The organism is Moorena sp. SIO4A1 (assembly GCF_010672065.1).
Taxonomy (GTDB): Bacteria; Cyanobacteriota; Cyanobacteriia; order Cyanobacteriales; family Coleofasciculaceae; genus Moorena.
This window is the reverse complement of sequence record NZ_JAAHHX010000041.1, coordinates 1-57,671: the sequence shown is the minus strand read 5'-3', so window position 1 is coordinate 57,671 and position 57,671 is coordinate 1. Positions and strand designations below refer to the sequence as shown.

The following is a 57,671-nucleotide window of genomic DNA, read 5'->3' as shown; positions in this document are numbered from 1 at the left end:
TGGGCAAGCGTATTGACTATCAATATCAGGCCGATAGTCTTGTTGACAGTGATGGCAAAAGGCAATTAAGGGAGTTTCCTGAATCACCAGTTTGGCACCAGACAAAAAGGTGTTGGAAATTTGAGCTTCAAAGGCGAATTCCAAACTCACGGGTTCGACGCCAGTGAACTGGCCTACTGTCAGATGCACACAGGAAATTTTGGGTCGCTCTGGCTGTGCTTGCCACCAATTGCGCAAGGTCACAATTAGTGCCTTAGTCATGTCAGTCTCATGCATTGTTGAAATCCACCTTCAAGTCCACTCTACTAATTCCGGCTGCGCTTCTGGATGAATGTAGGAGGGTTTTTCCTGGCGCGGCAGTTGACCGGATAGCACTAGGTGCGCCATTGTGTCACAGATGACGCGAGTTGCCATCAGGGCAGTGATGTCGCTGATGTCATAGGGCGGCGAGACTTCCACTACTTCCAAACCGCAAACAGGAGCCTGCTGAACAATCTTGCCCAGTAGATACAGAGCTTCCCGGGGGAGGAGTCCGCCCGGTTCGGGCCAGCCTGTACCAGGAACAAAACCGGCATCGATACAGTCAATATCGAAGCTGATATAAATGCAGTCGGTACCGTCTAGTGCCCGTTCGAGGGCAAACTCTACTGCTGCGTCCAATCCCATTTCAGTGATATCGGTTACTGTCAGGATATTACTTGCCCGCTCCCGGCAAACTTTGACTCCCTGGCGAGGTACTTGCCAACCGCCAATGCCCAATTGCACTAAGTTCTTGGCTGGAGCATTCCTCATATTAGTTGCATGAAACCAAGGGCAGGTGTGCATCCGCTCATCCAGGTCGGTTTCCTGGGTATCTACATGGCGATCAAAGTGGATAATGCCAACTTTCTTGTCCCCTAAGTGCCGACAAATACCCCGAACAGTAGGAAATCCGATGGAATGATCTCCTCCCAAAATGATTGGAAACGCTCCAGAGCTGAAGATGTGAGCAATGCCCTTAGAAATTTGGTCAAATGACTTTTCGTTGTTGGCTGGAATGGTAAAAATATCTCCCACGTCACAGAGGGTAATTTGCTCTCGTAGGTCAATCCCCAACTCAAAGTTGTAAGGGGTGTACAAAGCAGAAATGCGGCGAATGCCTTGGGGACCAAAGCGGGTTCCGGGGCGATAGGTGGTTCCCGAGTCGTGGGGAACCCCGACAATGGCTACATCGTATCCCTCAACCTGGCGAACATCTTCGAGATAAGGTGCTTTGAGAAAGGTATTGATCCCAGCGTAGTGAGGTAGTTCACCCCGCGAAAAGGTGGGAATAGTGCGATCGCTAATACTCTCTGCCGCTTCCAGCCCGTATTCGAGACCCTTTGACACCTCCTGCTGCCATCCCGTCGATGGTAGTTGAGCTTCACGCTCCAGGGCACGTTCTGCCTCAGAAGGATTTGAACTGTTACTGCCTGGGCTTTCAAACAAGGGGTTTTCAGAAGAATTTTCAGTCATTTGCACTCCCGAGAAGTTTTCAAAACATCTTAATCAGCGAGTTATAGCCTACATTCCCAGGTTGGACATGAAAGCTATGGTATTTCTTAAACTTCTCACCGATAGGTTCGGAAATTATAAACCTACAGATTTCTTTTACTTGAGTTCGATATCAGGCAGTTTGCTAAAAGCTAGGGCATGTCTGCTTGTGTCTAAAAATCCTCGGCTGACTGGGTGCAGGGCAGGCAAGGGAGGCAGGGGAAGTAAGGCAAGCAATGATAAATTACAACTGTCTTACCCGTTACTTTTCTTGATCGAGTAGTTTGCAGACAGACCCTAGAAATCAAGGAAACGGAATTATTCTAATACACTTGTGGATTCACACAATAGGGTAATGGCTTACCCAAAAGTCCAGCAATAAGATTATTCACCGCCATCGTAGCCATTTGCGATCGCGTTTGATAAGTTGCACTGCCAATGTGAGGAGTAATGATCAAATTATCCAAGGTCAACAACGGACTATCCATGGGAATAGGTTCTGGTTTAGTTACGTCCAGAGCAGCAGCAGCGATTTGACCATTCCTCAGAGCTTGGTAAAGTGCTTCTGGATCTACGATTGCTCCTCGTGCGGTGTTGATCAAGATAGCCGAGGATTTCATCAGCTCAAACTGGGGAGTACTAAATAGATGGTAGGTTTCTTCAGACAGAGCAGTGTGAATGGTAATAAAGTCTGATTCCCTTAGGAGCAGGTCGAATTCAGCATACTTTACACCCAAGGATTGTTCTAATTCTGAGTCCCGTCGATGCCGACTGTAATAAAGAATTTCCATATCAAAGCCTCGCCCACGACGAGCAACAGCTTGACCAATGCGTCCAAAACCAACAATTCCTAAAGTAGCACCGCTGATGTTTGGTCCTAGCAATAAGGTCGGTTCCCAAGTCTGCCAATGACCAGCACGTACAAATTTATCTGCTTCAATCATTCGCCGTGCTGTTGCCATTAGTAACGTCCAGGCTAAGTCAGCTGTAGCCTCAGTCAGAACACCAGGAGTATGACCAATGGGGATACCCCGGATGCTGGCAGCAGAGATATCAATGTTATCGTAACCTACTGCTAATTGGCTGATTACCTTGAGGGATGGTGCAGCTTCGATGATTTGTTGGTCAATGGAATCTGTGAGTAGGCACAGTAAGCCATCGATTTCTTTAACTTTGTTGAGCAATACCTCGTAGGGAGGCGGTTGACGCTCTGGCCAGATTTCCACATTGGCGATTTGGTGGAGTTGTTCGAGTCTGGTATCAGGAAGGCGGCGAGTTATGAAGACTTTGGGTTGAGACATCGGGTGGGTCAGTTGTTGTGGCTATAAAAATTTTCGTCTGCATCTCAAGGACTAGATTGTAGAGTAGATTATCAAGGGGATTTTGGTATTACTAGCTGCTTCTTCCAGCTAACGATTCATAAAATCTTCAGGATTAATCCCCAGCTGTTTTAGTTGAGCTTTCAAAGCATCAAGGTTCTGTTCAGCTTCCGCAGCCCGTTGCTCAGCTTGAATAGCCCGTTGACGTTCTTGAGCTGCTTCCAGCTCAGCCTGTTCAGTTCTTTCCTCTGGGGAGGGATACCGTTTCCCGTTAAGGTCATACCAATAAAGCCATTCCCGACTCCAATCCTGATAACTTCCTAACTCTGTACCAATTCCCAAACCAATTTCTGGCATCCACACTGGATTCCCGCTTTGACGCACATACACCCCATCTACCAAGCGATGAACCTCAAAGGGCTCCCCTTTGCGTGGATAATAACTGTCGCCATCATAAATTACATAATATAGGAATCCTAATTCGGCATAGTCTAATTTTTTCTGGTCGTACTCGCCATTGTAGGTTTGAGAGACATTTTCGATGGCTAGAATTGGCACGGTGTTGTTTTCTTCCCAAAGCACATAACTTAAACGTCCTTGACGACCCTTGGGACGAATTTTGCGCCGGTCTACTCCTAAACTTAAGAAAGCGTCAGGAACTATCGCGCTTTGGTTAGGGTGGTAATAGTAGCCCATATCAATTCCAAAAAACCAGTCATAGCGCTGTTGCCAGATTAAGGATAAGATCCCTTTGAGCAAGTGGGGAATTAAATCTTGCAGTTCGTTATCCACAGGGGTGTTATCAGAAGAGGGTAACTCCTCGGAAGTAGGAAGATATTGTAATGGGTCATACTTTAGCATGGTGATTCCCCTTAGTTAGACCTGGCTGATTGCATTTTACCCAAACTAGAATTCCTCACACCAGAACTATGAGCTTATAGGGTGAGGGCGCAAGTGATGGTGCAAGGGAAGCGTTACAAAAAGACCCACAAATTCCTATAAATTCTTATCTTTTCAATCTATATAATGATTGATTAGGTTCCTGATCACTCAAGGTGGGATGCAGAAGTGTTTAACTTTAGATCAGGGAACTTCGGATGAACTAGTTTTAGATTAACTTGGTATCTTTAACTACAGTTTTTAGCATCTTTATCCTAATTCTTGCTCTGTTCACAACAACGATAGACAGACATTAGCAATTTTGGTAAACTTTGATAGCTGGATTAAACACTTCTGGGGAAACCTCTAACCTTAGAACATCAGGCTATACAAAGATAAAGCTGACAAAAATAAGCAGATCCCAGCCAACCAGGCAATGGACGGTGTAACTTTAGCAGCCATCTACCATGTCACATCCAACACTCCTGAAAGGGAAGTGTGGATGGTATGATCGGTGTCTGGGTCAGATGTTAACTGGAAAAGACTTGGAAAATTTTCTGCCCAGAAAAAACGGTTACTTGAACCCAGTGTCGGATTAATCGGTAAACCATTAGTTGGAGGTGCAGCATTCATTCCCACCTAACTCTAGGAGTGTAGGTGTGTTATACTGCCTCAATTTTTAATGAAAATTCCCAAATTACTATCCCTATGTGCTGTATTTCTACTTAGTTTAGTCCTAGCTATTAGCTGCAACCAATCCCCAAACACCAAACCCTCAGATAACTCCCAAGCCGTTAAAGATTCTACTCCCATTGTTATGGGATACAGCAGTTGGCCTGGTTGGTGGCCGTGGTACATTGCGGAAAAAGAAGGTTTATTTGAAGCCAATGGCCTTAATGTACAACTAAAATGGTTTGATGGCTACCTGGAATCCATGGAAGCTTTGGCAGCAGGAAAACTGGATGCTAATTGCCAAACCCTTAATGATACGATATCTTTTGCTGCTGATGCTGTTAATGGTGAAGTAGCGGTTCTGGTGAATGATAACTCTGCTGGCAATGACAAGATTATTGTCACAGCAGAAATTAATTCCCTGAAAGATTTGAAAGGGAAAAAGGTAGCGATAGAAGAGGGAGTTGTAGATGACTTCTTGCTTAGCTTAGCCCTAGAAGAAAAGGGAATGTCCAGAAAAGATGTGGAAATTGTACCCTTAGAAACTGGGGCAGCAGCAGCAGCATTTGCAGCAGGTAAAGTAGATGCCGTGGGTGCATTCCCTCCCTTTTGGCTCACTGCCCTAAAACGAAAGGGAAGTAAAGAATTAATTAGTTCAAAAGCATTTCCTGGGGCAATTCCTGACTTACTTGTAGTGACTCAAAAGCTGATTGATGAACGTCCTGAGCAAGTTCAAGGTCTAGTGAATACTTGGTTTGATATCCTGGAGTTTATGAAAAATAATCCCAATAAGGCCGATGAACTGCTGGCGGAACGCGCTAATGTTAGTGTTGAGGAATTCCAACAGTTTAAAGAAGGAACTCGAATATTTACCCTGGAAGAAAACCTAGAGGCATTTAGCCCTGGTAATAGTATGAAGCATATGCCGTTTGCCGCTAAAAAAATGTCTCAGTTTATGCTGGATGTGGGATTTATTCAAAAAGTTCCTGATTTAGATAAGATACTTGATGACCAGTTTGTCAAAGCCTATGCCGCAGGTCGTTCTTAGTGATTAATAAGCTATCGAATTAAACCGGTGCGTTACACGTCGTTAACGCACCCACCACATTTCTTAGACTCTTTAATGAATAGTTCCCAGACAACCAGATCTCTAAAGCCTACCGTTTTTTGGCGCATTGCTGAGGATATTCCCAAATCCTTAAACTGGATCTTAATTATCCTATCAGTTACTATTCCGTTTGTTGTTTGGTGGCTCATCTCAAGTTTTGCTGGCCTTGATTCCGTCTTCCTCCCGTCACCGATTGACGTGGGGAAAGCCGTTATCCGTTTGTGGCAACAAGGCTTTCTTATTCAAGATACTGTTGCTAGCATTCTCAGAGTTTTTGCTGGCTTTCTGTTAGCAGCACTTATTTCCATTCCCTTGGGGATTTCCATGGGAGCATTTGCCAGTATCCGAGGGTTAACAGAACCAATAATTGGTATTGTTCGCTATATGCCAGCTCCGGCATTTATCCCTCTATTCATTATCTATCTAGGTATTGATGAAGCACCGAAAATTGCACTTATTTTTATCGGTACTGTCTTTTTCAATACCTTAATGATTATGGATGCAGTAAAGTTTGTTCCCAAGGATTTAATTGAAAGCACCTACACTTTGGGAGGACTAAGAAGACAAGTCCTATTAGAGGTGATTACTCCCTATGTGATTCCCAATATTATTGATGCATTTCGAGTCAACATGGCAGCATCTTGGAATTTAGTGATTGTAGCAGAATTGGTCGCAGCAAAAGTGGGACTAGGTAAACGTATTTTGCTAGCCCAAAAGTTTCTAAAAACCGATGAAATATTTGCCTGCTTGATTATTCTAGGATTAATCGGATTTGCCATTGATTTATCCTTCCGATTGCTGCTCAGACTTACCTGTAAATGGGCGATTGATTAGATTTTTTGTTAACGGTTGTTCGCGTAGCGTGGCCGAAAGGCCAAGGTTGAAGGTTGAAGGTTGTTCGCGTAGCGTGGCCGAAAGGCCAAGGTTGAAGGTTGAAGGTTGTTCGCGTAGCGTGGCCGAAAGGCCAAGGTTGAAGGTTGTTCGCGTAGCGTGGCCGAAAGGCCAAGGTTGAAGGTAAGCTGTCAGCTAATGGGCTACTTCCCAGCGTCGTTCGCACAGCGTGGCCAAACGCGCCCCGCGTGGCCCAAAGGCCAAGGCCAAAGCCTGTGCCACGCGAACAGGATAGGCTTACGTAATCACAGGCAAAAGGTAAAAGGCTTGGAGGAAAATTGAAAATTTCAAGACCTAATACTGAATACTCAAGACCTAATACCGAATTACCAATATCACTAATAATAAAAAACCATGCACTTAGAAATTTATCACCTTTACAAACAATTTCCCACGAAACAAGGTACTATTGTTGCCCTAAAGGATATTAATATGCATGTTGAGACAGGGGAATTGGTCTGTGCTGTGGGTGCATCTGGTTCGGGTAAGTCTACCCTGTTGCGTCTGATAGCTGGTTTAGATATGCCTACAGCTGGAGAAATTACGGTTGATGGTTTGACGGTGACTGGACCTAGTTCAGAGCGAGGCATGGTTTTCCAACGATATACCCTATACCCTTGGATGAATGTGATCCATAATGTGGAGTTTGGCTTAAAGCTGCAAGGTGTCCCAAAGCAAAAACGCCGAGAACAGGCTGCTTATTATTTAGATGTGGTTGGGCTGTCTGGGTTTGCTAAGTCCTATCCGAAAGAATTATCTGGGGGCATGAAACAACGGGTTGCGATCGCAAGAGCGCTAGCCTGTCATCCGAAAATCCTGCTGATGGATGAACCCTTTGGCGCACTTGATGTACAAACTAAGGAAACCATGCAACAGTTTTTGCTTGAGGTTTGGCAGCGGACAGGTTGCACCATATTAATGATTACCCATGATGTAGAAGAGGCAGTGTTTTTGTCTCAAAGGATTTATGTGCTGACAGCACGACCTGGTACAATTCAACGGGAATTGCGGATTGAGTTACAGGGTGAGCGCACTTACAAAATCAAGCGTAATCCCGAATTCCATCGCTACACTGATGAAATTATGGATTTACTCCGGGATAGGCCAGAGGAAGTAAGTAGGGGTGTAATATCAAGTCCAGTTTAATACCCATCATAAAAGTATGGAGCCTCGGCGCGGATTGAGTTAGAGGGTGGGAGGTGTGGGGAGATGGGGGAGATTTTTATTAAGGCTAATTATCCTGAGATGATATTAAGGGTTGACAGTTAACCGTCAACCCTTAACCGTCAATCGTCAACGAAAACAAACATCAACTCATACAAAACAAACCTAACTGCAAATGCGATCGCAAACACTAGCCCCTCATTATAGAAAGTATGAAATGTGTGTGAATCGTAGGCCATGACTATCTAATGGGGTGCATCTTTACTTAAACTTTGACTTAAGCTTTGACTTAAGCTTTGACTTAAGCTTTTCTGATTAATTATCAAAACTAAACCCATCAATGGCCTCAATCAACCTATCAATTTCATCCGGCTGGGTGAAGTAGTGAACACAGGCACGGACACAGTCTGGGTCCCGGAGAGTTCGTAGCAAAAAGCCTTGCTGCTCCAGAAACTCTACTAACGTGTTATGGCGCTTGCCATTAGTCAACACAAAGGACACCAGACCAGCTTTGGGAGGTGAAGTAGCCAAACACCTGACTGCTTCCAACTTGGATAAGCCTTGCCATAGGTATTCACTCAATTGACAAATTTGCTGATAACGTTCCTCAGCAGTTCCCCATTGCTGATGAATTGCGATCGCACTACGTAATCCTCCATACAGGGGATAAGCCGAGGTAGCCACTTCAAATCTTTGTCCATCTGGTTGCCAATCCACAGGTTTCCCAGCTTTATCCAGAATAATCCCCCGCCAACCAATAAATGTGGGATTGAGGCTGCTCAAGGCATCTGGACTCACATAGAGACCTCCCACTCCTTCTGGGCCACACCACCACTTGTGACCGGTAAAGGCATAGAAATCTGCCCCCAGTTCAGTTAGATTTAAGGGCAAAGAACCTACTGACTGAGCTGCATCCACTAGAACCCTCACCAATTGGCTACTCTGATCATAGTTGTGACACACATGAGTTATATCCTTGAGTGGCAATACTTGACCCGTATTCCACAGTAGATGACTCAATACCACCAATCGCGTCTGAGGTCGTAAGTATTGCTCAATAGTTTTAGTGGGGTCTCCCTGATTTAGAGTTGCCATAATTGGACAAGTAGATACCTCTACCTGATACCGACGGGAGATTTCCTGGGCAGTAGCGATAATGCCTTGGTGTTCACAATCACTCATCAGGATGTGATCACCCGGTTGCCAATCAATCCCCCACATGGCAATATTGCAGCCAACGGTAACATTTTCGGTGAGGGTGATGGTTTCTGCTGATGTCCCCAACTCTAATGCGATCGCACTTCGAGTTTTGTGGGATTCCTCGGTAACCCAGTCATTGACTTTACCCGAGAATGGGCCATAGCGCTGCACATACTCATAGGCTTGTTGGATGGCATTTAGAGATACCAGAGGCAGAGTCCCTTGGCCCCCAAAATTGAAATAGGCTTTGTGGGCTAATGCCGGAAATTGCTGTCGGTGGATGTCCCGTGGAGTTACTGTAGTAGATATACCAGTCATGAGCATTTTAGTCAATCCCATGGTATTTTATCTTATCAGCCCCGTGGACAAGCTAAAATTTTTTGGATATATTGGACTAAGACATATGTCTTAATTTAAAGAGCGCGAATTTCGTGCATTTCTATAGCGCTTCTTTAGCTTGTCAAGTGCATATGTATAAATTTTCAGCAATTCCTCAGTTGACGGTAGCTAACACTAATCCGTTAGTCTTGGGGTTATTTTATTATGTATGCACCAGTAAACTAACTCTACTACTGTCTTTGGATTAAGTCCATAGCAGTAAGCTCGAACCGTTCTAATTATCCGTATTAATTATTAAAGTTTTATTAAAGTTTTATTAAAGTTTTAGTTTTGACTAGGTCAATGAAAAGTTTATTGAATTGAACGTTTTTTGTTGAGTTGACCCTATTGGACAGTCAACATTCAATAGTAAACCAATAGTCAACAGTCAACAAGTTCATGATTAGATTATAGTGTTAAACACCAACCAATTAATTGAACTATGAGTAAAGTTTTGATTGTGGAAGATAACCTGGCTCAGTTAGAGTTAATGGCTAGATACCTACGGGACAGTGGTAACACAGTTATTTGTATTGCCGATGCTAAAGATGCTTTGGATAAGGCAGTAACGGAAAAACCTGATGTTATAGTTCTAGATATAGTTATGCCAGGAATGAGTGGCTTCGAGTTGTGCCGCAGCCTGAAGAACCATCGGGATACCACTAGCATTCCCATTGTTATTTGTTCTTCTAAAAATCAGGACATCGACCGTCTCTGGGGTATGAAACAAGGCGCTGATGCCTATCTCACCAAACCTTTTTCTAAACAGCAGCTAGTGGACATTGTTAAGTTGGCTGTGGTTTGATTCATCAGTTGAGTCCTAGGAGTAGTAATACTAATTATACCCTAATCTTTTAAAGAGTTTATATCTTAAATAAAATAAATAAAATAAATAAAATAAATAAAATAAATTAATTAATACCTAAAAATAGATTTACTTCATAGTAATTTATTTCGGTTATTATAATAGCTGGCTTGCTATTATTATTGTTTTTTTTATATAGAAATGACAGATAAAACACTCCTGTCATAATAATGCTAGCATTTAAAAAATATGGTTCTTCAGTACCTGCTATGCGCTCATTTCAAGTAAAAAAAATCAGAAAGCTTACTCTACAAGGGAAATGATGCTATTTAATTAACAATAATTTATAAATACTGCCTCTTTCCACTGCTCCCTACTCCCTGCTCCCTGCTCCCTTTGCCAAGCGATGCAGCGCCGCCAAAGGGGGTTTCCCCCATGAGCGACTGCATCAAGAAAGTGTTAATTTAGCATAACAAGTACGGAAGAGCCAAAAATATTCAAAAAAATAGGTGAAGTACACAAGTTTTGGATTTTAGGGAACAGGGGTAAAATAATTGTCTGTACCTGATTACTGATTAATATAATATCGGCTATATATTTTATTATTTTAAAAAAAAATCTATATTATTCTAGTTGAATAGTTACTCACTAATGACAGGTATACAATTGCGCCCGGTAATCAAGCCAACCACTACCCTCAAAATTTCTTCCTCTCAACAAAGCAAAAAATCACACCTACAATGGTTTTATAACTTACCAGTTAAAACCAAGCAAATTGTTGGTTTGTTTTCCTCCGAAGTAATCTCTGTGGCTGCACTGATGGGTGTAGGAGCATTATTAATTATCATAGGGGGAAGAGCTCAATTACGTGGGCAAGCTCAGTCAGAGTTGGCTGTCACAGAAATAAACTACAACATTAAAATCAACCAAATGGGGTTTGGGTTCCGTGGTCAATCGGAAAATACTGCTATTATTGAAGCTGCTCTTGCCCATAGTAGAAATCAGTTATTGTCCAAATCACTAGAGGGACAAGTTAAGCAAATTCTCCAGAATGAAGTTAAAGCTCGCCAGATTGAATATGCCACTCTGGTGGACAAAGATTTACGAATTATTGTTAATGCTAATGCTGACCGGAAAGGAGAAACGTTTGATCCCAATAACCTGGTTAGTCAAGTCCTCAAGCAGTCTGAGCAAATTACAGCTAATCAAATTGTCAGCTGGCAAGAATTGAGAAAAGAATCACCCCCTTTACCTGAGGGGTTGATGAAGCAAGATGCCCTAAAGCAAGGTGCCCTAATTCGTTACACGGTCACACCAGTAAAAGACCCAAAAACTGATGATGTGATTGGTGCTTTGGTTTCTGGGGATATTGTTAATGGCAAGGAACCCATTGTCAAGGAAACCCTGAAAACCTTTAACGGAGGCTACAGTGCTGTTTATTTGCATCAGCCTTCGGGAGAATTTACCTTAGTAACAGCCTTAGACCAAGGTAAAGCTGCCAATTGGGAGCAAGCCCAATCTGATATTCCCTTACCTAATCCATCCCTACTTGAGAAAGTCGTTAATGTTGGTAAAGTAGACGAGTTAGTTACCGACCGTCAGAAGGTAGGAAACCAAACCTACACCATGGCAGCAAAAGCTCTAATGGATTCTCAGGGAGAACCGGTGGCAGTATTAGTGCGGGGGACTAGCGAATCTGACCTGAATGCTTTTCTTACAGGTAGCCTACTGCTACAAGGGTCCGTTGTGTTCTTGGCATTAGCAACAGATGTATTTTTGGCAATTCTGCTGGGGCGGTCAATTGCTGAACCGATTAAAATGCTACAGCAGACTACCCATAAATTTGCCGCAGGCGATCGCGAAACCCGTGCTGAGGTCATAGCTACTGATGAACTTGGTCAACTGGCAGATACCTTCAATAAACTTGCTGACAACATCGTATCTAAGGAAGAAGCTCTCGCTCAACAGGCTTTTCTCCAGCAAGCCATAGCGGAGCGCTCCCAGTTATTGGCTGAGTTTACCAGCCTTCTTTATAAATCTGTGACATCAGAAAATATCCTAAGTACTTCAGTAGATGGAGTTCGCAGCATCTTGCAAACCGACCGGGTGCTGATCTATAGCTTCAATGAAGGGTGGGATAGTGGAACAATCATGGCGGAATCCGTAGCACCTGGTTGGATTGAAGCCATGGGGAAAATTATCAATGACCCATTGCGGGAAGGGTCTTTGGATCGGTTCAAAAGTGGGCGAGTCTGGGTTTGCCATAACGTCTATGAAGCTAGCTTAACGGGCTGCCACTGTGATATTCTCGAACGGCTACAGGTCAAAGCCAATATGGTTGCGCCCATTTTGCATGAGGAGGAACTGGTAGGTTTATTATGTGCTCACCAGTGTTCTCAGCCACGGGACTGGCAGCCAGAAGAGGCGGATTTATTAAAACAATTGGCCATTCAGATTGGCTTTGCCCTCAAGCAAGCTCATCTGTTTGAACAGTTACAACAAGCACGAGTAGACGCGGACTTAGCGCTCAAGAAAGCAGCATCAACCTCTGATCAAATCGAACAAGCCCGCCGGGCGGCGGAGTTAAATGCTATTGAGCAACGTCAGCAAAAAGAAGCACTCCAGCACCAAGTTTTGGAACTCTTGTATAATGTCGAAAATGCTGCCAAGGGAGACCTCACCGTCCGAGCAGAAGTGGGTGAGGGGGAAATTGGTACAGTGGCGGACTTCTTTAATGCCCTGATTGAAAGTTTGCGGCAAATTGTGCTCCAGGTCAAACTTGCCTCAACCCAAGTTAATAGTGCTGTTGCTGCTGATCAACAGGCAGTGGGTGAATTTGCCCACCAAGCCATGGAACAGTCAGATAAGATTAGCAACACTCTAAGCTCTATTGAGCAGATGATGTACTCGATTGAAGCCGTCTCAAAGAATGCCCGCCAAGCAGCAGACGTTTCTCACATCGCTTCAAACGCTGCCCTTACTAGTGGGCAAGCTATGGATAGCACAGTTGAGACTATTGTAAATTTACGAGAGACTGTAGTCAACACAGCAAACAAAGTAAAGCTGCTAGGGGAATCCTCCAAGGAGATTGCTAAAGTAGTCGGGTTGGTACAGGAAATAGCTGTACAGACTAATTTACTGTCAGTCAATGCTGGGATTGAAGCGAGCCGTGCGGGAGAAGAGGGAGAAGGGTTTCGAGTAGTTGCGGAACAAGTGGGTAGACTAGCAACCCAGTCAGCCAATGCCATCAAAGACATTGAACAGGTGATTGACACCATTCAGCAGGAAACCCAAGAGGTGGTCAAAGCCATGGAAGACGGAAAAAAACAAGTGGTTGATGGAACCCAAATGGTTTTCAAGGCTAAACAGAGCCTAGAAGAAATTGTTGCCGTCTCCCATGAGATTGACCAGTTAGTCCAATCTATTTCTAACGCCACAGTTTCCCAAGCCAAAACATCTCGGGACGTTACTGACTTAATACAGGAAATTGCTGCCACCTCCCGACAAACCTCTCATTCTTCTGGCGAAGTCTCTCAATCCCTACGAACAACTGTCGAGGTTGCCCAGAAGTTGCAGATGTCCGTTGGTCAATTTAAGATTGGTGACGAATAGCTGAGGATCTGAGGAGGTTGGAAGCAATCTTTTACATGTCCCCTTTTGCCTACAAGCCTTTTGCCATTAGAGGTGCTTTTCTAGAGTATTAGCCAAGGTAGTTTTGGGGACTGCACCCACCACCATATCTACTCGTTGGCCTCCCTTGAAAATCATCAAGGTTGGTATACTGCGGATACCATAATCACCTGCCACCTTAGGATTTTCGTCGGTGTTCAGCTTAACGACTTTCACCTGACCTTCGTACTGCTGTGCTATCTCATCCACAACCGGAGACACCATCCGACAGGGACCGCACCAAGGTGCCCAAAAATCTACCAATACTGGGATGTCGCTCTCAAGTACCTCTGCCTGAAAGCTGGAGTCTGTAACTTGTGGGGCGGCTGTTGACATGCCTGGAAATCCTTGCGAATACTTTTGCTACGTACCTCCGAAATTTTACCATAGTCACAACACCGATTAAATATCTTGGGCAAAAGTTAACACTCCCATAGGGCGGAACAGGTGAGGCGGTTACAAGTTACAGGTTACAGGTTACAGCTTGAAGGTTACAGGTTGAAGGTTACAGCTTGAAGGTTACAGGTTACAGGTTACAGCTTGAAGGTTATAGGTTGAAAGTTACAGGTTGAAGGTTACAGGTTGAAGGTTACAGGTTGAAGGTTACAGGTTGAAGGTTACAGGTTACAGGTTACAGGTTACAGGTTATCGTCTCAACCTTGGCCTTTCCGCCACGCGATCGCCTTTGGCTGCGCTACGCGCATCGCTCGATTGCGGGACTCTCGGCAGAGCCGTTCGCGTTCGCGCAGCGTCGCCTACGGCGAAAGCGTGGCCGAAAGGCCGACCCTACGCGAACGTCCATCGCGTTCAACCTACCCTACACCGAACGCCAAAGGCGAACAACCAAACAACCTTCAACCAAACAACCTTCAACCAAACAACCTTCAACCAAACAACCTTCAACCAAACAACCTTCAACCAAACAACTTTTAACCAAACAACTTTTAACCAAACAACCTTCAACCAAACAACCTTCAACCAAACAACTTTCAACCAAACAACTTTCAACCAAACAACCTTGGCCAAAGGCCACGCTACGCGAACAAAATAAGGAACCGCCCGAACTCTGTCCGGGCGGAGTGTGGTGTGAGGAGTGAACGGAAACATTTGTCTCCGCTTTTTCCATTGTATGTCACCGTTTATTTTTTTTCAGCAATTTCCAAGCCAGTCGAAAAATTTTGACGATTGGCGGTGGTTGCGATAAGTATATATACTCAGCGCTTAAACTATTGACAACAAAACTATTGACAACAGTTGTTCGTGAACTTTAGAAACCTGTAGAAAAGCTGTTCAAGTTCTCAATTACCAAATAATTTGGTAATTGTCAATGATCAAGTTTCTATAGGTGCGCTTTCCGTTCTCCTACAAAGACGCGGGGCGCGAACGGCGAATTAAATTAGCCACGGGTCGCACCTTTTTCAATTGATGAACAACCAAGAATGATAATTATTCAACTAGAGACTATACTATTTACCCATACCCAACTGCTGAGCTTTCTGGTATACCTTTCCTTCTGTTAGCAGAGAAGGAGCAATCACTACTTCCACTTGTTGCATTTCCTTGAGGTTTTTTGCTCCGAGGGTTCCCATACTGGTTTTCAAGGCTCCCAAAAGGTTGTGGGTGCCATCATCCATTTGGGCTGGTCCAGTCAGAATTTGCTCAAGTGTGCCAGTGCTGCCCACTTTTATTCGTGTCCCACGGGGTAGCACGCTCGAAGGGGTTGCCATACCCCAATGAAACCCTTGTCCGGGAGCTTCTTTGGCACGGGCAAAAGGAGAACCAATCATCACTCCATCAGCACCACAAGCAATACACTTACAGATGTCACCTCCTGTAATTAAACCGCCATCAGCAATCACTTGGACATAGTTACCGGTTTCCTGATAGTAGTCGTCACGGGCAGCAGCGCAATCTGCAACTGCTGTTGCCTGAGGTACACCGACACCCAAGACACCCCGAGAGGTACAAGCAGCACCAGGACCAATACCCACCAAGACAGCAGTTGCCCCAACTTTCATCAAATTGAGGGCAACATCATAGGTCACGCAATTCCCCAAAATTACTGGCATGGGCATATCCTGACAAAACTGTCCCAAATCCAGGGGATTGATAGACTCTGGTGACAGGTGAGCTGTAGAAACGACTGTTGCTTGAACAAACATTAAATCAGCACCAGCCTCTGCCACTACCTGACTATATTTACTGGCTCCAGCAGGGGTCAGACTCACAGCTGCAATACCACCTTGGTCCTTGATTTCCCGAATTCGCTGGGTAATCAATTCTGGCTTAATCGGTGAACTATAAAGTTCCTGCATCAGGGGAACAAACTCAGAATTTCCCACCGAAGCAATGCGGTCTAGAATCGGTGATGGGTCAGGATAACGGGTTTGAATCCCTTCTAAGTTGAGAACCCCCATTGCCCCAATTTGGGACAACTTGACTGCCATGGACACATCAATCACCCCATCCATAGCGCTGGCGATAATGGGAATTTCCCGTTCAATACCACCAATACGCCAGCGAGTATCAGCCAAACTGGGGTCGAGTGTCCGCTGTCCGGGAACAAGTGCAATTTCATCTATGCCGTAGGCTCTGCGAGCTATCTTACCTCGCCCAATTTGAATATCCACGCTGTTTTTCTTCCGAGATTATTTTAGCTAGGTTATCAAATTGGAGCGAAGATTGCTCGAACTATACAAAGAAACTATGAATTGTGAAGCATGAAGTATGAATTATGAATTCTTCATACGTAAGCATTCAGCCTTTCCCTGATTTAGGTTTCTTGATGCTTGGGTGGCTAAGGTGGTTTTTTTCGGTAAGGTTTGAGGTGGCTGCTGCCCGTGATGGGATGATATCGGTGGTCGGGGTTTTCTTATCCTTTGGTTTGATTGTGTTACTGGTGATTGTGCTACTGTTGTTACTCATCATCTGGCGGATTTGACTAATTAACTCCCCTAGCTTGCCTTCCTCTAACAAACCATTAATCATTGATAAGCCAGTGGTAGACAGTAGCAGTTTGTTGATGTCACCTACACTGCTAGCTCCGTTACCATTATTGCCATTGACACCGGGGAAGGAGTAAATCCGAGTATCTCCCAAAATTCCTGGCTGGGGAGCCAAGGCTTTGGCAATTTCTGGTAGTTGAGGGGCTAACTCTGGCCATATGGTAGTGATGATTTTAGCATTGAGCTGAGCATCGCTGATGGAATTTTCGGCTTCGATCAGGGATCGTTTACCTTCTGCCTCTGCCAAGGCTTTATCCCGATTTGCTTCTGCTAGGGTGCGGATCGACTCAGCTTCTAGTTCTGCTGCTTGTCTGGCTGCTTCAGCTTGACGAGAGCGGCGGAATACATCGATTTCAATCACGTTTTGCTCACCAATCCGCCTTTGTTCGGCTTCTTGTTCAGCAGCAATGATAGAAAGGCGTTGTTGCCGTTCGGCTTCTTCTACTTCCGTAGCGGTGGCTACAGCGGCTTCAGCTTGAGCTCGTTCGGCTTCGGAATTGAAGCGATCGCGTTCTTTTTCGGCAATTGCGATCGCAGCGTCTTGTTGAGCAATTTTTGACTCTCGTTCTGCTTCTGCCAATTCTACCTGAGAATTAAGCAAGGCAGCATCGACGGTTTTCTGACGAGTAACTTCTGCTACTTCTGCTTCCTGTTTTTGCAGGATTTGTGCCACCTTGAGGGTTTTATTCCGTTCTTCTAATTCAATATCTGCCTGAATTTTCTTCGCTTGGACTGCCAGCTGTTGTTGAACCTTTTCCTCTTCTAAGGTTTTCTGACGATTAATTTCTGCCAATTCCGCTTCTTGTTTTTGCAGAGTTTGGGCTACCTTGAGGGCTTTATTCCGTTCTTCGAGGGTAATATCGGCTTCAATTTGACTTTGCTGCAAGGCTAGTAGCTTGCGAATTTCTTCCTCTTCTACAGACTTATTCTGTAAAATTTTAGTCCGCTGAATTGTGGCTGCTTCTGTGGCTTTAGCTTCTTCTATTTCCCGCTCACGCTGGGCTTTTAGGGCTTCAACCTCAAGCTTTTGCGCCAGTTTCGCTTCTTCTTGTTCTTGGGCAATGCGTAGGGATTGCTTTTCAGCGTTTAGTTCTTTCTCTTCAATGGCAACTTTGGTATTTAGCTCAACTTCAGTTTTTTGCTGAATTGATTGTTGAATGGTTTCCGTGCGCAGACGTACTCCTTGGGCATCAAAGAAGTTATTCGTATCGTAGGTATCACTCTCTTCTATCTCAGAAATAGCGATATTATTGAGGGTTAAACCGACTTTCCTTAAGTCTTGCTGAATCAAATTCAACACTTCATCAGCAAATCCTAATTTATCGGAATCAATTTCTGCCAAATTCTTTTTCTTGGCTGCTGCTCTAATCGCATCATCCGCCCGTTTTTCGATAGCTTCTTTAATATCTTCGGGGGAAATTTTACCTTCACGAGACAGTCGTTGGGCAGCAGTAATCACATCGTCTTCATTGGCATTGATACAGACATAAAAGGTTACCCGCATATTAGCCCGCAGGTAGTCTTGGGTCCGAACTGCTAGGTTACCTGTCCGCTCAACATCAATAGAAATTTCTCTGAGTGGGACACGGGTAAGTTCATGAAATCCTGGCAAAACCACACACCCGCCACTGAGAATAACCGTTTTCTTTTTGATAAAGACACCACCTGTCCGCAAAAATGCCTCATTGTTGGGGGTGATGACATAAACTCTGGTGTAAGCCCAGATGCTTAATAGCAATAATACAATCAGACCTCCAATCACACCGGGGAAAAATAGAATTCCAGGAGGAAGCTGGGCTAGAGATGAATGTATCGGAACAGTTTGCACTGTTGTTGTATTCATGGATGAGTTTGACATGGCTAAATCGATTTGCTGATAAATGGAGCTCTATATACTAATCAGGGAAGATCAGAAAATTTATGATAATCTTGAGGAACTGATATAAATCACAGCAGGTTATCACAGCAGGTTGTGCGCCCTTGCTGACTAATAAGCATTGTCTAACCAGGCTTGCTGATCAGCACTATCTTTAAGGACTACGAGATAGTTATGATGGTGTCGGTCAATCACTAACACTTTGTTCCCCCGTTTAGGAGTAACTGTTGCCCAATTTGGTAAGGTGGCATTAACTGTAACTAAATTACGAGCTGGATCTAGGACATCGACTTGACCGATTTTGCCTTGGTTTTCCTTGGGAAGGGTGGCAGAGGAAACTGTACCGTGACAGCCAACTAAGCGATCGCTACTGGTATCTTCTCCAAAGGAGGCGAAAACTTTTCCTATCGGTCGAGAGATGAATCCTCCGGTAACTAGGGTCAGAAACAATGACATTACTGATACCACCCCAGCTAAAAACCCAGTGGGAATACTGCCAGTAACACCACCAATCATGACATTGAACATCCAGCCGAAAAGTCCCAAAAGGCTACAGTCTGTTGCCAGGAGCAAAATTAGGGGGGCTTTGCCGATACCTAGCCATCCTAGAATCTCAATACCACCTTCACCATCGGCATCAGTATCTGTATCAGTACCGAAATCTGCATCTACATCCAGATCCACATCCAGATCTACATCTGCATCTATATCAATGTCATCGTCTCCGCCACCGGAAACAATGACTAACACAAACAATAGAACTCCCATACCCAAAAAGATCCAGTAGGGGAGGTTGGCTAGGTCAAATAGCATGGGTTTATGCGATCGCGTTTTTTGAATGAATTGTTGCTCTATATATCCAGCCTAACGACTTGTTTCTTGCAAATCGGGAAAATGTATAGTATTTTTAATGTTTTTGAAAGATTAACCTTAAGCAGATATTCCGCACTTTAAAGTGTCACATTAAGAATTAACTGAAAAAGGAATAGAAGGCTATTGCCGATCCGAGAATGTATCGACTGGAGACCGGCACTGTGGTGTCGAAACCCCACTATCAGAAAGGGGGCAAGCCCAAAGCTCGAACCCAACCGAAGCACATCACCTATCACGTTCAAGCCAATTTGAGTCTCAACCCAGAGGTTATTGCTATTCCAATCGTGTCATGGGACGGTATTCCATGGGGCAACTCTAAAAACCTTTTCAACCACAATTGCAACGCTAATCTGTAGGTCTTTATCCCCAAACATCCATCGGCACCACATAATACTGCTAACAGGGACACAGTGACCATATCGACTAAGTTATGCTGTCGTGTTCTTTCCACTCGGGGGTCTTCTAGGAGTTTAAAATTCTTCAGCAGACTACGCTTGCTGCAGCGGAAGCCTCTTGTTACTCTCTGGGGCTCAACGCCTTTTTAACAAAGTTTTTTGCAATCTTTTGCTCGGTCACATTTTAGATTTCTTTACATTAACAGCTAAGCCTGATTCTCAGGTGAGCACAACTTCTCTGTCCTCTCAGACGTATCAAATTTTACAAATTTTAAGTAACATTTTATACACTAAAGAGGGCGATTACCCTCCCCCACACTCCCCTTTTTTTTACAAATATGAAATGCACCCAATTAGTGATATCCTTTATCAATCAATTTCAGTATAGATATGAAACAAAAACTGACCTGGTGGCAAATAGCTAAACAAGGGCTGACTTATCTTTTCATGTTCGCTCTGAGTAGTTTTCCCTCAGAGGTAGTCGCTGAGACCTTTCGTCTCAGGGAAGCAACAATCGCAGAGATTAACGAAGCTTTTGATAAGAATGCACTCACTTCCGAACAATTAGTGCAACTTTATCTCAATCGTATTGAAGCCTATGACGATCAAGGTCCGAAAATTAATGGGCTAATTTCTATCAATAACAATGCCCTTAAAGAAGCAAGGGCGTTAGACCAAGAACGCCAGCAGAAAGGACCGCGAAGTCCTTTACATGGCATCCCCATCATTCTGAAAGATAACTATGACACTACCGATTTACCCACAACAGGAGGATCGGTGCTGCTGGAAGGTTCCTTACCCCCCGATGATGCTTTTACTGTTAAGAAGTTGCGAGAGGCAGGAGCGATTATTCTTGGTAAAGCAAATATGAGTGAATTTGCTGAATCCTATGGTAGGCTAGGTTACAGTTCCCTTGGGGGACTGACACGCAATCCCTACAAATTAACTCGTGATCCTTCGGGTTCGAGTGGAGGCAGTGGGGCTGTAATTGCGGCAAATTTTGCTGTTTTAGCCACCGGAAGCGATACTTCAGGCTCAATTCGTGGCCCTGCAGCAGTAGCAGGTCTTGTCGGTATCAAACCTACTCAGGGACTGGTTAGTCGAGATGGTATCATCCCCCTAACCCTCTCCTTTGATAGTGCGGGCCCTATAGCTCGAACCGTGACAGATGCAGCGATCGCTTTGGGTGTAATGGCAGGGGTTGATCCCAATGATTACCGTACCCTGGACAGTGAAGGGAAAACATATAAGGACTACACCCAGTTTCTCAATAAACAAGCCCTAAAAGGGGCAAGAATTGGGGTGGCGATTGATTTTCGGGGTGGGAACCCTGAGGTAGATGCTGCAACTGATGCAGCAGTTGCTAAGCTGAGGGAATTAGGTGCAACAGTTGAGTCGGTGGATTTCTCTCCCAAATTGGAAAACCTCTGGCCTTTCATGGCACCGGTAACAGAGGCTGAGTTTGAACCCCAGATCGATAGTTACCTCAAAAACCTCCAGCTTCCATTCCCTGACACCCTGAGGGAAATGTATTCGATGAGCTTATCTAACCCATTAGTCAATTCTGAACAGGCTCTCAATCCCGGTCGCGTCGGAGGGTTTGAAGAATCTCTAAAGCATCCAGAACTGGCTGATACCGAATATCTTTATATTCTCCATTTCGAGTTTCCTAGGGTTCGGCAGGAAATTTTATCGATTATGAGTGCCCAAAATCTCGACGCGATTATTTGGCCCACCATGACTTGTCCTGCCGGTCCGCTCTATAATGTCGAGGATCCAACCTATCAATGTGCCTCAAGTGACCCCTACATACCAGGGTACTTAGCCAATGTTTCTGGTTTTCCCGGCATTTCTGTGGCAATGGGCTTTACTGAGCAGGGATTACCCCTAGGACTAACTTTCTTTGGTAAGCCTTACAGTGAGCCTACCTTACTGGGATTCGCTTATGCTTACGAACAGGCAACCCAGTTTCGGCGACCTCCAACAACCACTCCCGCTTTGCCCGGTGAAAATTTTGAATATTAGTGGGTAACTGAGATTTTTTGGGATCTAGACCAAATCATAACTAACTGAGTCTCAAGGTACTACTAGTGCTGCTAAGTGAGGGAATCGGAACTATTTTAGATTACCTGATTCAGCAATCTAGTAACAACCAATAAATCAATAGAAATCATCCACACACCCCTACGAGTTATTGTAGGGGTTTTTATAATCTCCTCTCCAACCTGCGGAATGTGGGTTTAAGCATTCAGCCACAAGAGTTAAGATTTCCTGGGGATTTTAGGAATTACTAGGAAAACTCCGACAATCAACACTTTAATTAGTAGTGGGGCAAAAACAAAGCTTAGGAACAGGCAAATTATCACTATTAATAATGATGCCACTTTCAAGATTTCTTCTGTAGTTTTCACAGAAAGGTAAGTCGCTACTGCAGCAATCACCAAACTGATTAGTAAGGGCATATACTCTCGATTGAGTCACTAAATACTATTCAGGGTTAACCCCTAACTTTTATGACTGAGGTTGGCTTTTTGTAACAAAACTTAACTTAAGTGAGTTTACAGGAGTTTTGATGTTGCTTACACTACAGATGATAGGACACAATATTATCAGTACTTGCTGAAGACTTAAAAACGTAAGCTATCAGCGTGTCGCGTATCAGCTATCAGCTATCAACTCTCAGCTTTTGAATAAAATAAGTAAGCATTGGTTTAATCTCTGTTAAGTCAGCACCTCAAGTAGCGTGGCCTTTGGCCTTGGCTAACGGCTGACGGCTGACGGCTGACGGCTGAATCCTTACTTAAAAACAGTCTGGGTTTCTCTAGCAAGTCATGAGCCCACAAAACTAAGCCAAAAAAACTAAAAATTAGCAATAAACCATCCTAAGCACGGGAAAACTAAAGGGTAGAACTACTAGATACCTGTAAGTAAGCGATGAACTTTAGCTTTAACTTTTTTGATCTGTTCTGGATTTTCCTGATCATCTCCTCGTTGCAGCCGTTGTGGCAACGTCGCCAGATGCAATATAGACGTTTTCGAGCTTTGCAAGAATTCGAGCATAAGCGAAAAAGTCGGTTAATTTTACTGATTCACCGACAAGAGTCTATTAGCTTGTTTGGCATCCCTGTATCCCGCTACATATCCATTGAAGATTCTGAACAAGTGCTCAGGGCAATCCGTCTAACTCCACCAGATGTTCCTATTGATCTTATTTTACATACTCCTGGGGGATTGGTGCTGGCTACAGAACAAATTGCTAGAGCTTTAATTCGTCATCCTTCAAAAGTTACTGTCTTTGTACCTCACTATGCCATGAGTGGTGGTACAATGTTAGCCTTAGCCTCAGATGAAATCGTGATGGATGCTAATGCTGTCCTTGGACCAGTTGACCCTCAATTAGGGAATACAGCTGCTGCTAGCATTCTCAGAGTTGTGGAGCAAAAGCCCCTTGAGGCTATTGATGACGAAACCTTGATGATGGCCGATTTGGCAGGTAAAGCCATCAAGCAGGTGCAACGTTTCGTGCGAACACTGCTGCTAGACGATATCCCTAAGCAGAAGATTGACCCAGAACACATCGATAGAATTATTGACTTTCTTACCACTGGTCAAATCACCCATGACTGTCCGATTACTGTCGAAGAAGCGTCTGAACTGGGTCTACCTATTACGGTTGGTCTACCTAAAGCTATTTATAAACTAATGGATTTGTACCCCCAACCTCAAGGTGGACGTCCATCGGTACAGTATATTCCTCTGCCCTATAAACCTACTCCTACTTTACCGGATACAAAAAGCAGTACTCTTAGTGGGGCTAAAAACCTTAGGGAAGCCCTACCATACGATTAAACCATCTGAAGAAGGAGAATTTAGGATAAATCTAGTAGGGCATACATCAACTATTTCCAGCATATCCCAATTTGGGGTTTTTGTGTCTTTTTCAGAGGGCAATTAGTAATTAGGTAAGCTATCAGCTATCAGCTATCAGCTATCAGCTATCAGCTATCAGCTATCAGCTATCAGCTATCAGCCATTAGCCGTAGGCCAAGCTACGGGAACGAGACAGCTTGTGAATAAAATAAGCTGACGGCTGAACGCGCACGGGTGAGCTAAAAGCTCACCGCTGACTGCTCAATACTTACTTAATTGATAATTGGTAATTTGATCTAGCAAAACTTTCCCACTACTAACCGAATTATAGGATAATACAATTGAGGTATGCGTTTGTCTCTGAGCCTTGATTCAATCTGAAACCTTAGAACTACTGGAATGGTCCCGCCTGTGCCAACACCTGGCTACCTTTGCGGCTACTAAGCTGGGAGCCTTTGCGGCTCGTTATCTCCACCCCCCAGCAACTCAACGGGAAAGCCTAGACCTGCTAGCCCAAACCAAAGAAGCTTACCAACTGGAAACTAGTTTAGACACAGGACTAACCTTTGACGGCATTCAAGATATTGGTGAATCTCTTGATAGAGCAGAGCTCCAAGGCATTTTGTCTGGTGAGGAACTATTAGCGATCGCAACAACCTTAGCTGGTGTGAGGCGTCTACGGCGGTTTATTGAAGACCAAGAGGATGTCCCAATTCTGAAGGAACTGGTGGCTGACAGCCGCACTTACCCAGAACTTGAACAAGAAATTCACCGTTGTATCGATGACCGGGGGGATGTAGCTGACCGGGCAACCCCCAAACTGGCAGGCATTCGGACTCAGATTAAATCATTGCGAGACCGAATTTATGAAATCCTCCAGGGGATTGTCCAGCGTAAAGGGGGGGCATTACAGCAACAGTTAATTACTCAACGGGCTGATCGGTTTGTACTCCCGGTTAAAGCTCCCCAGAAAGATTCTATTCCTGGTATTGTTCACGATACCTCTAGCACCGGTGCTACCCTATACGTGGAACCGAAGTCCATTGTTGGGTTAGGCAATCAACTGCGGACCCAGCGGCGGCAAGAACAAGTGGAAGCGGAAGCAGTACGTCGTGCCTTGAGCCAACAAGTAGCAGCAGTTAAGCCAGACTTGGAACGGTTGCTGGTTGTAGCAACTACCCTGGATTTAGCTACCGCTAAGGCTAGGTATAGTCTGTGGTTAGAAGCCAATCCCCCTAGATTCATTGACCGCAATCAGAATGAAAGCATTACTCTACGGCAACTGCGCCATCCTCTGCTAGTTTGGCAGCAAAAACATGAACAAGGCACATCAGTGGTTCCGATTGATGTCCAGATTCAGTCCTACATTCGGGTAGTTGCTATTACCGGTCCCAATACTGGCGGTAAAACCGTTACGTTGAAAACTTTTGGTTTAGCGGCACTGATGGCAAAAGCCGGTTTATTTGTGCCAGCAAGGGAACCAGTAGAACTGCCTTGGTTTGAGCAAATTCTGGCAGATATTGGGGATGAGCAGTCTATAGAACAGAGTTTATCCACTTTCTCGGGTCACATTCGCCGGATTAGTCGGATTATTGAGGCGATAACTACCCCAAAAGAAGAGTTACAGCTTGACAGGTTGAAAGTTGGAGGTTCTCAAGAGTTTCAGGTTGGTAGGTTGAAAGTCCTTCGCGAACAACCAGATAACCTTGGCCAAAAGGCCACGCTACGCGAACAACCAGATAACCTTGGCCAAAAGGCCACGCTACGCGAACAACCAGACAACATTCAACCTGCCAACCTTGAAGAACCTTGGCCAAAAGGCCACGCTACGCGAACAACTCCTCGTGCGTCACTCGTACTATTAGATGAAGTAGGAGCAGGGACTGACCCCGCAGAAGGCAGTGCTTTAGCGATCGCATTACTGAAATACCTAGCAAACACCACACAATTAACCATTGCGACTACGCATTATGGGGAACTCAAAGCACTAAAATATCAAGACGAGCGGTTTGAGAATGCCTCGGTGGAGTTTGATGACCAAACCCTGTCACCCACTTACCGTCTATTGTGGGGTATTCCCGGTCGCTCCAATGCCTTGAGCATTGCTAGACGCTTAGGGTTAAACCCATCGGTGGTGGATCAGGCTCAAACCCTTTTGGGGGGAGCTTCGGAAGATGTGAATGAGGTAATTGCAGGTTTAGAAGCTCAACGGCGCACTCAGGAAACTAAAGCCCAACAGGCAAATCAGTTACTGCAACAAGCTGAATCTCTCCATCAGGAACTCTCTGAACGGGCAAAACTTTTGCAGGAGCGGGAACGGGAATTGAAGCTTTCCCAGGAACGGTCTGTGCAAGATGCGATCGCACAAGCTAAGAAAGAAATTGCCCAAGTGATTCGGCAGTTGCAGCAAGGCTCCCAAACCGCTCAAAATGCCCAAAAAGCCACAAACGCTCTTAAGGAGATTGCCCAGCGTCAAATCCCAGCCGCACCGCCTCCTAAGCCAAAACCAGGATTCCGTCCCAAAGTGGGCGATCGCATTCGCATCCCCCGATTGAATCAGACAGCCGAGATAATCAGCGCCGCCGATAATGGGGAGCTAACGGTACGCTTTGGCTTAATGAAAATGACCGTTGCCCTGGCAGATGTGGAATCGTTGGATGGACAAAAACCCGAAAATGTGGTAAAAACTACATCAAAACCAGCTCCAGCCCCAACCCCAGTCTCGCCGCCAGCAACGGCTGTGCGCACCTCGAAAAATACCATTGATATTCGAGGAAGTCGGGTAGCTAATGCAGAGATTGACATCGACCAAGCAATATCTAAGGCGATAGAGTTTGGAGTACTCTGGATTATTCATGGCAAAGGAACTGGTCGATTAAGACAAGGTGTCCACGCTTTCTTGGAACAGCACCCTCTCGTGGAGCGTTTTAAGCTAGCCGAACAATCTGAGGGTGGGACTGGTGTTACCGTTGCTTACCTTAAATAGGTTAGCAGGTTAGCAGGTTAGCAGGTTAGCAGGTTAGCAGGTTAGTAGGTTAGCAGGTTAGCAGGTTAGCAGGTTGCAGGTTAACCGGTTAACCGGTTAGCAGGTTAGCAGGTTAGCAGGTTACAATGCATTTTTGAACCTTAAACATTCAACCTTAAACATTCAACCTTAAACATTCAACCTTAAACATTCAACCTTAAACATTCAACCTTAAACATTCAACCTTAAACATTCAACATTCAACATTCAACATTCAACATTCAACCAGATAACCTTACTAACCTTCAACCTTCAACCAGATAACCTTTAACCAAAGCTTTACCAGCAGGAAACATACCTTAATCTTTCGTAGTCCTGTTTCCAAACCTGTAACAGCGACGGGTAAACCGGATTTGCTTTAGTAAAATAAAATTATGGTTTCCACTGTCAAGATGCCAAAATCACCTCCTGCTTGGGAGGATTTGCCTCTGAGTCAAGCCGCAGACTCAATCGATCTCGATAATATCAAAACCCAGCTAGATTTAGTCTTGCTTAGTCTAGAAGCTCTAGCAGGTATTGGCTCAGAGGAGATGCTGCAAGCTGCTGCTGAATTAAATTTAGAGTCAATGATCACAGACCGAGTAGCATTGTGGCGTCTGCGTCAGTCTAATCCCCTGCGCAAAAGTTCAGGAGGACGGAAAAAGCTGGATGTGGAGGAAGCGCGATCGCTAGTTTTAATCATCTGTCACTTGGCTAAAGACCATCAAGAACTAATCCGTCGTGCGGTGGCTTTACTCGAACAAATGACACAACAAAACAGTGAACCTCATCGTGCTGCTTTATTGGGAGATTATTTAGACAACTTTAATAACACTTACCGAGAACGGATGACCCAAGAAGAAAAGGTATCAACTGATAGTCTAAAGCAACTGGCTCTTAAACTATTAATCAAATTACTCTTCTATAGTGGAGCAAAAGGTCATCAGCGTTTATGGTTAGCCTTATTAGGTAAAGTATCTTAAGGATTGCATCCAGGAAAATATCTAGCATTTATCAATTGGGTGAGGTACAAAATCCTGGTTTTTAGGAAGTAGGGAGTAGGGAATAGGGAATAGGGAGTAGGGAGTAGAGAGTAGGTAACTCATAAATGGTCAAAAATTATGTGTACCTCATAGCTATGATAAACGCTATAGCATTTTTGATAAAAAATTGATTAAAGAACGGAATAGGAACAGTAAACAGAGAACATTAGGAAAGAGAGCAGAGGATTTTTTGGTGTTATGATAAATCAGTATTGGGTTTTATGATTTCTTGGGAAATGCTATAGAAATCAACGATTAACGATTAACGATTAACGATTAACAATTAACAATTAACAAATGACTAATAAATAATCACCAATGACTAACATAGTCCTACGACGTTACACTCCTCCTACCTGTACCCTATCAATTTGGGCAAACCGCTCACCCTTATCCCGCTGGGTGGGACAATCTGTGGTGAAGAAGTTGCGGTTTGAGTTGCGTTTTGATGACCCCCGCAAGCCAGAAGAACAACAGGTAACGTTACGAGGCAACGCAGAGGATTTAGATGTGTTGTATGAAGCGGTAGATGGCTATGTTCAGCACTTCCTTGAGCCGTCCCCAAACCAACTGGTTGCCTCTGGAAACTCTAAGGCCGTAGGCCACGCTACGCGATCGGCTGAGGTTACTCCCTTGACTGTCCTAACTCTTCCAACCCCTCAGGCAGAAAATGCCACAGCAGTTCCAACTCAGCCAATCCATCTGCAATCGAAAGGGTTACTGAGCCATAGCCTGTTTCTGGGTAAGCTGGCTAATGAAGAATCTGGGTCAGTGGTTGATTTAAGTGCTACACAGCTGTTTGATTTAGCTACCGCTTTGGATGAATATGCGGCTGAAGTAGTATCCCTACCAAAACTCAATCAGCCCAGTTGGAAACCAGAATCATCCGCTTGGATGCGTACAGCAGCATCGATGGTGTTGGCAGTGGGTGTAACAGCGGCAGTGATTAAGTTGCTTGAGAAACCTCAGCCTGTTGAACAAGGGAAAACACTAACCACAGAAGTCCCAACAACAGCATTAGAGTCCAGCAAGATTGGGAAAAAGCGAGCCATCTCCCAGGTACCCCCAGCACCGAGCACTCCCATCCCAACTCCATCGGTACCACCCCGTCTGTCCCCAGGAACCAAGTTACCCCCACCGCCTCCCCTTAAGCCACCCTCTCCACCAGTACGCACTCCGCCACCGCCTCCCGTTAAGCCACCCTCTCCACCACCAGTACGCACTGCGCCAGCAATAGCTTCACGCCCGAATTCACGTCCGATGCTCAAGATTGTTCCTGCTCCAGCTAGGACACCAGACTCTCCCAAACTGAGTGCTGCTAGTTCTGTAGCTAGTTCTGCTGTTAGTCCTGTAGCTACTTCTGTTACTAGTCCTGTAGCTAGTTCTGCTGTTAGTCCTGCTGCTGCTCCTGGGGCTAGTAACGGTGAGGCACCTGTTTCTGAGGCTAGTAAAACTAATGTACCTACTGCTAAGGCAAATACCCAACCCAAACCAACTCCACCCAGTCCCATCGCTGTAGTACAAACTGTGTCAGAATTGCCAGTGATTAAACCAGCGCCCTCTCCTACTGACGTGGCAACTCAGGATTCCTCTAGAGAAAGTCTATCGATCCCCACAGAAACAGTGGTAATCCCTGACGTTGAGTCTTCGATTTCTTCTACTTCTACTGCTTCGATTTCTTCTACTTCTACTTCTTCTACTACTAATGTGGCGGTTCAAGCCATCCCTGCTCCTCAACAGAATGTGTCCAGTCTCCAGAGAGGTTCTTCTACCTCTAGAATTATTGATCAAGCTGTGCCTGGACTGAATGTCCCGAGTAGCTCTGTTATCGATCAAGCTGTGCCTGGACTGAATGTCCCGAGTAGCCCTGTTTCTGATTCTTTAAACCCATCCGAGCCTACCGTTGCCAATCAGATATCTCAACATACCCTGTTTGATAAGATTTCTCAGGTAGCAGAAGCCAGACGATATTTCCAGGAGCGCTGGCAACCTCCTGAAGGGCTACAGAAAACCTTGAACTATAGTTTGTGGTTAAATAATAATGGTACAATCCGACGTATAATTCCCCTTGGGCAAGCAGCCAAAACCTATATAGACAATGCCCCCATACCTCTGATCGGTGAATCCTTTGTTTCCCCTTTAGAAGGGGAAGGTATACCAAAAATTCGGGTGCTGCTACACCCAGATGGTAAGGTACAAACTTTGTTGGAAGGGATGAATTGACGTAATTAGTAATACGGGCTCTTGCTTAACACCTATTAGGTTAAATTCCTTCCTACCTAGGATGTCCAAAACTATTGTTAGGCAATTTTGGACAATCTTTTTGTGTGTGCTCCCTTGGAAAATGTGGGGTCTCACCCTATTAACCTTCCTATTATTTAGCATGGGGAAGTTTAAAATCTAGGTATAACTATCTTGGGATTTGTTTTAAGTAGCATTTTGGCATAGTAGGTCTGGAAAAGCAAGTTAACTAAACTCTATATCTAGAGTCTTTGGGTAAGCCTTGAGTTGGTCTTGTGCCGCTGACATTGGCTGTTAGGCTCCTGTACCGTTCACAATTCGTTTTTATCTGGGTTCAAACTGAAAGGAATCTTGAAAGTGATGAAGAAGCATAAAATCCAATTTCCACCTACAAATGTTCGAGAGCTTGGCCAAGATCAAGTCTATTTTTACCTTGTTAATGGAGAATCCAGGGAGAAGATCCGTCTACATGACTATGAGCGGATATTCGAAGTTCCTGAATTATACGAGCAGGTTGTATATGAGCGTCTGAAGTGCCAGTCTCCGTCAATTGTAGTGGATATCCTGGAGTCTGCTGTCTCTCAAGGGGACCAGAGCCTCAACGAGCTTCGGGTACTTGATCTTGGGGCAGGAAACGGGATAGTTGGTGAAAAGCTGAAACAACACGGAGTCTCACGGCTAATCGGAGTTGATATTATTCCCGAAGCCCAGGCTGCCACTGAGCGAGATCGTCCCGGAATCTACGATGAATTCTATGTGATGGATTTCTGCAATCTCAGTGATAAAGATCGTGATGAACTCAATTCTTGGTCACCTAACTGCCTGGTTTCAGTAGCAGCACTTGGGTTCGGTGACATACCAGCAAAGGCTTTCTTGGAAGCCTTTAATGTAATTAGCGAAAATGCCTGGGTTTCCTTTAATATCAAAGAAACCTTCCTTGATTCAAGTGATAATTCTGGATTTTCACAGCTGATTCGGAAACTGATCTTCTCAGAATTTTTGGATCTTTATCATCTGAAAAGGTATCGCCATCGGTTCTCCCTCGAAGGCGAAAAGCTCTATTACTTTGCGCTAGGGGGCAAAAAAAATTATGATGTTCCGCTCTCCTTAATAGACTCACTTGAATAGACTTACTTGGGTTGTCATCCTGACAGGGCAAACCTATATAAAATTGGGCTAACCGGGAAGCTAATATGCAGACAACTCGGTTATTGCCCACTAAGTCTGATTGGGGGATTACAACCAAATTGACACTCCCCGGTCTAAAGACGCGGGGATTCTTCGTTCAACGATTCGGCTTGCTGAACCTGGTCGGAACCAAGAACAGTAGAGGCCAAATCTCCCGAAGCGTTTACTGGGTCTAAAACCCAGGTTCCGGTGTGCCCCACCGTACCCAAGGCTCTCTTTAGGATATTGATTGCAGCATTGTGGTCTCTATCAAGTTCACACCCACATTCACAGACATGAGTTCTGGTTGATAATGATTTTTTAACTACTTCGCCGCACTCAGAGCAATTTTGACTGGTATAGGCAGGATTCACCGCAACAGTGACCCGCCCAAATTTTTTGCCAAAGTGCTCTAACCACTTCCTAAATTGATACCAACCTGCATCATTAATAGACTTAGCAAGACAGTGATTTTTAACTAAATTCTTTACTCTTAAATCTTCGTAGGCGACCAAATCGTTAGATCGGATTACGCAGCGCGCCAGTCTCTTGACGTGCTCTTCACGTTGTCTACTTATTTTAAGATGATGTCTACCCAGTCTATCAATAGCCTTCTTACGGTTGGCAGAGCCTTTCTTTTTGCGAGAAACCCTACGTTGATGAAATTTTAACCGTTTCTCTCCTTTTCTGTAGAACCTAGGATTAGGTTCAGAGTTTCCATTAGAATCAGTGTAAAACTCTTTCAGTCCTACATCTAACCCGATAGTTAACTTAGATGGCTCTAACTGTTCATTCACCTCAATAGAGACGCAGAACTGGACATAGTAACCATCTGCTCTTTTTACTATACGGACTCGCTTAATCTGTTTCTTGTCAAAACGCCACAAGTCCCAGGTACCCTTGAGCTTCAGTCTCCCTATTCCTTTCTTGTCACTAAAGGTGATTGACTTTTTATCAGGGGACAATTTCCATCCTGATTGCTTATACTCAACCGATCTACAATGCTTTTGGAACTTAGGAAAACCTTTCTTCCCGGGCACCTTCTTCTTGCAATTATCAAAGAATCGAACAACCGATGACCATGCTCTTTCAGAGGCAGCCTGACGAGCTGTTGAGTTTAGTTCATTAGCGAAAGGGAACTGATGAGCTAGTACTTTACTGTATTTACTCATATCAAAATTGTTTATCCCTTTATTGTCCATCCATAGACGGATACAGCTATTACGAATGAATTTTACCGTCCGAATAGCTTCATCGATCGCAGAATATTGACTCGTCTTTCCGTAGGCTTTAAATTCTAGAATGATCACCGGTTATCGACCTCACCGCTCTATACTTTATTCTACAACATCTAGAATAAAATCCCGGATTATTCTGAAAATATTTTTCACGGCGGCTAAAGACCGCTGCGACCCTTCATCCCCGCTCTAAAGAGGCGGGGCTTTCGGGTATCGGGGATTCCTGTAATCCTCCACAATCTTTACTATACGCTCCGCCGCACGACCATCCCCAAAGGGATTAATGGCATTTGCCATCCCCTGATAAGCTACTGAATCACTCAATAACAAACTTGCCGCCCCCACCATCTGCTCTGGGTCAGTCCCTACCAACTTCCCAGTCCCAGCTGCGATCGCTTCCGGTCGTTCCGTGGTCTTACGCAATACCAGCACTGGCTTACCCAAACTCGGTGCTTCCTCCTGCAATCCGCCAGAATCAGTCATGACTAAATAACACCGTTGCATCGCTGCTACCAATTCCACATAATCCAGTGGTTCTGTTAAAAATACCCGCTCATGGTCACCTAACATTGCCCTTAGGGGTTCCCTGACCGTAGGATTGCGATGGAGAGGTAACAATAACGCTGTATCTGGGAACTTATCTAAAATATGGAGGAACCCCTGGGCTATATCCTCCAGTGGTTTCCCCCAGTTTTCCCGACGGTGTACTGTTGCTAAAATCGTCCGGTATCCTTCCCAATCTAAACCCGGAACCTCACACACTGGTTCCCGCTCAGCCACCATCAACAGGGCATCAATCACCGTATTCCCAGTTTTATGAATTGCGCCAGTGACCCCAGACCCCTGCAAATGCTCTACTGCCAGGGGAGTGGGGGCAAAATGTAATTGAGTAATCTGAGAAATCAGCCGTCGATTGGCTTCCTCTGGATAGGGATTAAACAAATCATTGGTGCGCAATCCGGCTTCGACATGACCCACCGGGATACGTTGGTAAAACGCTGCCAAGGCCGCAGCAAAGGCCGTAGTGGTATCCCCCTGCACAACTACTAACTGGGGCTGCAATTCCTGAAATAATTCCTCTAACCCCCGTAAACTAAGACAAGTAATATCGGTCAGAGTTTGCTTGGGCTGCATAATTTCTAGATCCCGATCCGCCCTCAGGTCAAACATCCCCATCACCTGGTCTACCATTTCCCGATGCTGACCCGTTAACACCACCTGAGTCTTAAATTTACCAGAGCGTTGGAACTGAAGAATCACTGGAGCTAACTTAATTGCCTCCGGACGAGTTCCTAATGTGATACAGATTTGAATTGGAGACTTGGTTGAACCCTGGTTTAGGGTCTTGGGTGTAGGGTCTGGGGGAATTTCCAGGGGTTTCATAATTACAGCATTTCTCAATTGGCTGAAGTACTTTCGTTCTGGGTTGCGCGGGAATAGGGAATAGGGAATAGGGAGTAGGGCTAAGAGTCAGCGGGCGTGGGAAAACCGGGCCCGGGGAGGGAGGGTTGGGCTGCGAAAAATGTTCAACCGTTGCTACCCCTCAACACTCAACACTTAGCAATAACCCAAGCGAGTCAATAATAGAACAATTTCATCAATAGCATTACGGAGTTTAGCAGCAGATTGGTCAGATTGATTTACCAGAATACTCAATACCAAGGTTTGATAGTCAGGAATATCAAGATAGCCTGATAAGGCTGAGACACCACTTAATGTACCAGTCTTAGCCTGGAGCTTACCAACAGCTGCGGTATCACGAAAGCGATCGCGTAAAGTTCCACTAACCTCAGCCGTAGCCAAGGATTCTCGATAAACCTGAGCTAATGGGGTTTGTGCCATCAGTCTCAGAGTTTGTGCGATCGCAAACGGACTAGCTAAATTATGGCGAGATAGCCCAGACCCATCAGCCATACTATAGCTTTTTGGGTCAACCCCTAACTCCGTTAAGCTCTGTTGAACCGCTACCAGACCAAACTTAGGGCTAGACTCACTCCTTTCCTCTGTCTCCAGCTGGTGCAATAATGCCTCAGCATACAAATTATTACTCTGCTGATTGATTTCCTTTAACAATAGCGCTAACGGAAGAGATTCTACTGCTGCCAACTCTGTGGTTGTTTGTGTATTGGTTATTTCTGTATTATTAACATTAGAAGGCAATCTATTATTAACCTCTCTTCCCATCCCCTGATCTGATGATCTGACCATCTCAGCTGAACTGTCTTTTACCAGTGCCTTAATCACCGCAATTCCCTCAGCTTCCAGGATACGGCGGAAGGACTCCAGGAAATAATCGGCTGGGTCACGAACTGCTAACCCCCAGAAGTCTGGTGCAGCATCTGCTGCCAGTTGACCGTTAATCACTAACACCGGCTCACCTAAAACTCCCATTATTTCCACTGAGTATGGTATTCCCGCCTTACCCGTAACAGCACGATTATCCACACGCCACTGTCTAGCCGCTACCCCATCACTCCAACTAACGCGCAATGGTTTACCAGGCTGTTGGGGCAATAGGGTTAGTCCAACAGTATTTTGATTGAGAATAAGTCGATTAACCGAAGCGCCATAGTATAGATAACTATCGCTCCACTCCCAGGTTGGATTGATAATACCATAGGGAGTATAGCCATCTTCTACAATTAACTGTTGCACCAACCTTACCCCTTGACCCTTTAGTTGTTGTGCCACATCTGTTAACTGGGTATTGCTTAAGCTTGGGTCTGCTTGTCCCACAATTCGTAAGGACGTCAAATAGGGGCTAGTGCCAGTACCATAAACCGGTGTGCGAATCCGGTATTGCTCACCTAGTTGACGTAACGCTGCTGCTGTGGTAAAGAGTTTGATATTGGATGCTGGGATAAAGAAACGTTCTGATTCAAGACTGTAGAGGGGAGCTGAGTCGGCTAAGGGTTGAATCAAAATGCCCCAACGCGATCGCATAAATTCCGGACGACTGATTATGGCATCAATGGCTGTAGTTAAGTTAGCAGGACAAATCTTGTCTCCAAAGGATTTCGGTTCCTCAACTACTTCAACTGCTGCCGGTGTCGCCATCACCCCTTGCTTGATGACTAACTGTACAGCTAACCACAACAGCAGCAAAGTTATTGGTTTTCCCCATCGATGTAAGGGATTTGGCATAACTCACAACTCATAACTCACAACTGACCCACTGACGCCTCAGCACTCAAATCATTTGTCTAATCCGCTAATGACTAAACTATTAAAAATTACTCCTCAACGCTGGCTGATTATCCTATCCCTATTGATTATTACACCATTAGGGATTTTTTCCAAATACTACTCTGGTCTTGGAGAAAAATGGGTTCATGACTACTCTGGTGATATTTTTTATGAGATTTTTTGGTGTTTATTGATATTTTTTATTATCCCCAATCCCCAAGCAATAACCCGAATTACCTTAGGAGTTTTTAGCGTTACCTGTGCCATAGAATTATTACAACTTTGGCAAACCCCTATATTAGCACCGATTCGTGCTTCCTTAATCGGTAAATTTCTCTTAGGAACTACCTTTGTATGGTGGGATTTCCTCTATTATGCCATTGGCAGCGTCTTAGGTTGGCTATGGTTACGGCAAATTTCGCAGTTCGGTAAACTGATTAGATAGGGTGCATCTCATATTTGTAAAAAAGAATGGGAAGTCTAGGAAGTGTGGGAAGTATGGGAAGTTTCTTAGACTTTTTGCCTAATTGTAAAAGCGATACATCGCTACTCCCGACTCCCTACTCCCGACTCCCTACTCCCGACTCCCGACTCCCGACTCCCGACTCCCGACTCCCGACTCCCGACTCCCTACTCCCTATTCCCTTTGTTATACCGGACTTAATATTACTCAAAACTAACGGATATTTCTACCTTGTCTTTTGGATCTAATCCAATATATTGAGCACGAATAGTAGTACCAGATTTAACAGGAACTAGGGGAGTCATGGAGCCTAAAGACAGTAAATCGCCTTTCTTCAAAACTTTACCTGATGCCTTCAAAGAATCTTTTAACCAAAGTACTACCTGTAACGGATTCCCTAATAAAGCACTACTTTTACCAACAGCTAACTGATTGCCAGCCTTATCTACCATTACAATCTTGATATTTTTTAATCGTTCTTCCCAATCAGGGGTAGCAGATAAAGGAATCGGTGTTCCTAAAACTCCCAAGCGAGCACCGACATTAATGGCTGCCAAAGCAGTGCCATTAAGACTCACTTTTGGGTCATAAACTAAATCTGGTAGTTCCATGAAGGGAATGACGGCATCAAGAGCAGCTAAAGCTTCCTTAGGGGTAGTAGCACTATTAATTTCATCGCTACCAACTCTAACCATTAAGTCTCCTTCATATACAGGTCGAGCACCAAAGTTGGCAGGGACAACCGCTCCACTTTTGAGCAACATTTTTTCGAGAAGTACACCTCGTAAGGGTTCAGAGACTTTGAAGCGCTCTTGAGCAGCAGGATTAGTCAGTCCGGCTTTGTAACCTACAACGTTTCCTAAACTAGAGCTCAACTGTTGTACAAATTGGTCTTGCAAAGCCTGAGCTTGTTCAAAGGTTAGCTTAGTCGCAACTGCTCTAGCTGGGGTTTTGTTGAGATAGCTAGTTGTCAATTCCTCCACCAGACGACTATCAGGGGTTTGATCTAAAACTTTAGTAGGAGAGCTACTAGTTGAGTTGGAGTTGTTCTTAGCCCCAGTGAGGTTGCAGCTTGGCAGATATAGAACCGAAGCCAATAGTAAAATTGCTAGGGAAATAGATTTGATATCTTGCATGGTGTTGCTAGAGCTGTTTTCATGATTCAAAGCATTTGGCATAACTCAAGAGCCGAAAATTGCTTTAGTTCCATTTTGTGGTGTTACTTCTGGCGTTGCTGATTATGGGTATGGTTTTGCCCCCCTAACCCCCCAGCGAGCAATCCCTCGCTGGGGGGAACAAAACTCTCAAAGTCCCCCGAGCGAGCAATCCCTCGCTCGGGGGATTTAGGGGGCTGTAATAAAACCAGATGATCGCGCATTCATTCCTTAATTCAGCAACGCCTTACTTCTGAGTTACAGAAGGGGAAGTATACAGATAGAGAATTCACGACCAAGAGGAGTCATTGAGAAACAAAACCCTATCTTAGCAATCTCTCAGTCTTCCAACAAAAGCATTCAAGGGGGATATTCTAACATCCATTCTCGGAAGATTCGCTTTGAGGTGATCGATACTGGGATAGGAATCAGTCCTCAACAGTTAGATAAAATATTCCAACCCTTTGAACAAGTAGGGGATACCCAGCTTCGGATAGCTGGAGCGGGTTTAGGCTTAGCTATCAGTCAGCAAATCGTTAAATTGATGGGAAGTAAAATAAACGTTAAAAGTCAATTATGCCAAGGTTCAACATTTTGGTTTGATGTCACCTTACCTGTGATATATATTGTTGCTAAAGCAGAAATTACTGGCATTATTGGAGAAGTATTTACAATTAGAGTGGGTTGATCAAGAGGTGCCGTAAGCAGTCAGCAGTCAGCAGTCAGCTTAAAATAAACCTATGCAGGCCTATGGCCACGCTACGGGAACGGCTCAATTTAAGATTGAGATATTAATGATAATTTAAAGTCTGGGGATTTGCCCATCAAAGCTGATAGCTGATAGCTGACATTGTTTAGTTAGAAAAAAAATTACTTTCTTAACAGGAATAATGTAGTCAATATCAGCACTAAAATTGCTTCAGTTCCCAAAATACCGTAGATGGTTTGTCTTTGCTCAGGGGTGGAGGCAAAATAATCGATAAATACTGTGTAAATAATAAACTGAGAGAGAATTCCAAGTAAACATAATCCAATGCCCCACAATTTTCGTGCTCCTAGTCCAATCACGGCTGCTGTATCGAGGATGCCATAGAAAACATCGCCAATTCTCCAGATTAAAGGTGTTTCTAACCACGGCATTTCCCCAAAACCTGCTATATTACCAAAGTGGACAATCGCGCCATAGGCAAAGACAAAGGCGAGGATTCTTAAATAAATGCTCATCCAAGGGCGTTCTGTAGCTTGGATAAAATAGTCAACCATAGGTAATACGTCCGTGAAAAAAAACGACTTCTGTCCACCTTTTAGAAGAATAGTAGATGGTTTGTCTGTAGTGCAAGCTACCAATCAAGTTTTCTTAGGGCAATATTTGCAGTTAGAGTGGGTGTATCAGCCAATACCTCAACTAGATGATAAATTTGTTCCCTTTGCTCAGACTATATCGAATTATGCTAATGAATTTAAATTACCAAAAATTAGACTATTGATAGAAAAGTATCTTGAAAATAATTAGTATAGCGCAGGGAATCGGGAAGCGGGAGTCGGGAATCGGGAAGCGGGAATCGGGAATAGGGAATCGGGAATGGGGAATCGGGAATCGGGAATCGGGAATCGGGAAAGAGAGGGAAGTGTGGGAAGTGTGGGGAGATGGGGAGATGGGGAGATGGGGAGATGGGGAGATGGGGAGATGGGGAGATGGGGAGATGGGGAGATTTTTATTAAGGGTAATTATCCGGACATGATATAAACGCTATATTCAGCCTGTTAATTATTAATTAATGAAGGAAATAGGTATTGATGAATTAAAACTAGAATTTATTAACCGGAAAAGATATATAGTGTTTCTCATAGTTATGAGGGACATTAAATGTTCTTACACCGACTCCCGACTCCCGACTCCCGACTCCCTAAAACCGAAAACTTTGTATCTCACATAATTGAAAAGTACTATACTATGATTCGTCTTTATTTCTTAATTAAATCTAGCCTGATTATAGGCATAGGATTATCAGTCATAGCATCAGCAATAGCATCGACTGCCCCAGGGATTACTCTTGCTCAGGAACCTGTAGATGGAACAGGACAAAGAATGAATTCACAGGTAAAGATTGTTAAGGTGGGAGTGATGGCAATTCGGGGTGTTGACCATACTAAGGCAAAATGGCAACCGACCCTAGACTATCTCAGTGACACGATTTCCGGCTATGTTTTCCAACTTGTACCACTAGAGTTTGATACCCTCGAAGAAATAATAGCTAACCAGGAGGTGGACTTTGTGTTGCCTAACCCTGGAATGTATGTAGAGTTGGAATGGATTTATGGGGCAAGACGAATTGCCACCCTAAAAAATCTACGCCTAGGCAAGTCTTACACCCAATTTGGAGCGGTTATCCTGCGTCATGCTGACCGCAATGATATCCAGGATTTAAAGGATTTACGGGGTAAAACCTTTATAGCCGTCAGTGAAATTGCCTTTGGGGGCTGGCAAATGGCATGGGAAACTCTGTTAGAAGCTGGAGTTAACCCCTACCGTGACTTTCCAGGGCTCCACTTTGGTGGTAGCCATGACGCAGTGGTCTACGCTGTTCGTGATGGTATTGTCGATGCTGGCACTGTCCGCACTGATACCCTGGAACGTATGGCACAGGAGGGCAAAATTAATCTAGATGACTTTGTGATCCTGAATCAGCAAACTCAATATCAGGACACTTTCCCTTTTGCTCTGAGTACTAAACTTTATCCAGAATGGCCCTTTTCCACACTACCCCATACCCCAATGGAGTTAGCGGAAGAGGTTGCGATCGCATTAATTACCATGCCTTCTGAGCACCCAGCGGCCAAAGCTGGTCTTTATCACGGCTGGACCATCCCGGCCAACTACCAACCTTGTCACGAAACCTTACGCAATCTGCGGGTTCGTCCCTACGAAGATTGGGGAAAAGTGACTCTGGGTCAAGTTATCCATCACTACCGCTATTGGCTGTTATTTGCTGGTGTTTCCTGCTTTGGATTTAGCTATGGTCTAGTTTATCTAGCTGGGCGTAGGCGAATTGAAGCAGAACTGCGAAAAACCAATGCTTTACTGGAAATCCGGGTTGAGGAACGTACAGCTGAGTTCAAAGCAGCTAAAGAAGCGGCTGATCAGGCTAATAACGCCAAAAGTGAATTCCTGGCTAATATGAGTCATGAATTGCGTACTCCCCTCAATGGCATTTTGGGTTATGCCCAAATTCTGCAACGGGATCCACAGATAACTGCTAAACAAAAAGACCAGATCAATCTTATTTATCAGTGTGGCAACTATCTGCTCCATCTGATTAATGACATTTTAGACTTATCCAAAATCGAAGCTCGGAAAATGGAACTGTTTCCGACAGAAATTCATTTGCCGTCCTTTTTGAAAGAAGTTGTAGAAATGTGCCGCGTCAAAGCCCAGCAAAAGCAGATTGCTTTTATTTATCAACCCTCATCCCATCTGCCAGACGGTATCCTGGCTGATGGCAAACGATTGCGACAAGTTCTGCTTAATCTTTTGGGCAATGCCATTAAGTTTACTGACCATGGCGGAGTCACCTTTAAGGTAGAACTTATCAGTAACCACCAAGCACTTTCTACTCCCCAATCCCCCCTAGTCATAGTTCGATTTATCATTAAAGATACTGGGATTGGGATGACCCCAGAACAACTGGAAAAAATATTTTTGCCCTTTGAACAGGTGGGGGATGTTTATAATCGTGCTCAAGGTACTGGACTGGGATTAGCGATTAGCCAAACAATTATCAAGTTGATGGGAAGTTGTATCAATGTTGAGAGTACTTATGCCCAAGGTAGCATTTTCTCTATCGATTTAGAGTTACCCATTACCACAGCTGTGATTGAGACTAAGCAAGCCTCTACCAAAACCATTATAGGGTATCAGGGTAAACCACAAAAAATCCTAGTAGTAGATGACAAATGGGAGAATCGCTCTGTAATTGTGAATGTGTTACAACCTCTAGGATTTGAGCTGTTGGAGGCCAGTAATGGCGTTGAGGGTTTGGAAAAAGCCACAGAATGTAACCCTGATCTAATTATTACTGACTTGGTGATGCCGGTGATGGATGGCTTGGAAATGATGCGACGTCTGCGCTCATCAGATAAATTTAAAGATCTGTTGATTATTGCTTCATCTGCCAGTGTTTATGAGTTAGACAAGCAAGAGAGTTGGACTGCAGGCTGCGATGATTTTATTCCTAAACCAGTGGACGTAGCAGAATTACTGGAAAAATTAAAACAGCATTTGCAACTGGAATGGGTGTATGAAGACTTCATACCAAAACCAGAAACTATAATAGATGCTGGAGCTGAAGAAATCAACCTAGATGCCATTGTGCCTCCCCCATCCGATGTGCTGCTCCAACTTTATGAGTTTGCTAAGAAAGGTAATGTGTTTGAAATCAGAAAAGAAGCAAAAAAGCTGGAAGAATTAGATGCTAAATTTGTCCCATTTGCTAAGGTGATATTTCAATTTGCTAAGGAATTTAATGTGAAGGAACTTAGGAACTTTATCGAACATTATGTCGATTAAGTATCATTATAATTGGGGGAATAGGGAATAGGGAATAGGGAATAGGGAATAGGGACTTCGGAGCAGGAACCCACCCCTAACCCCTCCCAGGAGGGGAAGGCAAGAGGCAAGAGGGAAAAAATATTGTGTACCTCAGGTGCGACCCGTGGCGAATTTAATTCTTAATGGGTCAAGCGCACCTCATAGATATGAGAAACGCTATATTCCTGCTCTGGTGACAATAACGATATAGTAATCTGTGTAGGAATTGTGATAATTTTTGATGCCGTATTTCCTACTCCCTACTCCCTACTCCCTACTCCCTACTCCCTACTCCCTACTCCCTACTCCCTTTGCTATAGACAAAAATCAGGGATTTTGGTAAAATTTTATGGCTGGATTCAATACTTCTGGGTAATTGCTAAAGGAGAAAACTACTAATGTCAGAGCACATTTCGTTTGATGAACTGTTAGGCAAAATGAGCGAAGCCTATGAAGATGCCCAGAGCAAAGTTGAGCAATGTAATGTTTTAGTAATTGGTAAAACCGGTGTAGGAAAAAGTACTTTAGTAAACACAATTTTTCGCTCTCGTCTGGCAGAAACTGGAGTGGGCTATCCTGTTACTCAAACCATTCGTCGTTATACGAAAACAGGTTGCCCGATTACAGTGTACGATACACCAGGGCTAGAACTTAAAGCTCAACAGATTGAACGAGTAAGGGGAGATATCTCGAAACTAATTGATGATCAAAGGAAACTAGAGGCAAAAGAACATATTCATGTGGTGTGGTATTGCCTTAATCATGAAACAGCTCGATTGGATCCGATTGAGGAAGAATGGCTAAAGAGCCTGCAACAAAAAGATGTACCCGTTATCTTAGTGCTGACTCAAACCTTAACGAAAAAACGTAGTGAGTTTATTGCTTTCCTAGAGGGTAAGAATCTACCGGTTAGTCAGATTATTCCAGTGCTAGCACAATCAAAACCAATCGATGATGATTATACGGTGACAGCCCATGGTTTAGAGCGTTTAGTAGAAGTGACGGCAAATTTACTGCCGGAAGCCCAGCGCAAAGCATTTCTGAGAGAACAGATTAGAAATATTGAACTAAAAGCAGGTGAAGCGTTTAAATATGTTACGGGTTACGTTACTGGTTCAGCATTGGTTGGTGCCTCACCAATTCCGTTTTCTGATGCGCCAATCTTGGTAACTATGCAAACGGTAATGATTGCTAACATCACTAGCATTTTTGGATTAACGGTTGAAAGAGCTTTTCTGGGCATGGTGATATCTGCTCTTGGGGGTACAGGAGGAATGACTGCAGTGGGTAAAGTAATTGTCGCGAATTTACTCAAAATGATTCCTGGTGCAGGCACCGTGCTTGGTGGAGCAATATCAGGCTCAACGGCAGCAGCACTAACCCTGGCTCTTGGTCTATCTTATATTAAAGCACTCAAGATTTATGTTAAAGCTCAGGTTGATGGTAAGGAAATACCCCTTTCTGAGCTGGCGAAAATTATCATTGAACAATATAAATATTATGCGGGAACAGGTAAAAAAAGCTTGAGCGATCGGGAATTGCCCCCTTCAGATTAGGAGAGATGGGGAGATGGGGAGATGGGGAGATGGGGAGTGTGGAGATCTCACAGGGGTAGGTTTTTTACATTTGGGTCGGGAGTCGGGAATCGGGAGTCGGGAATCGGGAGTCGGGAATCGGAACCCACCCCTAACCCCTCCCAGGAGGGGAAGAGCGGGAAATGGGGAGAATTATCCCGGAAAATATTGTGTATTTTGATACATATTTTGAGGAATTTATACGTAATCAAAGTACCTACTCGCCCCTTTGTAAAAAACCTACCCTTATGAGGATGGGGAGATGGGGAGATGGGGAGTTTATTATAGTTTTTGCCTAATTGCTAGTAACTATAGCGGTTATCCTATTAATTAGCTACACAGATTTTTTCCCTATTCCCTGTGGGTGCATCTCCTAAAAGCTGTTTGACCCGGTGGTGCGTTACGGGACTGGCTCTCCCAACACTGGCGACCGTTAAAATCAGGGCAAGCCAGTCCCTAACGCACCCTACGCAACTTTTTTACTATTCTTCAACATCATAACCTTCAACTAACTAACCTTCAACCTTTAAACTAATAACCTGCTAACCTTCAAAAAAAATAGCCGCAGAAATACTATCCACGGCTAGGAATTTACCTTATGTCATTCAGTTTTCCAACCTATCCAAACGTGAGTGATCTTACACGACTCAACCGGATGGTTTTGCCGGGGGAAAACCCCCCAGCAATTTAACGTGTTAACGGAGTCTGAAGTACTTGGTGCTAATTGTTATGAATTCTCCCGGAACATCCGTCGGCTGCAGAGGACTCCACTCGGATATTTCGGTGTAGCCCAGTGCATAGAGGGTATGCATGGTATTAGTTATTGCCTTGCGGGAGCCTTTCAAAATGTGCTGAACACGGATTTTTTTGTTGGAATAATCGTCTGGATTGTTCTCTGAATTTGTTGGAAATTCTGATGGCATAAGGTGAACCTTTTGTTTTTTATTTACATATATAATAATAATGATTATATTTTATATTGTCAAGGGTTTTTAGAAGTTTTTTTTTGAGGGGTAATGTAAAAAAATGCGATGCTCTGAAAGAGCCGCTACGCGAACGCATTTTTTTAGCGATCGCAAAAGCTTTTCAGCATTTAAATTGGGATACCTAAATTGCTGAAAGGCAAGAGGCAAGAGGCAAGAGGCAAGAGGCAAGAGGGAAAAAATCCTGTGTACCTAATTACTCTGAGAAAAGATATAATGGAAATGTTTAGCAAACTTAAATGAATTGTGATAATTTTTTCCCTTTGGGTGCATCTCCTAAAAGCTGTTTGACCCGGTGGTGCGTTACGGGGCGGGCTGTCCCAAAAAGGCGCGAAGAGGCGGAAAATGAGCCCGCCCCTAACACACCCTACGCAACTGTTAGATCATGTTATGACAATTACCCTTAATAAAAATCTCCCCTATCTCCCCATCTCCCCATCTCCCCACACTTCCCACACTTCCCACCCTCCCCACACTCTTCCCTACTCCCTACTCCCTACTCCCTACTCCCTATTTCCTATTCCCTTTTATTTCGGAAAAAGCTGATGGACAGTACAAGTAAAACTAGGTAGGATAGGAGAGGTTAGGGTATCTTGGCTGAAAAGGGTTGCTACTAATTTGAGCTGACTGTTTTCTCGGCGATAAACTTCGAGCTTGCGAGAGGTGTAATCAGCAATCCAATATTCTTTTACGCCTCGGGAAGAGTAAAGTTTTAGTTTAGCTTCTCGGTCTCGTCTTTGGTCTTGTTGACTAGCAGATAAAACTTCGACTGCTAATTCTGGGGCACCAGTTAGATGTCCAGATTCGTCTAAGGTTAATGTATAGGTTTCTTGAGTAACCCAAACGACATCGGGAATAACATTATCGGATTCGGAAAACAGGACACCGGGACTAGGAATAGCTTCTCCTAAACCACTTGCTTCAGACCAAGCATCTAGCTGTCGAAAAATTTTGCCACAGGTTTGCTGATGTTTAGTATGAGGCGCTCTAGTGACAAATAATTCTCCATCAATGATTTCGTAGCGTGTTCCTTCATTTTCTGGTAGCAATTCTAGGTCATGAATAGTCCAGTATACTCTCTCATGTATTGCCTGATTCATGATTATTCTCTGTTAGCTTTATACTAATTATACTCCCGACTCCTGACTCCCGACTCCCTATTCCCATACTGTCAGAGTTAGATTACGAGCTAGGGAAGCTATAACTATAATGTTATCCTCGGGGCATACTTTAGAAAGTAATTATATTAACAAATGGAGCTAGAACAAAGAACAAAGAACAAAAAACAAAGGGAGCAGGAGTACGAGTCTAATTTTGATGGGAATGACGAAAATTGGTGAATTGACTTCTTTCAGAAGTCGGGAACAGGGAATAGGGAATAGGGAACAGAGAATGAGAGGCAGAGAATCAATATAAGTGGAGTGGGCATCCTGCCCGCCTGGAAATGAAACAGGCAAGATGCCCGTTCCACAGCCAGATGCCCGGATGCCCACTCCACAGCCAGATGCCCGTTCCAGAAAACTCTTCAAATCATTCGATTCTTAAGCAACACCGGAAGCGAGGGGTATAGCGCTACGCGCAAGTCAGAAGTCAGAAGTCAGAAGTCAGAAGTAAGCTATGACTAAGTTTCGGAGTTTAGGAATGTCCTAATCTTAATGCGTAGTGCTATATTAGAAAAATATACTGGAGAGATTATCAGTAAAGGTACTAACCTCAACTCCCTCTACATTGGCGAGAAGGTCACCATCAGCAGCTATGATATTCACACTGCCATTAGACTGCTCAAAGGTAAGGGTGCTAGCATCACTAACCCCAAAGCGAGTTAACCCCTGTTGGAAATTTATCACTTTGTCATGTCCTTCACCTTCTTCAAGGGCAATGGTGTTGTTACCATTCCCAAGCTGGATGGTGTCTAGACCGGAACCAGAATCAATAGTATTGTTTCCGTCACCAGTGTTGATTACGTCATTTCCAGCACCGCCAGTTATGGTGTCATCACCGTCTAAACCGAAGAAATTGTTGTGAGCTTCGTTACCGATAAGTTCGTCATTAAAATTAGTACCTACTGCTTTTTCAATACTAATTAAAGTTTGTGCTACTTCCTGATTTTGCTCATCGGTGTAACTACCAGTGCCTTCAGCCAGATTCAGCTTAATACCAGAGTTGATTAGATTTTGAAAGTTAACGGTATCACGACCTTCTCCACCGTCGAAGTGGTTGGAACCGCCACTGTCTTGGAAAGTATCATTTCCTGCACCACCGACATATTTGTCATCACCGTCTAAACCGAAGAAATTGTTGTGAGCTTCGTTACCGATCAGTTCGTCATTAAAATTAGTACCTACGGCTCTTTCAATACTAATTAAAGTTTGTTCTACTTCCTGATCTTGCTCATCGGTGTAACTACCAGTGCCTTCAGCCAGATTCAGCTTAATACCAGAGTTGATTAGATTTTGAAAGTTAACGGTATCACGACCTTCTCCACCGTCGAAGTGGTTGGAACCGCCACTGTCTCGGAAAGTATCATTTCCTGCACCGCCTTGGAGGACATCATTACCACTATCACCCCAAATTCGATCATTCCCAGCGCCACCTTGAATTACATCGTCACCTTCTCCACCAAAGAGTTGATCATTCCCTTCATTTCCTTGGATTACATCATCACCCTGATCTCCATAAATTACATCATTACCTAGATTTCCCTGGATAATATCATTCCCTTCCCGTCCTCGAACAATATCGTTTCCATCTAAAGCTTGAATGATGTCGTTTTCAGGGAGACCTTCTAAATTATCTTCGTTGAGAGTTCCTAAAATAATTGCCATTTTTTTATTTACTCCAATAATTGACTATTGATGCTGCCTAAATTTGCGGCGTTGCTGAATCAAGGAATGAATGCGCGATCATCTGGTTTTGGTCAAGCCCCCTAAATCCCCCAACTTTGGGGGACGCAAGAAAGTATTTTTCCCCCCAAAATTGGGGGGCTAGGGGGGCAAAACCATACCCAGAATAAGCAACGCCAAATTTGCAGTTAAATTTGGGAAATTAAAGGCACAATCATTGTTCTGATACTAGTGTTGTAATGTAAGCATTCAGCCGTCAGTAGTCAGTGGTCGCTGATAGCTGTTGGCGTAGCCTGCGCGTAGCCCATTAGCTTACGTTGTAATTGTTGTATTCAACAGTGAGCACAGATATTGATTGGTGCCTAAAAAAATCCGGAATATCATTATAATGAATGTTTTTTCCCCTTCATATAAGATAATTAACCGGAAAAAAATCCCTATTTATAGGTAAGCATTCAGCTCATGCCATGGCTGATAGCTGGCAATGGTAGATGCGCGGCGTTAGCTGTCGGCTGACTACTTCCATTTATAGCTTAAAACTAAGCGAAAATTCGCTATTTATTATCAAGTTAGCGTAATTATACGTATCGATTAGTTAAAGATTTTGTTGAATTAATTTACTGCAGTTAAAGTATTTATAAAAAGCTTTTATTGGATGCTTAAAAAGCTTTTTATAGCTTGTGTTAGTAATATCAAGTCAGGTTTAATACCCATAATTAGAGGGAGGGTGGGGAGATGGGGAGATGGGGAGGTGGGGAGATGGGGAGATGGGGAGATGGGGAGATGGGGAGATGGGGAGATGGGGAGATGGGGAGATGGGGAGATGGGGAGATGGGGAGATGGGGAGATGGGGAGATGGGGAGATGGGGAGATGGGGGGTGCGCTTGTCTCCCCCCGAGACTAATTACTGATTCTATTAAAAGAGTCTATCTGGTGCTGTTGACCGCTGATCGGATGCTTTACTTGACAATTTTTACTGTTTGTGTTAATAACTGCGCCTAGATTAACCCGGTCAGAGGAACTAGCGATCGCCTTTGGCGGAAGCTGAGGCCTTTGGCCACGCTTCGCGAACGCTTCATCGCGTAGCGTGACCTTTGGTCAATCGCATTCGGCAGAACCTGACTTTGCTCCTGCTGGTCTACCAGTTGCTGCCACCAGTTTTGCAGCTGATCTAGATTTTGAACTCTCCACGCTTTGAAAAACGTGGATTCTAAGCTGATGTCATTTCGCGGGTTAAAACCGCGCTGCATGACGCTTCACGATAGGATCTAGACAGTGAATCTAATCGGTATCGTTGTGGCAGGTTCAAGACTGCTCTACCGACCTCGGCTAGGGGAAACCCTAGCTGTGTCGCTACTTTCCTAAGGATGTTACAAGCCCCGTTACAATCTGCGTTGATTAATTCGTTATTACCTGACCGATACAAACCACGCCTTACTCGCTTTCCGGAAGCCTTCCACCCTTCAGGTTTCTCGCCGAACGTAGGTAGAAAATCATCATCTAGAAAACTAGCTTTACTGGTGTAGCTCTCCTCAGTCTCAACGAATTTAATGCCGTGTTTAATACATAGTTGTTCAATCCGATTTTTTAGCTTAGCTGTGGGAATCTGAACAAACTCTTGATTAGTTTTATTCCCAATATTAATACTGTCTTTATTTCGTCGATTCCAACCAAAAACAACGGTGCTAACTTTATGTCTTATGCACCAATTGACAATAAACCTGGCGACTTTGTTGATATTGTCACGCATTTGCCTATTGCGCTTCTCAGCCAAGAAAGCCAGGCGCTCATCCCAGTAACCTTGAGTTTTGCCTTTCTTTATTTTTCCTACCTGCTTGTTGTACCACTGGTTTTGGGATTTTACCTTTCTGCCATCAATAATGAATGACTTCCCAGTGGTTGAAACACAAGTCAACCAGTTATTGAGTCCTGGATCAATTCCTAAAACGTCATTGGTCGATGCTATTGGTTCAATGTCTGGTTGTTTATAAACGAATTCCAAATAAAAACAGCCATTCCTGGGAACAAATCGAAACTCTCTTATTGATTTGTAGTCAAGATTAGATGGCATCGGAAGAAGGAAATGGTCAATCTCGAACCAGGCTTTGACCTGTTTACCCAAAGGGAACTTCAGCTGACCCAATACCTGTTTTACCCACCGAGCAGGATAGCTGACTACGGCCATACCTCCCTTTTTACGGTACTTTGGGACTCTAGGCTGATCAGGTAGCTGGCCTTTTTCGTACAACTTACTTAAAGCTTTGTAGGATTTAAAAGATTCAATAACTCCGTGCAGTGTTTGTTGCGCACAAGCAGACCTCATAGCCTTGAAATGGATATTGGTCTTAAGTATCTTGTCTAGCTCAGCATTATTCAGATACTTTCCTGCTTTAAACAATATTTGACGGCAATAATATATACCACAGTTAGTTAGCTTATTAGCTTCCGAACAAATAAATTCTATAACCGCTCTATTCTCGGGACTTGTAGTTATTATATGCTGCTGGCAACCGTACATTTTTATCGACATGCATGCTGTGTTATCTTAATTGTATACCCCAATAAGTAATGGATCAAGTAAATGCCAGAGAAAACTATAAAGAAAATGGGAAGACCAAGTCTTCATGGTGAACGAAAGAAGTCGTATAGTGTAACAGCAACAAGAGAGGCTTGGGATGGATTAAAGGAAATGGCAGCGGCTTCGGGATTGAGTCTTTCTGAATTCTTGGAGAGACTAGGCAGGACAAAGAAATTACCATAACACGATCACCGGGATAAATCCCGGCACGCTGGCCGTAGGCCACGCTACGCGAACGCAATCCACGTATGGGAATTAAGTGGCTAACTCTCGCTTGATGTTATTTTGTTTATTTGAAGTCCGTACTAACTTACCTAATGGCCGCACTGCCCGCGTTCTTTTCTGCATTCATAACAATCAAATGGTTTTGTTACATGGATTCATCAAAAAAACCGAAAAAACGCCCAAACAAGAATTAGCTTTAGCTAACGCACGAAAACGCAACTTATAAACGAACAATGAATAATAATCCTTATATTGGTTCTTCCTTAGATGAACTTTTAGAATAAGATAACATCCTTGCTGAAGTTGAAGCCGTAGCTCTCAAACGAGTTTTAGCTTGGCAAATCGAACAGGGGATGCTTGAAAAAGGACTGACTAAAACTGAAATGACCCAGGTCATGAAAACCAGTCGTGCAGCTTTAGATAGTCTTTTAGATCCAAACAACACCTCTGTAACCCTGAGCACAATTGAACGGGCAGCTAATGCACTCGGTAAGCGGTTACAGCTTCAATTAGTTGATAGTGAAGTGTAAGCTTGCCCACGCTATCTGCCCTTCCTTAGGGCAGGGTTGTTTCTGGGGTACTACTAAAATTTGATTGGTGGGGAGATAGGGAAATAGGAAGATAGGGAGATAGGAGGAATTAAAGCGAATCAAAAGGTATTTTTAACCTTAAAAAAACCCTCTTCCCTACTCCCTACTCCCTACTCCCTACTCCCTACTCCCTTAACAATCGCTATACCTTAGCCTCTTCTTTGACTAACTTATCCCAACCCAAATCCTTGAGACTGTTATTACGACGTAACGGACGAGTTGCCAACTCTAGAATGTCTCGGGCATTAGTAAAGCCGTGCATTTGAGCAAAGGTAAACTCAACGGACCACTTAGTATTAATCCCCCGTGCTTCCAAAGGATTAGCATGAGCCATACCGGTAATTACCAAATCAGGCTCCAACTCATAAATCCGCTGAATCTGGTTATAATTGTCTGGCTTCTCGATAATCTTGGGAGTTGCTACACCCATTTCGTGGCAAGTCTGTTCTAACAGAGCTAACTCAGCCTTCTGATAACGCTTATCCATGTAAGGGATACCGATTTCATGGCAAGTCATCCCGCAACGAACGAGGAAACGAGCTAAGGAAACTTCCAGCAAGTTATCCCCCATGAAAAATACAGACTTACCACGCAACAGCTGGATATAATCTTCCAAGCTTTCCCAAATTTTAGCTTCCCGTTCTGCCAAGCCTTTTGGTTCAATACCAAACACAGAACACATTTTCTCTATCCAAGCCCGAGTGCCATCCGGACCAATGGGGAAAGGTGCGCCAATTAATTTACACTTGCGGCGGCGCATCAGAGTAGTAGCGGTGCGGCTGAGGAAGGGATTCACCCCAGCAACATAGTAACCTTCTTCAATTACTGGCAATTCCGTGTAACGCTTAGCAGGCAACCAACCAGACACCTTAATCCCCTGCTTCTTCAACTCTAGGGTGAGGTTAGTCACAACCGGGTCAGGTAGGGAGCCAAACAACACTAGGGGTGGATGATCCGCATAGTCAGACTCTTCCGCAGCCACCTCTTCTTTCTGGCGTCCAAAGTTGAGGAGTTTTGCGATCGCATTCCGTTCTTGTTTCTCCTCTTCCACCTGGGGTGCTTCCTTCGGACACTTGTGAGCCATAGCCGCCAACACAGTATCTTCACCCTGGGTGAAAGCATAGTCTAAGCCATTAGCACGAGCCACCACAATCGGAATCCCAATCTCAGATTCCAGCTTGGGAGCCAAGCCTTCCAAATCCATCTTGATAATTTCGGTAGTGCAGGTACCAATCCAGACAATCACACTAGGATTGCGATCGCGTTTAATCTGCAAACACAACCGCTTCAGTTCCTCGTAATCATTGAGCTTAGCCGAAATATCCCCTTCTTCCAACTCCGCCATGGCATAGCGTGGCTCAGCAAAAATCATCACCCCCATCGCATTTTGGAGGAAATAGCCACAAGTCTTAGTACCAATCACCAAAAAGAAGCTATCTTCAATCTTTTGGTAAAGCCATGCCACGCAGCTAATTGGGCAAAAGGTATGGTAATTCCCAGTTTCGCACTCAAAATCTAGGGCTTGAGGGGTTTGAGCAACAGTCATTTAAAATTCTCCTCTCCTGGTTTCTCTCTAAAGTTTTCAGGGTTTAAGGTTGAAGGTTTAAAGGTTGAAGGTTTAAGGTTTAAGGTTTAAGGTTTAAGGTTTAAGGTTTAAGGTTTAAGGTTTAAGGTTTAAGGTTTGCTGTTGACTCTTATAACTTTCAACCGGGTGCATCTCATTAAAGCTGTTTGACCCGGTGGTGCGTTACGGGACGGACTGTCTCAACACTGGCTACCGATAAAATGAGGGCGAGCCCGTCCCTAACGCACCCTACGCCTGCTTTCAACCGGGTGGATCTCATTAAAGCTGTTTGACCCGGTGGTGCGTTACGGGACGGACTGTCTCAACACTGGCTACCGATAAAATGAGGGCGAGCCCGTCCCTAACGCACCCTACGCCTGCTAACTTCCAACCTTCAACCTTTCTTTCAACCTTCAACCTTCAACCTCCTAACCTTCAACTTCCTAACCTTCAACCAAATAACTTTCAACCTTTCTTTCAACCTTCAACCTTCAACCTCCTAACCTTCAACCTTTCTTTCAACCTTTGCTTACACCATCATCAGGTCTAATTCTTCTTCCTCAGTCACTGCTGGGGTTTGAGGATTTAGGTAGAAGTCAGACAGCAAAGAGAACAACTCCCGGTCTGGTGCATCTTGAGGTACAACCCCCTCAGGCTGTGCCAGAATTTGGTCAGCAATGTTGAGATAGTATTGGCAAACCGGTTCCAGGCTAGGGTCAGTTTCTGCCATTTCAAAAATCGTTTTGCCCTTAACCCGAGAGACACGAATGTCCTCAATTAGTGGCAAAATTTCCAGCACTGGCATGGGCACAGCTTCCACATACTTATCGATTAAGTCGCGCTTAGAGGTGCGGTTGCCAATCAGACCAGCCAGACGCAGCGGGTGAGTGCGAGCTTTTTCACGAACAGAAGCAGCAATCCGGTTAGCAGCGAACAACGCATCGAAACCGTTATCCGTCACAATCATGCAATAGTTGGAATAGTTGAGGGGAGCAGCAAAACCACCACAGACGACATCACCCAGAACGTCAAACAGAATCACATCGTACTCATCAAAAGCATTCAGTTCCTTGAGCAGCTTAACCGTTTCACCAACTACATAGCCACCGCAACCAGCACCAGCCGGGGGACCACCAGCTTCTACGCAATGAACACCACCATAACCTTTGTAAATCACATCTTCAGGCCAGACATCTTCGTAGTGGTAATCCTTTTCCTGAAGGGTATCAATAATGGTAGGGATCAGAAAACCAGTCAGAGTGAATGTGCTGTCATGCTTCGGGTCACAGCCAATTTGCAGCACCTTGCGACCCCGCTTAGCTAGGGCAACTGAGATATTACAGCTAGTTGTGGACTTACCGATACCACCTTTTCCATAAACTGAAAGTTTCACCTTTAGTTATCTCCTGTTTCAGATAAAAATTCTTCTTTTGTCTTTGCCCCTAAGCCAGCCGAAAGCATAATTGCCAAAATTATGCTTGCTTGATTTATCTCAGGCACTAGTTAAGCGAGGGACCCTAAAGCCAGCGATAGATTGCTTGGCTTGTCTTGATGCAGTCGCTCATGGGGGAAACCCCCAAGACCGCTTAGGTGCGCTTTCCGTTGGCGAATTAAATTCGCCACGGGTCGCACCTCTGCATCGCTTCGGCGCTTATTGCATTATTCACCAACTGCACTAGAAAATACAGGGTTTTTTTGATCGATCTAGCCTTTAAATTAGCTTAAATCGATTTTTTTGAGTTTAAGCAATTATCTCAAGCAATTTAAATCTTATTTATTAAATTTAATATTTAAATAACTATTTTTATAAATAACTTTATTAAAAACTATTACAATAAACAAAACTATTAAATCACCAGGGTGAATGAAGCGGGGGTACTACTGTTGTAAATGTTGCGTAGGGTGCGTTAGGGACGGGCTCGCCCTCATTTTCTGCCTCTTCACGCCTTGTTGGGACAGCCCGTCCCGTAACGCACCAGCGGCTCAAACAGCTTTAATGAGATCCACCCGTTAACGTTGCTCACCATAGACCATGGCTGGGCAAAATCATCCATACCCACCAGAAGCCATAGGCGGGTCTAGCTATTCAGATTTTTTGTAAATAATAATTAAATTTTTTCGGAGCAATCACAGCAATCTTCGTCGATAGAGTCACAGACTTTGAAAAAGGTACAAAGAATCGGGAGTCGGGAATCGGGAATCGGGAATCGGGAATCGGGAATCGGGAATTGGGAATTGGGAGTCGGGAATCGGGAATCGGGAATCGGGAATCGGAAAAACTGATCTGATTCCCAATCTCCCCATCTCCCCATCTCCCCATCTCCCCATCTCCCCATCTCCCCATCTCCCCATCTCCCTATCTCCCCATCTCCCCATCTCCCTATCTCCCTATCTCCCCACCTCCCCTGATTCAGATTAAATCTGTATTAAGCTCAAGCCCCTACAGCTTCCTTAGCGGCATACATCACTTCAAGAGTGATTTCACTAAAGCCACGCTCACGAGCAAACTTCTCAGTATTGCGCTTTACTTTACCGCGAACAAAACCAGGCACCTTATTCAGTTCTGCTTTAGCGTCCTTACTCCAGTTCAGGTCAGAATCAGCAGAGATCCCCTTGGTAATAACTTCCTTGGTATCATGACCACCAAAGATTTCCAACAAGTGGTCTTCCATACCCAAGGTGAAGGAATTGTAGACCAAATCAGCAATTTGGTTAGTACCTTCGTAACCCATGAAGGGACGATAACCGATGGGGAAGTTTTGGATATGAATGGGAGCAGCAATCACACCACAAGGAATATTCAAGCGCTTACCAACGTGCCGTTCCATTTGGGTACCGAAAATCGCAGCAGGTTCAATTCGTGCGATCGCATCCCCAATCGCACCATTATCATCACTGATCAGGATCTCATCACAGTATTCGCTCACCTGCTCCTTGAACCAATCTGCATCATACTTACAGTAGGTACCAGCCAGCACCACATGAATACCCATTTCCCGTGCCAGAATCTTGGTCATAGCGGCAGCGTGGGTATTATCTCCGAAAACCACAGCCTTCTTACCCGTCAAGTTCTGGCAGTCGATCGAGCGAGAGAACCAGGCAGCTTGAGAAACGTACAGGGTTTGGTTGTCGATGTACTCCTCGTAATCGACATTAGCACCTTGACCATTGAGGATTTCCTGAATCTTACGGATACAACGAGCAGTTTCCACCACACCCAGAGGAGCAATATCGACATAGGGCATCCCGAATTGTTCTTCCAGGTAACGGGCACTCATCAAGCCAATTTCCCGATAAGGCAACAGGTTAAACCAAGCCCGAGGTAGATTTTTCAGGTTGTGGACAGACGCTCCCTCTGGGAGGACTTCGTTAACTTCAATGCCCAAATCAGCCATCAACCGCTTCAGTTCAGTACAATCGTGTTGATTGTGGAAGCCAAGGGTAGAAATACCAATGATGTTCACCGAGGGTTTTGCGGTTTTGCCCTCTGGGAGCTCACCCTTCTTGCGGGCTTTGTTGAGGTAGAACTGAACAATTTGATCTAGGGTGCGGTCAGCCGCTTGTAATTCATTGACCCGGTAGTGGTTCACATCTGCCAACATCACATCAGCCTTAGCATCCATCTGAGCCCGGTTTACGAAGTTCTCCAGGTCTTCTTGTAGGATACTGGAGGTGCAGGTGGGAGTTAGCACAATCAGATCAGGGTTTACCTCCTGATCCTTGCGGGTGATGTTGTCCACTACTTTTTCCTGAGAACCCCGTGCTAGCACGTTCCGGTCAACAATACTAGCAGTTACCGGAGTGTAATCCCGCTCTCGCTCTAGCATTGAGCGCATCACGTTGAAATAGTCATCCCCTAGGGGGGCATGCATAATAGCATGGACATTCTTAAAAGAACTCGCAACGCGCAGTGTGCCAATGTGGGCAGGACCTGCATACATCCAGTAAGCCAATTTCATATCCTATTCTCCCTTGTTAAAATATCAAGTATCAAGTATCAAACATCAAGCATCAATCATCAAAAATTAAGCATTAAGCATCAAAAATCAATCATCAATCATCAAAAAGGTAACAATTTTATGGATTTGTTACTCAGCAACCAAGAGAGTTTCAGCCTTGGCCTTTGGCCACGCTACGCGAACAGCCTTGGCCTTTGGCCACGCTACGCGAACAGCCTTAAGACCTCTCGTGATTTAGATTTTCTCAGAAGTCCGAGGTAATGACTATCCTTAGGGATAAGTGTTCTTTCCCTGGTATCTAATTCGCCAAATCCTCTTGCCAAGCTAAACATATCGATTAGGGATATAAGAGAATCTGAATCAAATTGCAATTATTCTTAATTTTTAGTTACAGGGAGTAGGGAGTAGGGAGTAGGGAGTAGGGAGTAGGGAGTAGGGAGTCGGGAGTGTGGGAGGTGTGGGGAGTGTGGGGGAGATGGGGAGATGGGGAGTGTGGGAGATGGGGAGATGGGGAGATGGGGAGATGGGGAGATGGGGAGTCAGATCAGTTTTCCCTGTTGCCTGTTGCTAGCTTGCCTATTGCCTGTTGCTAGCTTGCCTATTGCCTCTTGCCTCTTGCCTGTTGCTAGCTTGCCTATTGCTAGCTTGCCTATTGCCTATTGCTAGCTTGCCTCTTGCCTATTCCCTATTCCCTATTCCCTATTCCCTATTCCCTATTCCCTAATATGAAAACCACTAGAGCAAGCATAATAATGTCAAAATAATCACAACCAGTTTGTCTGAAGAGTCCTCATGGAATGGCATATAACTGATGCCCAAAGTCTGGCAATTATTGACCGTGAAATAGGCGAGCATGTCTTTTCACCAGCAGAATACGAGATTGTGCGGCGGGTGATTTATGCCACAGCCGACTTTGAGTATAAGTCTCTGATTCATTTTTCTGAGCGGGCATTACAAGCAGGAGCAGCAGCTCTAGCTGCTCGTAGCACAATTGTAGTGGATGTGCCAATGGTACAAGTAGGGATCACTCCCCACATTCAACATACCTTTGCTAATCCAGTGTATTGCAGCATGGAAACCCTCACTCGTCCCCAAAAACAAAAGACTAAGGCAGCCTGGGGGATGCAAACCTTAGCTAGACGCTATCCAGAAGGAATTTTTGTGATTGGTCAAGCTCAGACAGCTTTGACAGTATTGGTGGAGTTGATTGAAGCAGAGGAAATTCGACCAGCCTTGGTGATTGGGGTACCTGCGGGATTTGTAGAGGTGGATGTGGCTAAATCTCGGTTGACGGATTCTTTGATTCCCCACATTCGGATTGATGGTCGTAAGGGTTCTGCGGTAGTGGCGGCTGCTATTGTTGATGGCTTAGTAGACTTGGCTTGGCAAGCCTACGGCCAAGATGATATTGACTTGTCACACGCCTAATATCAAGTCTGGTTGAATACCCATAATTAAGGAAAGGGTGGGAGGTGTGGGGAGATGGGGAGGTGGGGAGATGGGGAGATAGGGAGATTTTTATTAAGGGTAAATCGGGTAAGTCAGCGGGATTGCTCCCGCTTCGTCCCCAAAGCACCGTGCGAACAAGTCTCCAAGTACACGGCGCAACCAATTCCAAAAGAACTCACTTATCATTGCTACTTCTTTTCCTTGAC

General features: G+C 44.4%; 58 protein-coding genes (1 of these 58 running past the window's edge). 30 read left to right on the top strand and 28 right to left on the bottom strand.

Translation table 11 applies throughout. From position 1 onward, the window contains the following. From hypA to F6K53_RS23860, 5 genes are all read right to left on the bottom strand, one after another. A protein-coding gene (hypA, locus tag F6K53_RS23880) for a hydrogenase maturation nickel metallochaperone HypA (RefSeq protein WP_293073844.1) crosses the window boundary here: on the bottom strand, positions 1–276 show its 5' portion. The gene continues 105 nt to the left of window position 1, outside the view; only the first 276 of its 381 coding nucleotides appear in the window; it begins with the start codon at positions 274–276; the stop codon falls past the left edge of the window. 15 nt (positions 277–291) lie between these two features. Continuing rightward, positions 292–1,494 carry an agmatinase family protein gene (locus tag F6K53_RS23875; protein ID WP_293073841.1) on the bottom strand — a complete coding sequence of 401 codons (1,203 nt, stop codon included), beginning with the start codon at positions 1,492–1,494 and terminating at the stop codon, positions 292–294. A 341-nt stretch (positions 1,495–1,835) separates the two neighbouring features. Beyond that, positions 1,836–2,813 (bottom strand): D-glycerate dehydrogenase, encoded by a 978-nt coding sequence (locus tag F6K53_RS23870; protein WP_293073838.1) that lies wholly within the window; start codon positions 2,811–2,813, stop codon positions 1,836–1,838. Between the two features lie 108 nt (positions 2,814–2,921). Further along, entirely contained in the window at positions 2,922–3,692 is a 771-nt protein-coding gene (locus F6K53_RS23865) for a Uma2 family endonuclease (RefSeq protein ID WP_293062748.1), read from the bottom strand. Between the two features lie 480 nt (positions 3,693–4,172). Then, positions 4,173–4,343, bottom strand: coding sequence for a hypothetical protein (locus F6K53_RS23860; RefSeq protein ID WP_293071519.1), 171 nt, complete (start codon positions 4,341–4,343; stop codon positions 4,173–4,175). A gap of 49 nt (positions 4,344–4,392) precedes the next feature. Between F6K53_RS23860 and F6K53_RS23855 the strand changes: the two genes are divergently transcribed. Continuing rightward, positions 4,393–5,430, top strand: coding sequence for an ABC transporter substrate-binding protein (locus F6K53_RS23855; protein WP_293082459.1), 1,038 nt, complete (start codon positions 4,393–4,395; stop codon positions 5,428–5,430). A gap of 75 nt (positions 5,431–5,505) precedes the next feature. Further along, positions 5,506–6,324 (top strand): ABC transporter permease, encoded by an 819-nt coding sequence (locus F6K53_RS23850; RefSeq protein ID WP_293062742.1) that lies wholly within the window; start codon positions 5,506–5,508, stop codon positions 6,322–6,324. Here the strand turns inward: F6K53_RS23850 and F6K53_RS23845 are convergent. Beyond that, positions 6,299–6,547, bottom strand: coding sequence for a hypothetical protein (locus F6K53_RS23845; RefSeq protein WP_293082457.1), 249 nt, complete (start codon positions 6,545–6,547; stop codon positions 6,299–6,301). The genes F6K53_RS23850 and F6K53_RS23845 overlap by 26 nt on opposite strands. 188 nt (positions 6,548–6,735) lie before the next feature. Here F6K53_RS23845 and F6K53_RS23840 point away from each other — a divergent pair, with 188 nt between their 5' ends. Beyond that, the gene (locus F6K53_RS23840) at positions 6,736–7,527 is read left to right on the top strand and encodes an ABC transporter ATP-binding protein (RefSeq protein WP_293082456.1); all 792 of its coding nucleotides are present in this window, start codon (positions 6,736–6,738) and stop codon (positions 7,525–7,527) included. Positions 7,528–7,860: 333 nt separating this feature from the next. Here F6K53_RS23840 and F6K53_RS23835 read toward each other — a convergent pair whose 3' ends face one another. Beyond that, positions 7,861–9,063, bottom strand: a complete 1,203-nt coding sequence (locus F6K53_RS23835) for an aminotransferase class V-fold PLP-dependent enzyme (RefSeq protein WP_293024824.1) — start codon at positions 9,061–9,063, stop codon at positions 7,861–7,863. Positions 9,064–9,565: 502 nt separating this feature from the next. On the opposite strand from F6K53_RS23835, the gene F6K53_RS23830 reads away from it, so the two are divergent. Together F6K53_RS23830 and F6K53_RS23825 are read left to right on the top strand one after the other, a co-directional pair. Then, positions 9,566–9,928 carry a response regulator gene (locus tag F6K53_RS23830; RefSeq protein ID WP_070391006.1) on the top strand — a complete coding sequence of 121 codons (363 nt, stop codon included), beginning with the start codon at positions 9,566–9,568 and terminating at the stop codon, positions 9,926–9,928. A 651-nt stretch (positions 9,929–10,579) separates the two neighbouring features. Further along, positions 10,580–13,540 carry a methyl-accepting chemotaxis protein gene (locus tag F6K53_RS23825; protein WP_293082454.1) on the top strand — a complete coding sequence of 987 codons (2,961 nt, stop codon included), beginning with the start codon at positions 10,580–10,582 and terminating at the stop codon, positions 13,538–13,540. A 66-nt stretch (positions 13,541–13,606) separates the two neighbouring features. Here the strand turns inward: F6K53_RS23825 and trxA are convergent, their stop codons facing one another. Beyond that, positions 13,607–13,933, bottom strand: a complete 327-nt coding sequence (gene trxA / locus F6K53_RS23820; RefSeq protein ID WP_075896319.1) for a thioredoxin — start codon at positions 13,931–13,933, stop codon at positions 13,607–13,609. Positions 13,934–14,207: 274 nt separating this feature from the next. Between trxA and F6K53_RS23815 the strand changes: the two genes are divergently transcribed. Next, the gene (locus F6K53_RS23815; protein ID WP_364304221.1) at positions 14,208–14,648 is read left to right on the top strand and encodes a pentapeptide repeat-containing protein; all 441 of its coding nucleotides are present in this window, start codon (positions 14,208–14,210) and stop codon (positions 14,646–14,648) included. A gap of 415 nt (positions 14,649–15,063) precedes the next feature. Here the strand turns inward: F6K53_RS23815 and F6K53_RS23810 are convergent, their stop codons facing one another. The 4 genes from F6K53_RS23810 to F6K53_RS46005 form a co-directional block, all read right to left on the bottom strand. Then, on the bottom strand, positions 15,064–16,227 hold the full coding sequence (locus F6K53_RS23810; protein ID WP_293045036.1) for a GuaB3 family IMP dehydrogenase-related protein: 1,164 nt from the start codon (positions 16,225–16,227) through the stop codon (positions 15,064–15,066). 127 nt (positions 16,228–16,354) lie between these two features. Beyond that, a complete protein-coding gene (locus tag F6K53_RS23805) occupies positions 16,355–18,460 on the bottom strand; it encodes an SPFH domain-containing protein (RefSeq protein WP_293045038.1) in 2,106 nt (701 codons plus the stop codon). A 129-nt stretch (positions 18,461–18,589) separates the two neighbouring features. Next, positions 18,590–19,291, bottom strand: coding sequence for an OB-fold-containig protein (locus tag F6K53_RS23800; RefSeq protein WP_293082451.1), 702 nt, complete (start codon positions 19,289–19,291; stop codon positions 18,590–18,592). Between the two features lie 298 nt (positions 19,292–19,589). Continuing rightward, complete coding sequence (locus F6K53_RS46005) at positions 19,590–19,802, bottom strand: transposase family protein (RefSeq protein ID WP_365940120.1); 213 nt, start codon at positions 19,800–19,802, stop codon at positions 19,590–19,592. 334 nt (positions 19,803–20,136) lie between these two features. Here F6K53_RS46005 and F6K53_RS23790 point away from each other — a divergent pair, with 334 nt between their 5' ends. After that, complete coding sequence (locus F6K53_RS23790) at positions 20,137–21,771, top strand: amidase family protein (protein ID WP_293082449.1); 1,635 nt, start codon at positions 20,137–20,139, stop codon at positions 21,769–21,771. A gap of 701 nt (positions 21,772–22,472) precedes the next feature. Here the strand turns inward: F6K53_RS23790 and F6K53_RS23785 are convergent. Beyond that, the gene (locus F6K53_RS23785) at positions 22,473–22,619 is read right to left on the bottom strand and encodes a hypothetical protein (protein ID WP_293082447.1); all 147 of its coding nucleotides are present in this window, start codon (positions 22,617–22,619) and stop codon (positions 22,473–22,475) included. Between the two features lie 61 nt (positions 22,620–22,680). Between F6K53_RS23785 and F6K53_RS23780 the strand changes: the two genes are divergently transcribed. From F6K53_RS23780 to F6K53_RS23760, 5 genes are all read left to right on the top strand, one after another. Next, positions 22,681–23,595 (top strand): hypothetical protein, encoded by a 915-nt coding sequence (locus F6K53_RS23780; protein ID WP_293082445.1) that lies wholly within the window; start codon positions 22,681–22,683, stop codon positions 23,593–23,595. A 388-nt stretch (positions 23,596–23,983) separates the two neighbouring features. Beyond that, entirely contained in the window at positions 23,984–26,602 is a 2,619-nt protein-coding gene (locus F6K53_RS23775) for an endonuclease MutS2 (protein WP_293082443.1), read from the top strand. Between the two features lie 413 nt (positions 26,603–27,015). Continuing rightward, positions 27,016–27,603 (top strand): DUF3038 domain-containing protein, encoded by a 588-nt coding sequence (locus F6K53_RS23770; RefSeq protein WP_293082441.1) that lies wholly within the window; start codon positions 27,016–27,018, stop codon positions 27,601–27,603. 378 nt (positions 27,604–27,981) lie between these two features. Further along, complete coding sequence (locus F6K53_RS23765) at positions 27,982–29,886, top strand: DUF4335 domain-containing protein (protein WP_293082439.1); 1,905 nt, start codon at positions 27,982–27,984, stop codon at positions 29,884–29,886. Positions 29,887–30,264: 378 nt separating this feature from the next. Next, positions 30,265–31,032, top strand: coding sequence for a class I SAM-dependent methyltransferase (locus F6K53_RS23760; RefSeq protein WP_293065089.1), 768 nt, complete (start codon positions 30,265–30,267; stop codon positions 31,030–31,032). Between the two features lie 134 nt (positions 31,033–31,166). On the opposite strand, the gene F6K53_RS23755 is transcribed toward F6K53_RS23760, so the two are convergent. The 3 genes from F6K53_RS23755 to dacB form a co-directional block, all read right to left on the bottom strand. Next, positions 31,167–32,381 carry a transposase gene (locus F6K53_RS23755; protein ID WP_293082437.1) on the bottom strand — a complete coding sequence of 405 codons (1,215 nt, stop codon included), beginning with the start codon at positions 32,379–32,381 and terminating at the stop codon, positions 31,167–31,169. A 117-nt stretch (positions 32,382–32,498) separates the two neighbouring features. Next, positions 32,499–33,692, bottom strand: a complete 1,194-nt coding sequence (wecB, locus tag F6K53_RS23750) for a UDP-N-acetylglucosamine 2-epimerase (non-hydrolyzing) (RefSeq protein WP_293082435.1) — start codon at positions 33,690–33,692, stop codon at positions 32,499–32,501. Positions 33,693–33,866: 174 nt separating this feature from the next. Continuing rightward, a complete protein-coding gene (dacB, locus tag F6K53_RS23745; RefSeq protein WP_293082433.1) occupies positions 33,867–35,453 on the bottom strand; it encodes a D-alanyl-D-alanine carboxypeptidase/D-alanyl-D-alanine-endopeptidase in 1,587 nt (528 codons plus the stop codon). Positions 35,454–35,523: 70 nt separating this feature from the next. Here dacB and F6K53_RS23740 point away from each other — a divergent pair, with 70 nt between their 5' ends. Together F6K53_RS23740 and F6K53_RS23735 are read left to right on the top strand one after the other, a co-directional pair. Beyond that, the gene (locus F6K53_RS23740; RefSeq protein ID WP_075896345.1) at positions 35,524–35,940 is read left to right on the top strand and encodes a DUF2809 domain-containing protein; all 417 of its coding nucleotides are present in this window, start codon (positions 35,524–35,526) and stop codon (positions 35,938–35,940) included. 26 nt (positions 35,941–35,966) lie between these two features. Continuing rightward, positions 35,967–36,206, top strand: a complete 240-nt coding sequence (locus F6K53_RS23735) for a hypothetical protein (RefSeq protein ID WP_293082431.1) — start codon at positions 35,967–35,969, stop codon at positions 36,204–36,206. Here F6K53_RS23735 and F6K53_RS23730 read toward each other — a convergent pair. After that, the gene (locus F6K53_RS23730) at positions 36,162–37,136 is read right to left on the bottom strand and encodes a hydratase (RefSeq protein ID WP_293082429.1); all 975 of its coding nucleotides are present in this window, start codon (positions 37,134–37,136) and stop codon (positions 36,162–36,164) included. The two genes, F6K53_RS23735 and F6K53_RS23730, sit on opposite strands and share 45 nt — an antisense overlap. Positions 37,137–37,365: 229 nt before the next feature. Here F6K53_RS23730 and F6K53_RS23725 point away from each other — a divergent pair, with 229 nt between their 5' ends. Next, positions 37,366–37,800, top strand: a complete 435-nt coding sequence (locus tag F6K53_RS23725) for an ATP-binding protein (RefSeq protein ID WP_366511363.1) — start codon at positions 37,366–37,368, stop codon at positions 37,798–37,800. A 182-nt stretch (positions 37,801–37,982) separates the two neighbouring features. On the opposite strand, the gene F6K53_RS23720 is transcribed toward F6K53_RS23725, so the two are convergent. After that, positions 37,983–38,375, bottom strand: coding sequence for a hypothetical protein (locus F6K53_RS23720; RefSeq protein ID WP_293082427.1), 393 nt, complete (start codon positions 38,373–38,375; stop codon positions 37,983–37,985). A 13-nt stretch (positions 38,376–38,388) separates the two neighbouring features. On the opposite strand from F6K53_RS23720, the gene F6K53_RS23715 reads away from it, so the two are divergent. The 6 genes from F6K53_RS23715 to F6K53_RS23690 all read left to right on the top strand — a co-directional run bounded on the left by F6K53_RS23715 (position 38,389) and on the right by F6K53_RS23690 (position 43,455). Continuing rightward, positions 38,389–38,625, top strand: a complete 237-nt coding sequence (locus F6K53_RS23715; RefSeq protein ID WP_293024782.1) for a hypothetical protein — start codon at positions 38,389–38,391, stop codon at positions 38,623–38,625. Beyond that, the gene (locus tag F6K53_RS23710; RefSeq protein WP_293082425.1) at positions 38,612–38,854 is read left to right on the top strand and encodes a hypothetical protein; all 243 of its coding nucleotides are present in this window, start codon (positions 38,612–38,614) and stop codon (positions 38,852–38,854) included. Before F6K53_RS23715 ends, F6K53_RS23710 begins: the two co-directional genes overlap by 14 nt. A 125-nt stretch (positions 38,855–38,979) precedes the next feature. Next, positions 38,980–41,679, top strand: a complete 2,700-nt coding sequence (locus tag F6K53_RS23705) for a PhnD/SsuA/transferrin family substrate-binding protein (protein ID WP_293082423.1) — start codon at positions 38,980–38,982, stop codon at positions 41,677–41,679. 249 nt (positions 41,680–41,928) lie between these two features. Continuing rightward, positions 41,929–42,099 (top strand): hypothetical protein, encoded by a 171-nt coding sequence (locus F6K53_RS23700; RefSeq protein ID WP_293082420.1) that lies wholly within the window; start codon positions 41,929–41,931, stop codon positions 42,097–42,099. Beyond that, on the top strand, positions 42,099–43,256 hold the full coding sequence (locus F6K53_RS23695) for a GTPase (RefSeq protein WP_293071483.1): 1,158 nt from the start codon (positions 42,099–42,101) through the stop codon (positions 43,254–43,256). Before F6K53_RS23700 ends, F6K53_RS23695 begins: the two co-directional genes overlap by 1 nt. Positions 43,257–43,269: 13 nt before the next feature. Next, complete coding sequence (locus F6K53_RS23690) at positions 43,270–43,455, top strand: hypothetical protein (RefSeq protein ID WP_293030181.1); 186 nt, start codon at positions 43,270–43,272, stop codon at positions 43,453–43,455. A gap of 514 nt (positions 43,456–43,969) precedes the next feature. Here the strand turns inward: F6K53_RS23690 and F6K53_RS23685 are convergent. Further along, positions 43,970–44,197 carry a hypothetical protein gene (locus F6K53_RS23685; RefSeq protein WP_293045649.1) on the bottom strand — a complete coding sequence of 76 codons (228 nt, stop codon included), beginning with the start codon at positions 44,195–44,197 and terminating at the stop codon, positions 43,970–43,972. Positions 44,198–44,647: 450 nt separating this feature from the next. Here F6K53_RS23685 and F6K53_RS23680 point away from each other — a divergent pair, with 450 nt between their 5' ends. Beyond that, the gene (locus F6K53_RS23680) at positions 44,648–44,803 is read left to right on the top strand and encodes a hypothetical protein (protein WP_293071482.1); all 156 of its coding nucleotides are present in this window, start codon (positions 44,648–44,650) and stop codon (positions 44,801–44,803) included. Here the strand turns inward: F6K53_RS23680 and F6K53_RS23675 are convergent. From F6K53_RS23675 to F6K53_RS23665, 3 genes are all read right to left on the bottom strand, one after another. Then, positions 44,785–45,357 carry a Uma2 family endonuclease gene (locus F6K53_RS23675; protein ID WP_293071481.1) on the bottom strand — a complete coding sequence of 191 codons (573 nt, stop codon included), beginning with the start codon at positions 45,355–45,357 and terminating at the stop codon, positions 44,785–44,787. The two genes, F6K53_RS23680 and F6K53_RS23675, sit on opposite strands and share 19 nt — an antisense overlap. A gap of 159 nt (positions 45,358–45,516) precedes the next feature. Continuing rightward, positions 45,517–45,786, bottom strand: coding sequence for a hypothetical protein (locus F6K53_RS23670; protein ID WP_293022915.1), 270 nt, complete (start codon positions 45,784–45,786; stop codon positions 45,517–45,519). A gap of 141 nt (positions 45,787–45,927) precedes the next feature. Further along, entirely contained in the window at positions 45,928–47,082 is a 1,155-nt protein-coding gene (locus tag F6K53_RS23665; RefSeq protein WP_293082418.1) for a calcium-binding protein, read from the bottom strand. Between the two features lie 745 nt (positions 47,083–47,827). Between F6K53_RS23665 and F6K53_RS23660 the strand changes: the two genes are divergently transcribed. Then, positions 47,828–48,004: a hypothetical protein gene (locus F6K53_RS23660; protein WP_293082416.1), complete on the top strand. Its 177-nt coding sequence runs from the start codon at positions 47,828–47,830 to the stop codon at positions 48,002–48,004. A 94-nt stretch (positions 48,005–48,098) separates the two neighbouring features. Here the strand turns inward: F6K53_RS23660 and F6K53_RS23655 are convergent, their stop codons facing one another. Both F6K53_RS23655 and F6K53_RS23650 read right to left on the bottom strand, forming a co-directional pair. Further along, positions 48,099–48,350, bottom strand: coding sequence for a hypothetical protein (locus F6K53_RS23655; RefSeq protein WP_293071478.1), 252 nt, complete (start codon positions 48,348–48,350; stop codon positions 48,099–48,101). Further along, a complete protein-coding gene (locus F6K53_RS23650; protein ID WP_293071487.1) occupies positions 48,311–49,618 on the bottom strand; it encodes a transposase in 1,308 nt (435 codons plus the stop codon). The genes F6K53_RS23655 and F6K53_RS23650 overlap by 40 nt, the downstream gene beginning before the upstream one ends. Before the next feature lie 87 nt (positions 49,619–49,705). Between F6K53_RS23650 and F6K53_RS23645 the strand changes: the two genes are divergently transcribed. The 3 genes from F6K53_RS23645 (at position 49,706) to F6K53_RS23640 (ending at position 50,433) form a co-directional block, all read left to right on the top strand. Beyond that, a complete protein-coding gene (locus tag F6K53_RS23645; protein WP_293082413.1) occupies positions 49,706–49,861 on the top strand; it encodes a hypothetical protein in 156 nt (51 codons plus the stop codon). A gap of 94 nt (positions 49,862–49,955) precedes the next feature. Then, complete coding sequence (locus F6K53_RS46000; RefSeq protein WP_364304195.1) at positions 49,956–50,129, top strand: type II toxin-antitoxin system RelE/ParE family toxin; 174 nt, start codon at positions 49,956–49,958, stop codon at positions 50,127–50,129. Between the two features lie 127 nt (positions 50,130–50,256). Next, entirely contained in the window at positions 50,257–50,433 is a 177-nt protein-coding gene (locus tag F6K53_RS23640; RefSeq protein ID WP_293071476.1) for a hypothetical protein, read from the top strand. Between the two features lie 202 nt (positions 50,434–50,635). Here F6K53_RS23640 and F6K53_RS23635 read toward each other — a convergent pair whose 3' ends face one another. Further along, a complete protein-coding gene (locus F6K53_RS23635) occupies positions 50,636–52,039 on the bottom strand; it encodes a ferredoxin:protochlorophyllide reductase (ATP-dependent) subunit N (RefSeq protein ID WP_293047588.1) in 1,404 nt (467 codons plus the stop codon). Between the two features lie 307 nt (positions 52,040–52,346). Here F6K53_RS23635 and F6K53_RS23630 point away from each other — a divergent pair, with 307 nt between their 5' ends. Then, complete coding sequence (locus F6K53_RS23630) at positions 52,347–52,607, top strand: hypothetical protein (RefSeq protein ID WP_293071475.1); 261 nt, start codon at positions 52,347–52,349, stop codon at positions 52,605–52,607. Here the strand turns inward: F6K53_RS23630 and bchL are convergent. The 3 genes from bchL to bchB all read right to left on the bottom strand — a co-directional run bounded on the left by bchL (position 52,587) and on the right by bchB (position 56,016). Next, entirely contained in the window at positions 52,587–53,450 is an 864-nt protein-coding gene (gene bchL, locus F6K53_RS23625; protein ID WP_070391049.1) for a ferredoxin:protochlorophyllide reductase (ATP-dependent) iron-sulfur ATP-binding protein, read from the bottom strand. The genes F6K53_RS23630 and bchL overlap by 21 nt on opposite strands. A gap of 693 nt (positions 53,451–54,143) precedes the next feature. Continuing rightward, on the bottom strand, positions 54,144–54,401 hold the full coding sequence (locus tag F6K53_RS23620) for a hypothetical protein (protein ID WP_293071474.1): 258 nt from the start codon (positions 54,399–54,401) through the stop codon (positions 54,144–54,146). A gap of 88 nt (positions 54,402–54,489) precedes the next feature. Next, positions 54,490–56,016 (bottom strand): ferredoxin:protochlorophyllide reductase (ATP-dependent) subunit B, encoded by a 1,527-nt coding sequence (gene bchB, locus F6K53_RS23615; protein ID WP_293071473.1) that lies wholly within the window; start codon positions 56,014–56,016, stop codon positions 54,490–54,492. Positions 56,017–56,136: 120 nt separating this feature from the next. Between bchB and F6K53_RS23610 the strand changes: the two genes are divergently transcribed. From F6K53_RS23610 to F6K53_RS23600, 3 genes are all read left to right on the top strand, one after another. Next, complete coding sequence (locus F6K53_RS23610; protein ID WP_293022896.1) at positions 56,137–56,277, top strand: hypothetical protein; 141 nt, start codon at positions 56,137–56,139, stop codon at positions 56,275–56,277. A gap of 246 nt (positions 56,278–56,523) precedes the next feature. Continuing rightward, complete coding sequence (locus F6K53_RS23605) at positions 56,524–56,682, top strand: hypothetical protein (protein ID WP_293082410.1); 159 nt, start codon at positions 56,524–56,526, stop codon at positions 56,680–56,682. Positions 56,683–56,808: 126 nt separating this feature from the next. Beyond that, positions 56,809–57,444 (top strand): precorrin-8X methylmutase, encoded by a 636-nt coding sequence (locus F6K53_RS23600; RefSeq protein ID WP_293022890.1) that lies wholly within the window; start codon positions 56,809–56,811, stop codon positions 57,442–57,444. Positions 57,445–57,671 lie beyond the last annotated feature (227 nt).

What these genes read in the sequence shown, in the direction of transcription:
- F6K53_RS23665 (WP_293082418.1), bottom strand. Translation starts at nt 47,082, where the DNA reads ATGGCAATTATTTTAGGAACTCTCAACGAAGATAATTTAGAAGGTCTC.
- F6K53_RS23760 (WP_293065089.1), top strand. Translation starts at nt 30,265, where the DNA reads ATGAAGAAGCATAAAATCCAATTTCCACCTACAAATGTTCGAGAGCTT.
- F6K53_RS23800 (WP_293082451.1), bottom strand. Translation starts at nt 19,291, where the DNA reads ATGCTATTTGACCTAGCCAACCTCCCCTACTGGATCTTTTTGGGTATG.
- F6K53_RS23825 (WP_293082454.1), top strand. Translation starts at nt 10,580, where the DNA reads ATGACAGGTATACAATTGCGCCCGGTAATCAAGCCAACCACTACCCTC.
- F6K53_RS23650 (WP_293071487.1), bottom strand. Translation starts at nt 49,618, where the DNA reads ATGTACGGTTGCCAGCAGCATATAATAACTACAAGTCCCGAGAATAGA.
- F6K53_RS23765 (WP_293082439.1), top strand. Translation starts at nt 27,982, where the DNA reads ATGACTAACATAGTCCTACGACGTTACACTCCTCCTACCTGTACCCTA.
- F6K53_RS23690 (WP_293030181.1), top strand. Translation starts at nt 43,270, where the DNA reads ATGGGGAGATGGGGAGATGGGGAGTGTGGAGATCTCACAGGGGTAGGT.
- F6K53_RS23680 (WP_293071482.1), top strand. Translation starts at nt 44,648, where the DNA reads ATGACAATTACCCTTAATAAAAATCTCCCCTATCTCCCCATCTCCCCA.
- F6K53_RS23875 (WP_293073841.1), bottom strand. Translation starts at nt 1,494, where the DNA reads ATGACTGAAAATTCTTCTGAAAACCCCTTGTTTGAAAGCCCAGGCAGT.
- F6K53_RS23855 (WP_293082459.1), top strand. Translation starts at nt 4,393, where the DNA reads ATGAAAATTCCCAAATTACTATCCCTATGTGCTGTATTTCTACTTAGT.
- F6K53_RS23860 (WP_293071519.1), bottom strand. Translation starts at nt 4,343, where the DNA reads ATGAATGCTGCACCTCCAACTAATGGTTTACCGATTAATCCGACACTG.
- F6K53_RS23870 (WP_293073838.1), bottom strand. Translation starts at nt 2,813, where the DNA reads ATGTCTCAACCCAAAGTCTTCATAACTCGCCGCCTTCCTGATACCAGA.
- F6K53_RS23730 (WP_293082429.1), bottom strand. Translation starts at nt 37,136, where the DNA reads ATGCCAAATGCTTTGAATCATGAAAACAGCTCTAGCAACACCATGCAA.
- F6K53_RS23720 (WP_293082427.1), bottom strand. Translation starts at nt 38,375, where the DNA reads ATGGTTGACTATTTTATCCAAGCTACAGAACGCCCTTGGATGAGCATT.
- F6K53_RS23790 (WP_293082449.1), top strand. Translation starts at nt 20,137, where the DNA reads ATGAAACAAAAACTGACCTGGTGGCAAATAGCTAAACAAGGGCTGACT.
- F6K53_RS23830 (WP_070391006.1), top strand. Translation starts at nt 9,566, where the DNA reads ATGAGTAAAGTTTTGATTGTGGAAGATAACCTGGCTCAGTTAGAGTTA.
- F6K53_RS23840 (WP_293082456.1), top strand. Translation starts at nt 6,736, where the DNA reads ATGCACTTAGAAATTTATCACCTTTACAAACAATTTCCCACGAAACAA.
- F6K53_RS23635 (WP_293047588.1), bottom strand. Translation starts at nt 52,039, where the DNA reads ATGACTGTTGCTCAAACCCCTCAAGCCCTAGATTTTGAGTGCGAAACT.
- F6K53_RS23705 (WP_293082423.1), top strand. Translation starts at nt 38,980, where the DNA reads ATGTTCTTACACCGACTCCCGACTCCCGACTCCCGACTCCCTAAAACC.
- F6K53_RS23740 (WP_075896345.1), top strand. Translation starts at nt 35,524, where the DNA reads ATGACTAAACTATTAAAAATTACTCCTCAACGCTGGCTGATTATCCTA.
- F6K53_RS46000 (WP_364304195.1), top strand. Translation starts at nt 49,956, where the DNA reads ATGTTATTTTGTTTATTTGAAGTCCGTACTAACTTACCTAATGGCCGC.
- F6K53_RS23770 (WP_293082441.1), top strand. Translation starts at nt 27,016, where the DNA reads ATGGTTTCCACTGTCAAGATGCCAAAATCACCTCCTGCTTGGGAGGAT.
- F6K53_RS23605 (WP_293082410.1), top strand. Translation starts at nt 56,524, where the DNA reads ATGGGGAGATGGGGAGATGGGGAGATGGGGAGTCAGATCAGTTTTCCC.
- F6K53_RS23685 (WP_293045649.1), bottom strand. Translation starts at nt 44,197, where the DNA reads ATGCCATCAGAATTTCCAACAAATTCAGAGAACAATCCAGACGATTAT.
- F6K53_RS23675 (WP_293071481.1), bottom strand. Translation starts at nt 45,357, where the DNA reads ATGAATCAGGCAATACATGAGAGAGTATACTGGACTATTCATGACCTA.
- trxA (WP_075896319.1), bottom strand. Translation starts at nt 13,933, where the DNA reads ATGTCAACAGCCGCCCCACAAGTTACAGACTCCAGCTTTCAGGCAGAG.
- F6K53_RS23645 (WP_293082413.1), top strand. Translation starts at nt 49,706, where the DNA reads ATGGGAAGACCAAGTCTTCATGGTGAACGAAAGAAGTCGTATAGTGTA.
- F6K53_RS23600 (WP_293022890.1), top strand. Translation starts at nt 56,809, where the DNA reads ATGGAATGGCATATAACTGATGCCCAAAGTCTGGCAATTATTGACCGT.
- F6K53_RS23780 (WP_293082445.1), top strand. Translation starts at nt 22,681, where the DNA reads ATGAACTTTAGCTTTAACTTTTTTGATCTGTTCTGGATTTTCCTGATC.
- F6K53_RS23695 (WP_293071483.1), top strand. Translation starts at nt 42,099, where the DNA reads ATGTCAGAGCACATTTCGTTTGATGAACTGTTAGGCAAAATGAGCGAA.
- F6K53_RS23835 (WP_293024824.1), bottom strand. Translation starts at nt 9,063, where the DNA reads ATGACTGGTATATCTACTACAGTAACTCCACGGGACATCCACCGACAG.
- F6K53_RS23850 (WP_293062742.1), top strand. Translation starts at nt 5,506, where the DNA reads ATGAATAGTTCCCAGACAACCAGATCTCTAAAGCCTACCGTTTTTTGG.
- dacB (WP_293082433.1), bottom strand. Translation starts at nt 35,453, where the DNA reads ATGCCAAATCCCTTACATCGATGGGGAAAACCAATAACTTTGCTGCTG.
- F6K53_RS23620 (WP_293071474.1), bottom strand. Translation starts at nt 54,401, where the DNA reads ATGGGGAGATGGGGAGATGGGGAGATGGGGAGATGGGGAGATGGGGAG.
- F6K53_RS23805 (WP_293045038.1), bottom strand. Translation starts at nt 18,460, where the DNA reads ATGTCAAACTCATCCATGAATACAACAACAGTGCAAACTGTTCCGATA.
- F6K53_RS23735 (WP_293082431.1), top strand. Translation starts at nt 35,967, where the DNA reads ATGGGAAGTCTAGGAAGTGTGGGAAGTATGGGAAGTTTCTTAGACTTT.
- wecB (WP_293082435.1), bottom strand. Translation starts at nt 33,692, where the DNA reads ATGAAACCCCTGGAAATTCCCCCAGACCCTACACCCAAGACCCTAAAC.
- F6K53_RS23655 (WP_293071478.1), bottom strand. Translation starts at nt 48,350, where the DNA reads ATGCAGCGCGGTTTTAACCCGCGAAATGACATCAGCTTAGAATCCACG.
- F6K53_RS23865 (WP_293062748.1), bottom strand. Translation starts at nt 3,692, where the DNA reads ATGCTAAAGTATGACCCATTACAATATCTTCCTACTTCCGAGGAGTTA.
- F6K53_RS23610 (WP_293022896.1), top strand. Translation starts at nt 56,137, where the DNA reads ATGGATTTGTTACTCAGCAACCAAGAGAGTTTCAGCCTTGGCCTTTGG.
- F6K53_RS23640 (WP_293071476.1), top strand. Translation starts at nt 50,257, where the DNA reads ATGCTTGAAAAAGGACTGACTAAAACTGAAATGACCCAGGTCATGAAA.
- bchB (WP_293071473.1), bottom strand. Translation starts at nt 56,016, where the DNA reads ATGAAATTGGCTTACTGGATGTATGCAGGTCCTGCCCACATTGGCACA.